The 57,369-nt window shown below is 57.9% G+C and carries 54 protein-coding genes (2 of these 54 only partly in view); 23 read left to right on the top strand and 31 right to left on the bottom strand.

What is annotated here, in order from left to right:
* The 13 genes from V1603_RS15170 to V1603_RS15110 form a co-directional block, all read right to left on the bottom strand.
* A protein-coding gene (locus tag V1603_RS15170; RefSeq protein WP_395312888.1) for a putative FMN-dependent luciferase-like monooxygenase crosses the window boundary here: on the bottom strand, positions 1–116 show its 5' portion. The gene continues 874 nt to the left of window position 1, outside the view; only the first 116 of its 990 coding nucleotides appear in the window; its start codon is at positions 114–116; its stop codon lies beyond the left edge, outside the window.
* On the bottom strand, positions 113–1,720 hold the full coding sequence (locus V1603_RS15165) for a dipeptide ABC transporter ATP-binding protein (RefSeq protein WP_395312887.1): 1,608 nt from the start codon (positions 1,718–1,720) through the stop codon (positions 113–115). The genes V1603_RS15170 and V1603_RS15165 overlap by 4 nt, the downstream gene beginning before the upstream one ends.
* Positions 1,720–2,568, bottom strand: a complete 849-nt coding sequence (locus V1603_RS15160; protein ID WP_395312886.1) for an ABC transporter permease — start codon at positions 2,566–2,568, stop codon at positions 1,720–1,722. The genes V1603_RS15165 and V1603_RS15160 overlap by 1 nt, the downstream gene beginning before the upstream one ends.
* Positions 2,565–3,509: an ABC transporter permease gene (locus V1603_RS15155; protein WP_395312885.1), complete on the bottom strand. Its 945-nt coding sequence runs from the start codon at positions 3,507–3,509 to the stop codon at positions 2,565–2,567. Before V1603_RS15155 ends, V1603_RS15160 begins: the two co-directional genes overlap by 4 nt.
* Before the next feature lie 10 nt (positions 3,510–3,519).
* Positions 3,520–5,139 (bottom strand): TIGR04028 family ABC transporter substrate-binding protein, encoded by a 1,620-nt coding sequence (locus V1603_RS15150; protein WP_395312884.1) that lies wholly within the window; start codon positions 5,137–5,139, stop codon positions 3,520–3,522.
* A gap of 149 nt (positions 5,140–5,288) precedes the next feature.
* Positions 5,289–6,299, bottom strand: a complete 1,011-nt coding sequence (gene adhP / locus V1603_RS15145) for an alcohol dehydrogenase AdhP (RefSeq protein WP_023311899.1) — start codon at positions 6,297–6,299, stop codon at positions 5,289–5,291.
* A 195-nt stretch (positions 6,300–6,494) separates the two neighbouring features.
* A complete protein-coding gene (locus V1603_RS15140) occupies positions 6,495–8,210 on the bottom strand; it encodes an ABC-F family ATP-binding cassette domain-containing protein (protein ID WP_395312883.1) in 1,716 nt (571 codons plus the stop codon).
* 523 nt (positions 8,211–8,733) lie between these two features.
* Positions 8,734–9,216 (bottom strand): DUF2778 domain-containing protein, encoded by a 483-nt coding sequence (locus tag V1603_RS15135; RefSeq protein ID WP_116339752.1) that lies wholly within the window; start codon positions 9,214–9,216, stop codon positions 8,734–8,736.
* Positions 9,213–9,698 (bottom strand): Hcp family type VI secretion system effector, encoded by a 486-nt coding sequence (locus V1603_RS15130; RefSeq protein ID WP_395312882.1) that lies wholly within the window; start codon positions 9,696–9,698, stop codon positions 9,213–9,215. The genes V1603_RS15135 and V1603_RS15130 overlap by 4 nt, the downstream gene beginning before the upstream one ends.
* Positions 9,699–9,946: 248 nt before the next feature.
* Complete coding sequence (locus tag V1603_RS15125) at positions 9,947–11,644, bottom strand: NAD-dependent malic enzyme (protein ID WP_116339756.1); 1,698 nt, start codon at positions 11,642–11,644, stop codon at positions 9,947–9,949.
* Between the two features lie 176 nt (positions 11,645–11,820).
* Complete coding sequence (gene sra, locus V1603_RS15120) at positions 11,821–11,958, bottom strand: stationary-phase-induced ribosome-associated protein (RefSeq protein ID WP_008501714.1); 138 nt, start codon at positions 11,956–11,958, stop codon at positions 11,821–11,823.
* 95 nt (positions 11,959–12,053) lie between these two features.
* Positions 12,054–12,269 carry a biofilm-dependent modulation protein gene (gene bdm, locus V1603_RS15115; protein WP_395312881.1) on the bottom strand — a complete coding sequence of 72 codons (216 nt, stop codon included), beginning with the start codon at positions 12,267–12,269 and terminating at the stop codon, positions 12,054–12,056.
* Between the two features lie 231 nt (positions 12,270–12,500).
* Positions 12,501–13,352 (bottom strand): Vmh family MBL fold metallo-hydrolase, encoded by an 852-nt coding sequence (locus V1603_RS15110; RefSeq protein WP_395312880.1) that lies wholly within the window; start codon positions 13,350–13,352, stop codon positions 12,501–12,503.
* A gap of 110 nt (positions 13,353–13,462) precedes the next feature.
* Between V1603_RS15110 and V1603_RS15105 the strand changes: the two genes are divergently transcribed.
* Complete coding sequence (locus V1603_RS15105; RefSeq protein ID WP_116339760.1) at positions 13,463–14,338, top strand: LysR family transcriptional regulator; 876 nt, start codon at positions 13,463–13,465, stop codon at positions 14,336–14,338.
* 7 nt (positions 14,339–14,345) lie between these two features.
* Here the strand turns inward: V1603_RS15105 and V1603_RS15100 are convergent, their stop codons facing one another.
* Entirely contained in the window at positions 14,346–15,305 is a 960-nt protein-coding gene (locus V1603_RS15100) for a hypothetical protein (RefSeq protein WP_395312879.1), read from the bottom strand.
* Between the two features lie 115 nt (positions 15,306–15,420).
* Between V1603_RS15100 and V1603_RS15095 the strand changes: the two genes are divergently transcribed.
* Complete coding sequence (locus V1603_RS15095; RefSeq protein WP_028013230.1) at positions 15,421–15,849, top strand: OsmC family protein; 429 nt, start codon at positions 15,421–15,423, stop codon at positions 15,847–15,849.
* 23 nt (positions 15,850–15,872) lie between these two features.
* Here the strand turns inward: V1603_RS15095 and V1603_RS15090 are convergent, their stop codons facing one another.
* Complete coding sequence (locus V1603_RS15090) at positions 15,873–16,778, bottom strand: LysR family transcriptional regulator (protein ID WP_116339764.1); 906 nt, start codon at positions 16,776–16,778, stop codon at positions 15,873–15,875.
* A gap of 114 nt (positions 16,779–16,892) precedes the next feature.
* Between V1603_RS15090 and V1603_RS15085 the strand changes: the two genes are divergently transcribed.
* Complete coding sequence (locus V1603_RS15085; protein WP_395312878.1) at positions 16,893–17,642, top strand: SDR family NAD(P)-dependent oxidoreductase; 750 nt, start codon at positions 16,893–16,895, stop codon at positions 17,640–17,642.
* Here V1603_RS15085 and V1603_RS15080 read toward each other — a convergent pair.
* From V1603_RS15080 to V1603_RS15050, 7 genes are read right to left on the bottom strand one after another with little or no spacing between them, the layout of a single operon-like run.
* Positions 17,639–18,568 (bottom strand): oligopeptide/dipeptide ABC transporter ATP-binding protein, encoded by a 930-nt coding sequence (locus V1603_RS15080; RefSeq protein WP_395312877.1) that lies wholly within the window; start codon positions 18,566–18,568, stop codon positions 17,639–17,641. The two genes, V1603_RS15085 and V1603_RS15080, sit on opposite strands and share 4 nt — an antisense overlap.
* Positions 18,561–19,547 carry an ABC transporter ATP-binding protein gene (locus tag V1603_RS15075; RefSeq protein ID WP_166711239.1) on the bottom strand — a complete coding sequence of 329 codons (987 nt, stop codon included), beginning with the start codon at positions 19,545–19,547 and terminating at the stop codon, positions 18,561–18,563. The genes V1603_RS15080 and V1603_RS15075 overlap by 8 nt, the downstream gene beginning before the upstream one ends.
* Entirely contained in the window at positions 19,547–20,440 is an 894-nt protein-coding gene (gene ddpC, locus V1603_RS15070; protein WP_192982212.1) for a D,D-dipeptide ABC transporter permease, read from the bottom strand. Before ddpC ends, V1603_RS15075 begins: the two co-directional genes overlap by 1 nt.
* Positions 20,437–21,459, bottom strand: a complete 1,023-nt coding sequence (locus V1603_RS15065; RefSeq protein ID WP_395312876.1) for an ABC transporter permease — start codon at positions 21,457–21,459, stop codon at positions 20,437–20,439. The genes ddpC and V1603_RS15065 overlap by 4 nt, the downstream gene beginning before the upstream one ends.
* A gap of 23 nt (positions 21,460–21,482) precedes the next feature.
* Entirely contained in the window at positions 21,483–23,015 is a 1,533-nt protein-coding gene (locus tag V1603_RS15060; RefSeq protein ID WP_302218321.1) for an ABC transporter substrate-binding protein, read from the bottom strand.
* 14 nt (positions 23,016–23,029) lie between these two features.
* Positions 23,030–23,605, bottom strand: coding sequence for a D-alanyl-D-alanine dipeptidase (ddpX, locus tag V1603_RS15055; RefSeq protein ID WP_316379184.1), 576 nt, complete (start codon positions 23,603–23,605; stop codon positions 23,030–23,032).
* 12 nt (positions 23,606–23,617) lie between these two features.
* Positions 23,618–24,472: a MurR/RpiR family transcriptional regulator gene (locus tag V1603_RS15050; RefSeq protein WP_395312875.1), complete on the bottom strand. Its 855-nt coding sequence runs from the start codon at positions 24,470–24,472 to the stop codon at positions 23,618–23,620.
* Positions 24,473–24,738: 266 nt separating this feature from the next.
* Here V1603_RS15050 and V1603_RS15045 point away from each other — a divergent pair, with 266 nt between their 5' ends.
* The 8 genes from V1603_RS15045 (at position 24,739) to V1603_RS15010 (ending at position 35,722) form a co-directional block, all read left to right on the top strand.
* A complete protein-coding gene (locus tag V1603_RS15045; RefSeq protein WP_395312874.1) occupies positions 24,739–26,220 on the top strand; it encodes an alpha/beta hydrolase in 1,482 nt (493 codons plus the stop codon).
* Positions 26,221–26,314: 94 nt separating this feature from the next.
* Entirely contained in the window at positions 26,315–27,526 is a 1,212-nt protein-coding gene (locus tag V1603_RS15040) for a diguanylate phosphodiesterase (RefSeq protein WP_163329483.1), read from the top strand.
* 88 nt (positions 27,527–27,614) lie between these two features.
* The gene (locus V1603_RS15035; RefSeq protein ID WP_395312873.1) at positions 27,615–28,505 is read left to right on the top strand and encodes an aminoimidazole riboside kinase; all 891 of its coding nucleotides are present in this window, start codon (positions 27,615–27,617) and stop codon (positions 28,503–28,505) included.
* Between the two features lie 171 nt (positions 28,506–28,676).
* Positions 28,677–30,194, top strand: a complete 1,518-nt coding sequence (locus tag V1603_RS15030) for a carbohydrate porin (protein ID WP_116339786.1) — start codon at positions 28,677–28,679, stop codon at positions 30,192–30,194.
* 66 nt (positions 30,195–30,260) lie between these two features.
* A complete protein-coding gene (locus V1603_RS15025; RefSeq protein WP_166711225.1) occupies positions 30,261–31,631 on the top strand; it encodes a sucrose-specific PTS transporter subunit IIBC in 1,371 nt (456 codons plus the stop codon).
* On the top strand, positions 31,631–33,037 hold the full coding sequence (locus V1603_RS15020) for a sucrose-6-phosphate hydrolase (protein ID WP_395312872.1): 1,407 nt from the start codon (positions 31,631–31,633) through the stop codon (positions 33,035–33,037). The genes V1603_RS15025 and V1603_RS15020 overlap by 1 nt, the downstream gene beginning before the upstream one ends.
* A gap of 28 nt (positions 33,038–33,065) precedes the next feature.
* A complete protein-coding gene (locus tag V1603_RS15015; RefSeq protein WP_395312871.1) occupies positions 33,066–34,082 on the top strand; it encodes a LacI family DNA-binding transcriptional regulator in 1,017 nt (338 codons plus the stop codon).
* Positions 34,083–34,171: 89 nt separating this feature from the next.
* Positions 34,172–35,722 carry a methyl-accepting chemotaxis protein gene (locus V1603_RS15010; RefSeq protein WP_395312870.1) on the top strand — a complete coding sequence of 517 codons (1,551 nt, stop codon included), beginning with the start codon at positions 34,172–34,174 and terminating at the stop codon, positions 35,720–35,722.
* Positions 35,723–36,101: 379 nt separating this feature from the next.
* Here V1603_RS15010 and V1603_RS15005 read toward each other — a convergent pair whose 3' ends face one another.
* Positions 36,102–36,743, bottom strand: coding sequence for a hypothetical protein (locus tag V1603_RS15005; protein WP_395312869.1), 642 nt, complete (start codon positions 36,741–36,743; stop codon positions 36,102–36,104).
* 316 nt (positions 36,744–37,059) lie between these two features.
* Between V1603_RS15005 and V1603_RS15000 the strand changes: the two genes are divergently transcribed.
* From V1603_RS15000 to dsbG, 7 genes are all read left to right on the top strand, one after another.
* Positions 37,060–37,299, top strand: coding sequence for a hypothetical protein (locus V1603_RS15000; RefSeq protein ID WP_133294458.1), 240 nt, complete (start codon positions 37,060–37,062; stop codon positions 37,297–37,299).
* A gap of 158 nt (positions 37,300–37,457) precedes the next feature.
* The gene (locus V1603_RS14995; RefSeq protein WP_233003318.1) at positions 37,458–37,877 is read left to right on the top strand and encodes a hypothetical protein; all 420 of its coding nucleotides are present in this window, start codon (positions 37,458–37,460) and stop codon (positions 37,875–37,877) included.
* Between the two features lie 5 nt (positions 37,878–37,882).
* Positions 37,883–38,443: an RNA polymerase sigma factor gene (locus V1603_RS14990; RefSeq protein WP_192982501.1), complete on the top strand. Its 561-nt coding sequence runs from the start codon at positions 37,883–37,885 to the stop codon at positions 38,441–38,443.
* Positions 38,444–38,530: 87 nt separating this feature from the next.
* Positions 38,531–38,902: a hypothetical protein gene (locus V1603_RS14985; protein ID WP_116339802.1), complete on the top strand. Its 372-nt coding sequence runs from the start codon at positions 38,531–38,533 to the stop codon at positions 38,900–38,902.
* A gap of 48 nt (positions 38,903–38,950) precedes the next feature.
* Positions 38,951–40,975, top strand: coding sequence for a protein-disulfide reductase DsbD family protein (locus tag V1603_RS14980; RefSeq protein WP_395312868.1), 2,025 nt, complete (start codon positions 38,951–38,953; stop codon positions 40,973–40,975).
* A gap of 7 nt (positions 40,976–40,982) precedes the next feature.
* Positions 40,983–41,594, top strand: coding sequence for a DsbA family protein (locus V1603_RS14975; protein ID WP_192982242.1), 612 nt, complete (start codon positions 40,983–40,985; stop codon positions 41,592–41,594).
* Between the two features lie 41 nt (positions 41,595–41,635).
* Entirely contained in the window at positions 41,636–42,394 is a 759-nt protein-coding gene (gene dsbG, locus V1603_RS14970) for a thiol:disulfide interchange protein DsbG (protein WP_395312867.1), read from the top strand.
* Positions 42,395–42,435: 41 nt separating this feature from the next.
* Here dsbG and V1603_RS14965 read toward each other — a convergent pair whose 3' ends face one another.
* The 3 genes from V1603_RS14965 to V1603_RS14955 form a co-directional block, all read right to left on the bottom strand.
* A complete protein-coding gene (locus tag V1603_RS14965) occupies positions 42,436–43,728 on the bottom strand; it encodes a glycoside hydrolase family 10 protein (protein WP_163329461.1) in 1,293 nt (430 codons plus the stop codon).
* 7 nt (positions 43,729–43,735) lie between these two features.
* Positions 43,736–44,023 (bottom strand): VF530 family DNA-binding protein, encoded by a 288-nt coding sequence (locus tag V1603_RS14960; RefSeq protein ID WP_395312866.1) that lies wholly within the window; start codon positions 44,021–44,023, stop codon positions 43,736–43,738.
* Between the two features lie 128 nt (positions 44,024–44,151).
* Positions 44,152–45,639, bottom strand: a complete 1,488-nt coding sequence (locus V1603_RS14955; protein WP_116339814.1) for a UbiD family decarboxylase — start codon at positions 45,637–45,639, stop codon at positions 44,152–44,154.
* A 113-nt stretch (positions 45,640–45,752) separates the two neighbouring features.
* On the opposite strand from V1603_RS14955, the gene V1603_RS14950 reads away from it, so the two are divergent.
* Positions 45,753–46,637, top strand: coding sequence for a LysR substrate-binding domain-containing protein (locus V1603_RS14950; protein ID WP_163329455.1), 885 nt, complete (start codon positions 45,753–45,755; stop codon positions 46,635–46,637).
* Here V1603_RS14950 and V1603_RS14945 read toward each other — a convergent pair.
* The 4 genes from V1603_RS14945 to V1603_RS14930 all read right to left on the bottom strand — a co-directional run bounded on the left by V1603_RS14945 (position 46,628) and on the right by V1603_RS14930 (position 50,026).
* Positions 46,628–47,539: a LysR family transcriptional regulator gene (locus V1603_RS14945; RefSeq protein WP_395312865.1), complete on the bottom strand. Its 912-nt coding sequence runs from the start codon at positions 47,537–47,539 to the stop codon at positions 46,628–46,630. The two genes, V1603_RS14950 and V1603_RS14945, sit on opposite strands and share 10 nt — an antisense overlap.
* A gap of 1 nt (position 47,540) precedes the next feature.
* Positions 47,541–48,527 (bottom strand): MBL fold metallo-hydrolase, encoded by a 987-nt coding sequence (locus V1603_RS14940; protein WP_233003311.1) that lies wholly within the window; start codon positions 48,525–48,527, stop codon positions 47,541–47,543.
* A 141-nt stretch (positions 48,528–48,668) separates the two neighbouring features.
* Complete coding sequence (locus V1603_RS14935) at positions 48,669–49,421, bottom strand: 5'-nucleotidase, lipoprotein e(P4) family (RefSeq protein WP_116339821.1); 753 nt, start codon at positions 49,419–49,421, stop codon at positions 48,669–48,671.
* A gap of 77 nt (positions 49,422–49,498) precedes the next feature.
* On the bottom strand, positions 49,499–50,026 hold the full coding sequence (locus V1603_RS14930) for a GNAT family N-acetyltransferase (RefSeq protein WP_395312864.1): 528 nt from the start codon (positions 50,024–50,026) through the stop codon (positions 49,499–49,501).
* 132 nt (positions 50,027–50,158) lie between these two features.
* On the opposite strand from V1603_RS14930, the gene treZ reads away from it, so the two are divergent.
* The 3 genes from treZ to glgX are packed head-to-tail and all read left to right on the top strand — an operon-like array spanning position 50,159 to position 56,502.
* Positions 50,159–51,946: a malto-oligosyltrehalose trehalohydrolase gene (treZ, locus tag V1603_RS14925; protein WP_395312863.1), complete on the top strand. Its 1,788-nt coding sequence runs from the start codon at positions 50,159–50,161 to the stop codon at positions 51,944–51,946.
* A complete protein-coding gene (gene treY, locus V1603_RS14920; RefSeq protein ID WP_395312862.1) occupies positions 51,943–54,411 on the top strand; it encodes a malto-oligosyltrehalose synthase in 2,469 nt (822 codons plus the stop codon). The genes treZ and treY overlap by 4 nt, the downstream gene beginning before the upstream one ends.
* A gap of 15 nt (positions 54,412–54,426) precedes the next feature.
* A complete protein-coding gene (gene glgX / locus V1603_RS14915) occupies positions 54,427–56,502 on the top strand; it encodes a glycogen debranching protein GlgX (protein WP_116339830.1) in 2,076 nt (691 codons plus the stop codon).
* Between the two features lies 1 nt (position 56,503).
* Here the strand turns inward: glgX and V1603_RS14910 are convergent, their stop codons facing one another.
* Positions 56,504–57,049, bottom strand: a complete 546-nt coding sequence (locus V1603_RS14910) for a winged helix DNA-binding protein (RefSeq protein WP_116339832.1) — start codon at positions 57,047–57,049, stop codon at positions 56,504–56,506.
* A 199-nt stretch (positions 57,050–57,248) separates the two neighbouring features.
* Between V1603_RS14910 and V1603_RS14905 the strand changes: the two genes are divergently transcribed.
* Positions 57,249–57,369, top strand: partial view of a DUF969 domain-containing protein gene (locus tag V1603_RS14905; protein WP_116339834.1) — the 5' portion only. Its footprint extends 602 nt past the window's final position; only the first 121 of its 723 coding nucleotides appear in the window; its start codon is at positions 57,249–57,251; its stop codon lies off the right edge, out of view.

Here is a 57,369-nt window from a genome sequence, read left to right as displayed (position 1 = left end):
CTGTCAAAGCCGTGGCGTTCGGCGTAGCGGATCTGTTCGGTTGCCAGACGATAGCGCTCCTTCGGCGTGGCGTCGTCAAGCAGGCGGGTGAAAAATCCCAGGCGTTTTCGCGTCATGCGAACTCCTCCGTAGCGGGTGAAAAATGGGGAATGGCGTCAATCAGCTCGCGGGTATAGTCGTTCTGCGGCGACGCGAATAAGGTTCCGACATCGCCCTGTTCGACCACCTGACCGCTGCGCAGCACCGTGACGCTGTGGGCGATCCGGCGGACGGTGGACAGATCGTGCGTGATGAAGAGGTAGGTCAGTCCCAGCTGCTGCTGCAACTGCTGAAGCAGAGCCAGAATCTGCGCCTGCACGGTGACGTCCAGCGCGGAGGTGGCTTCGTCCAGCACCAGAATGGTCGGCTCCAGGATCAGCGACCGGGCGATGGCAACGCGCTGACGCTGTCCGCCTGAAAGCTCCCGGGCGGTGCGGCTCAATATATCGACCGGCAGGGCAACCCGCTGTGCCACGGTCTCGACCCGGACTTTGCGCTCCGCCTTACCGAGGCGAGAAAAGTTCTTCAGGGGCTCTTCGATGATGTCAAACAGCGTCTGACGCGGGTCGAGAGAGGCAAACGGGTTCTGGTAAACAAACTGGATCTTCTGGCGCAGCTGGCGGCGGGCCTCGCGGCTGAGCGCGGTGGCATCAATATCGTCAATGATGACCTGCCCGCTGTCGGCCTGTTCAAAACCCAGCAAAATACGGGCGAGGGTGGTTTTCCCGGAGCCGGATTCCCCGACCAGCGCGTGCGTGCTGCCGCGCCTGACGTCAAACGTCACCCGATCCAGCGCCTGAAGCTGATGACCTTTGCCCAGGGAGAATTGTTTGCTGATGGCGCGGGCGCGAATGGCCGGGGACGCGAGCGGGCGGCCGGCCACCGGGGCGATGGTCAGGCGCTGGCCCTGGAGATCGCTCAGCAGCTGGCGGGTGTAGGCGTGCTGCGGCGTGCGTACGATATCGGCGGTGTTGCCTTGCTCCTGAACCTCGCCATCGCGAAAAACTAGCAGCCTGTCGGCGCGCTGCGCGGCCAGCGCCAGATCGTGGGTGACAAACAGAACGGCAGTACCCGATTCCCGGCGCAGGATATCCAGCAGATCGAGAATGCGTTTTTGCACCGTCACATCCAGCGCGCTGGTGGGCTCATCGGCAATGATGACGTCCGGGCGCAGGGCAATGGCGATGGCAATCAGCACGCGCTGTTTCATCCCGCCGGAGAGCTGATGGGGATACTGCGTCATGCGCTGTTCGGGGTGGCTCAGGCCGACCTTTGTCAGCAGGGCGAGCACCTGCTCGTCGCGCCGGGCGCGGGTCACTTTCTGGTGTAGCTGAATGATTTCTCCGACCTGAGCGCCGATGGTTTTCACCGGGTTGAGCGAATTACCCGGATCCTGCGGAACCAGGCTAATTCGCGCCCCGCGAAGGGTATCGAGACGCTTAGCGGACCATAGGCTAATCTCTTCGCCGTTGAGCGATATTTTTCCCGCATCGCGCCGGGCGTTGTCGGCCAGCAGACCAATGATCGCCTGTGCCGTGGTCGTTTTGCCGGATCCGGATTCACCGACAAACGCCAGCATTTCCCCTCGCCCGAGCGTGAAGCTGACGTTATGCACCACCTCTCGCCACTGGCGCGCGGTACGGTAGCTGATCGTCAAATTTTCCACTGAGAGAACGGTCATTAGCGACCTCCGCTGAACTGTTGGCTGATACGGTTGGTGGCCAGCACCACGGCGATGACGACGACGCCGGGGAAGGTGGTTAGCCACCAGGCGGTAGAGAGATAGTTACGGCCTTCGGCGATCAGCAAGCCCCATTCCGGCACGGGTGGCGGGGTGCCGTAGCCGAGAAAGCTCAGCGTGGAGAGTGCCAGGATGGCCTGACCAAACTGCAGCGTGGCAAAGGCCAGGACGGCGGTTAACGCGTTGGGCAGGATGTGTCGCCACAGCACGGCGAAAAACGTCCCGCCGCTGCCAAACGCCGCCTCGACGTAATCCGTATGCCGGATGCGCACCACTTCACCGCGCGCGAGGCGGGCGAAGCTGGCAATGGAGGCAACGCCTACGGCAATCGCGGCGTTAACGGTGCCAAACCCGAGCAGAATAATGACCGTCAGTGAGAGCAGCAGAGACGGGATGGACAGCAGCACGTCGACAAAACGCATCAGGAAAGACTCGACGCGTCCGGCGAACGCCCCGGCAACCACCCCTAAGCCGGTACCCACCACCAGACCCATCGTCACGGCGGCCAGCGCTGCGCTCAGGGAGTGTGAGGTACCGTACACGATGCGCGTGTAAACATCGCGGCCAAGCTGATCGGTGCCGAGCCAGTGTCCCGCCTGCGGCGCCAGGCGTTGTGCCCCGGCGATGCCCTCAATCGGGCTGTAGTGGGTTAACAGGCCGGGCGCCACGGCGGCAAAAGCGGCGAGAATAATCACCCCCCATGCCAGCCACAGTCCCGGTTGCCATTCCACTTCCTGCCACGCTGGAACGCGCTTTCGCGCGGCGGCGGCGTAATCGACCAGGCTCATGAAGCACCTCCGGTAACGGTTTGCAGACGGGGATCCAGCAGCGGCATCAGCAGATCCACCAGCAGATTAATCAGGACAAAACCGAGGGCGGAAATCATCACTACCGCCTGAAGTACGGCGATATCCTGGTTATTCACCGCCTGCTGGGTCAACTGGCCGAGCCCGCTGCGGCCAAAAACGGTTTCGGTGATCAGCGCCCCGGCAATCAGCTCGCCCAGCAGCAGCCCGGCAATGTTCAGGACCGGTAGCAGGGAGTTGCGGGTGACGTGACGCCACAGAACGGCGGTTTCACTCAGCCCTTTGGCCCGGGCAACGGCGACAAACGGCTGCGTTGCCACCTGGTCCAGGCTGCGCATCAGGATTTGCGCCAGCGGGGCGGAGATCGGGATCGCGACGGTGACGATTGGCAGGATCAACCCCTGCAGCGGCGTCGGGTTAATCACCGGGATCAGCCGCAACTGAAATGAAAAGAGCTGGATGAGGGCAATCCCCAGCCAGAACGTGGGTAAGGAGATAAACAGGACCGGCAGCGACTGGAGGGTATTGCTCAGCCAGCGCAGACCCGGCAGACGCGATGCAAAAGCCAGCGCAAACGCCAGCAGGACCGCGAGCACAAACGCGGGCAGGGCAAGACTCAGGGTATCCGGCAGATTGCTGGCAATCAGCTCGCTGACCGGCACCCCTGCCTGTAACGAATAGCCGAAATCCCCGCGCAGCATCGCCAGCAGCGTGTGGCCGTATTGCTGCCACAGCGGGCTGTCTGCGCCGTAGGCCACGCGCATCTCCTCGATTTGCGCCGGGCTTAGGCCCAGGTCCGGGTTCTGAAATTTAATCAGCACCGCGTCGCCCGGCAGCACCTGGAGCAACACGAACGAGAGGGTAAAGGCGGCCCACAGTACCAGCAGCCCGTGCCCAAAGCGTTGAAGAAGTGCGTGGCGCATCGTCAGCTCCTCAGTGTTTCTCAATCCACGCGCCGTAGAACGACGGGCGGCCTACCGCTTCAAAATTGACGCCTTTCAGCCACGGCGCACCGGCAAAGACCTGCGGCTCCTCGAAAATCGGGATGACGTAGGCGTTATCCAGCAGGTAGCGCTGGGCGTCGCCCGTCAGCTGCAGGCGTTTTTGCGGATCGACCTCAGCAGAAATATTCACCAGCAGCTCATTCAGCTTGTCGTCACGGAAGTTTTTGACCTTGTCGCTGGAGCCGCCCTTTTGCAGCAGCGCGTCGCGGTTAGCCGGGTAGAACATGCTTTTCACCACGTCAGGATCGGCGCGGCCTACTTCGGAGACGGTTAACGGGGTTTTCAGCGGGTCAAGGTTATCCAGCGTGCGGCTGCCTGCGTCACCGGCTTTGACGCTCAGCGCCACGCCCACCTGTCGCCACTGCTGGGCAACCAGCTGCAGCACCTCTTTGTTTTGCGGCTGCGGCAGGGATTCATACACCGTTAGCGCCAGTCGTTGGCCGTCTTTGGCGCGGACCCCGTCGCTGCCCGCTTTCCAGCCCGCGTCGTCCAGCAGCTTGTTGGCTTTTACCGGGTCAAAGGTCAATTTGTCGCTGAGATCGACAAAGCCTGCTGCGGAATCGGCAATCACCGACTTCGCCTGCGGATAGTTGGCCGAGAAGAGGGTCTCGACCACCTGTTTTGCGTTGGTGGCATGCAGCAGCGCCTGGCGTACGCGAATATCGGAGACCAGCGGGTTATCCGGACGGAAGCTGATGCTGTCGTTCACCCCACGCGTTGGGGCAGCGTAGGTTTTATAGCCCTGGTCGGTCGCCTGCTTTTCGTCATACGCCTGCACCTGGCGAATAAAGTCGGCCTGGCCGGCCAGCAGGGCGCCGATGCGCACGCTGTCTTCCTGAGTGACGATAAACTTGATGCCGTCCAGATTGGCTGGCCCCTGCTGCGGCAGGTTTTTGGGCCCCCACTGGTAGTCTTTACGGGCTTCGAGCGTCACTTCACGCCCCAACTTCTCGTCCTTCACCACAAACGGCCCGGAGCCAATGATGTGGCGGGCGTCACCCAGTTCTTCAAAGTTGCGCTTCAGCGTGCTGAGCGAGACCAGACCCGAGCCAATGGTGGCGGTGCCCTGCAGGAACCCCGGCGACGGTTTTTTGAAGTAGAACTTCACGGTCAGCGGGTCGATGACTTCGCTACGATCATAGTTATTGATCACTTCTGACACCGGCAGGCGCTGCGCCTTGTTACCTAAGCCGTAGGTATCAAAGTTTTTCGCCACGGCGTTAGCATCCAGCGGCGTGCCGTCGGAGAAGGTAATACCGGGACGCAGTTTAAAGGTGTATTCGGTTTTATCGGCGTTGGTGGTCCAGCTTTCTGCCACCCAGGGTTCCACCTCCAGCGTCTTTGGGTTCTGCCACGTCAGTTTGTCGGTGATCTGGTTCAGAATGCCGCCGTTCGGGTAGAAGCCGCCGGCAGGCGGATAGAGGTTGGTGTGCGCCTGTTGCTCCAGATAAATCAGCGTGCCGCCTTTAACAGGCGCATCCGCGGACCAGGCTGCGGTGGTCGTCAGAATCAGCGCCGTCAGTAGCGGCAGACGAAATGGGGTTTGCATGGTGAATTCCTTTGTTATCTTCTTGTTAGCGTCGGATTCATCATCGGGCGCGCGGGAAAACAAGTGAACAAAGGAATTAAGATAAGGATTGCCGGAAAATGGCTATAAAAAAACCGCCCCGGTAAGGAGCGGTGATGTACGGTGGGTGATTACGAACGCAGGTCAATCACCATACGACCACGGATCTGGCCTTGTTCCATCTCTTTAAAGATGGCGTTGATGTCTTCGATCGGACGCATCGTCACTTTCGGCACCACTTTGCCCTCGGCCGCAAACTGGAAGGCTTCCTGCAGATCCTGACGGGTACCGACCAGCGAACCCACCACCTGAATGCCGTCCAGCACCAGACGCGGAATATCGAGGCTCATCGCTTCCGGCGGCAGGCCAACCGCCACCACGCGGCCACCGGCACGCACGGCATCAACGGCGGAGTTGAATGCCGCTTTGGCGACGGCAGTGACGACTGCGGCATGGGCACCGCCGGTTTTCTCCTGCACAATTTTCGCGGCATCTTCGCTGCGGGAGTTAATGGTTAAATCTGCACCCATGCTGGCCGCCAGCTTCAGCTGTTCGTCGTTAACGTCAAGGGCGATGACTTTGGCGTTAAAGACGTTTTTAGCGTACTGCAGCGCGAGGTTACCCAGCCCGCCGAGACCGTAAATGGCGATCCACTGGCCCGGTTTGATACCCGAGACCTTCACCGCTTTGTAGGTGGTAACGCCAGCGCAGGTGATACTGCTGGCTGCAGCGGATTCCAGACCGTCCGGCACTTTTACGGCGTAGTCAGCGGTGACGATGCACTCTTCCGCCATGCCGCCGTCAACGGAGTAACCGGCATTTTTAACATCGCGGCACAGGGTTTCGTTGCCGGTATTACAGTATTCGCAGTGGCCGCAGCCTTCAAAGAACCAGGCCACGCTTGCGCGGTCGCCGACTTTCAGCGACTTCACGCCAGGGCCGACTTCTTTCACGATACCAATCCCTTCATGGCCCAGGATCACCCCGGTTTTATCGCCGAAATCACCGTTCTTCACGTGAAGGTCGGTATGGCATACGCCACAGCATTCCATCTTCAGCAGGGCTTCCCCGTGCTTTAGCGGGCGTAAGGTTTTTTCGGTGACGTTGACCTGATGATCCTGAGTAACAACAGCAGCCTTCATGTGTATCTCCTTGTTCATGATAAGTATCTGCATAGCAGGGTAATACCTCTTAAGGATTAATACATTAGCCTGGTAATGCAAGGCAGCAGCAACATAATGTCATCATTTAATCCGATTTCAGATTAAGAAAAGGGCGTTCCTCTAATAATTTAGGGGGAAACTACTGGCCCGACGAGATGCTCGCCGGGCGCAGCGTTACAGCTGTGCTTCTATCTCCTCAATCTCCTTACGCCATTGCGCCTGCAGCTGCGGCTTTTGATGCTTCGGCTTGCGCGCCAGATCGTCTTTCAGCAGCGTTTCCAGCGCGATCAGCCGTTCAAGCATATTGTCGTACGGGGAGGAGGGGTGAACCTCCCCAGCGGCGATGGCGGGCGCGGTGGATGTCACCAGCCCCGCGCTTTCACGCAGGCGCTCAAACACCGCTTCCGCATCGTACCACTCGCTCAGCTTTCCCTCTTCAATCAGCCAGAAGCGGTTGCAGCTTTGGCTGATTAACTGTCGGTCATGGCTGACCAGCAGCACGCCACCTTCGAACTGTTGCAGCGTTTCCGCCAACGCCTCTTTGCCTTCCATGTCGAGATGGTTGGTGGGTTCATCAAGCATCAACAGGCTATAGCGGGCAAGCGTCAGGCCGACAAACAGCAGACGAGAGCGCTCACCACCGCTGAGCGTACTGACTTTTTGCCCGTGACGCGCCCATGGGAATCCCGCGCTTATCAGTGCCATTTTGCGGTTCTGCGGATCTGGCGCGAAAGGCTCCAGCGCGTCGAGCAGCGTGGCGTCATCCGGCAACTGATTCAGTGTCTGGTCGTAATAGCCTGGCGACACGCGCGGATGGATTTTCAACCCGCTGTCTGCGGGCATATCGGCAAATTGTTGCCAGATAAGCCTCATCAGCGACGATTTACCGCAGCCGTTACGACCGACAATCGCCACGCGGTCGCCGCTTTTTAGCCGCGCAACGTCGATGTTAAACAGCGGCGGTAGCTCCGGAGCAGGCGGAACGTCGAGGTTTTCCATCTCCAGCAGACGGTCTGCCCGCAGCGCGTCACCGCGCAGGGTTAACGTCCACTGACTGCCTGCCGTTACTTCCGTCTGGCTCTCCTTCAGCCGTTCGACCTGTTTTTCCATCTGTTTGGCTTTGCGGGCCAGGTCTTCGTTGTCGTAAACCTTGCCCCAGGTCGCCAGCCGCTTCGCGCTGGCGGTTACGCGGTCGATCTCCTTTTGCTCCGCCTTGTGGCGCTGCGCGTCGCTTTCATCTTTTGCTGCAAGCGCCCTGCGCGCGGCGGTGCAGGGAAGGGCGAAGTAGTGCAGCGTTTTATCGCGCAGGATCCAGCTGCCGTTGGTGACGGCATCCAGCAGCTGTCTGTCGTGCGAGACCAGCACGAAGCTGCCTGACCAGTTCTGTAGGAAGTTTTCCAGCCAGAGCATGGTCGGCAGGTCCAGGTGGTTGCTGGGTTCATCGAGCAGGAGCAAATCCGGCTCGTGAATCAGCGCCCGCGCCAGCAGCAGGCGGGTGTGTTGCCCGCCGCTCAGCGTGGCGGATTGCAGCATCATATCCTGCGGCGTGAAGCCCATGCTCGCCAGCAGGGTTTCGGCTTTCCAGCGCAGGCTATCGCGCTCAGCTAAGGGCAGCTGTGCGAGTACCGCATCCAGCATGGTCAGCGGGAAAATGGCGTCCGGGAGATGTTGCTCCACGCGTGCCATCAGGCAGTGCCCGGCCAGTGCGACCGTTCCGGCGGTAGGGGAATCTGTGCCGTCCAGCACCTTCAGCAGCGTACTTTTGCCGCAGCCGTTGTCGCCCAGCAGGCCAATGCGGTCGCCTTTTTTCAGCGTAAAGGAGAGTGAGTCGAAGAGCGTGCCAAACGCCGTATCAACGCGTAAAGATTGTGCAGTGAGTAAAGTGCTCATTGTTGCTTACCCAAGAGTTACAGGCATGTTTATACCTCGTCAAACATCGCTGACGATAACTCAGTAAGCCCGAGAGAAGGGATTTCAGGGGTTGGTGTCTTCGCTCAAGCAGAAGTTATCGCAGCACGATACCGATAACGCTTGAGCTGGTGCGATCACCAAATGTATGTGAAACATTGAAAATTTCACGATACAGCATAATTGGCCTCCTTATATGTTTTGAGTTTGCAGGTAGCTATCACTATATAACTTTTTTCAGGATAAACCTAGAAGAAGGGCAGCATTGCTGCCCAGGATTATCTTTTCCGTAAGAGCAAATAAAGAACCAGCGTGGACACTGACGCAATCAATATGGCAATACCTAAAAAAAGGTAAAGAACAAAATCCATGATCAATTCGTCGCCATATATTTCAAAATGCTCCGCAAAAGAGTACTGCGTTTCAGGTGGAACAAATTTATACAGTGTGAGTAGTGACAGAAACACGACCGTACACCATAGCAGTGCCAGGAGTACCATCTTCATTAATAAACCTGCACAACGCCATGAGCTATCATATAGTTTCCCAGTTGCTGCCCTCCCGTACGAAGTAAGGCGGATGCCAGGACCTTAAAATCACTCTGACTGTAAAGCGTGATACATCCCTTACTTAATCCCGATGGTCCGATAGGGTGCAGTCTGAACTCTCCTCGCCTTACCCCATCCACAAAAGTCTCATCGTTCATCAATCCATCATCGCGATACAAAGCAAACCACTCGCTGCGATTCGAACCCGTGAAAAATGCATTTAAACTGTCCTTTGTTTGAGTATACCAACCACCTAATCCACGTAATAGTATGTAATATCGGCCCGGAGGGAGAGGGCCTATATCGGGTAGAGACGCGCTTTCGGGACGATTTGTTGCATTACCATTCCCAGAAAATGCAGGGAAAAAACCCACACCGGGCACAGACAATGTTGCATACTTACCGCCGTTAAGGTGGAAATAACACTGCAGGAGATTCATGAACGATCATTCCATGAATCAGCAAAGATGATGTTACCGTCACAATGCCGCCACGTGATTTTCTCATAACGTAGGGAAATATTTTCAAGATGGTTATGTTTTTCCATCGCTGGATTTTTTACGTCATGCATTACCGGGCATATTGAGACAACTTTAACGTTCTCCAGATACATGTTGAAGTACTCGACCTCCTGACCAGCATCATTGATCTTATACCACTTAAACTCGTCACTTTTCAGCGTTTGGCCTTTTGCCACAGCCTTGTATAAGTAAGGGCTAGAACAGTCAAACTCCTTTTCAAATACCAGGGCACTATGAACGCGCGTACCCGTTATTTTTCCTGTCATGTTATCTGTGGGCAGATGCAGTCCATGACCGAACCCTAATATCTCGATACTTCCCTCGCGATCTTGTACATCAACAGCCCCTTTGATATCTGCGCCACCGTCATCTTTAAGCCAAAGGTATGCCGGAATTGCCATTTCAAAACTCCTTTTTCAATTAATGAATTTAGTGATGCGGAACGTTACTAAACCTTTAAAAGAAACTGTTTATTAGGCAAAAAATGTTATGCTAAATATTTATATTTCAACGAGATATGCATTATTGTTGAAATATTGATTTTTTAAATAATGTTCAATGAAATGCTGTAGTAGAGGCAAAGAAAATAAAGGAAGGAGGGGATTCACGTTCCCTCTCCCTTTTGAGGAGAGGAAACGGTCGGAGCGGATTAAATCGAGGTCCGGCGATAGCTGCGGTATTCAGGCATCCAGAAGTTATCGTCAATAGCCTGCTGCAGCGCGTCGGCAGAGGTTTTCACCGCCACGCCCTGCTGCTGCGCCATTTTACCTACCGCAAACGCGATAGCGCGCGACACCTTGTGAATGTCTTTCAGCTCCGGCAGCACCAGCCCTTCACCGTTGTTGACCAGCGGCGAGTAGCCCGCAAGGGTTTCGCTCGCCGACATCAGCATCTCATCGGTAATGCGGGACGCGCCGGAGGCGATCACGCCCAGACCAATGCCCGGGAAGATATAGGAGTTGTTGCACTGGGCAATCGGATAGGTTTTATCCTTCCACACCACCGGATCGAACGGGCTGCCGGTGGCGACCAGCGCGTTACCTTCAGTCCAGGCGATGATGTCCTGCGGCGTCGCCTCCACGCGGGAGGTCGGGTTGGACAGCGGCATCACGATAGGGCGCGCGCAGTGCTTGTGCATCTCGCGAATAATCTCTTCGGTGAAGAGACCGGTCTGCCCGGAAACACCGATCAGAATATCTGGCTTCACGTTGCGCACCACGTCCAGCAGGGATAGGACTTCGTTGTCGGTATCCCAGTTTTTCAGGTTCTCGCGCTTCTGCACCAGCTTGGTCTGGAACGGCAGCAGGTTCGGCATGCCGTCGGTCAGCAGGCCGAATCGGTCCACCATAAAGACGCGGGAGCGGGCCAGCTCTTCGCTTAAGCCTTCACGCTGCGTCTGGGCGATAATCTGCTCGGCAATACCGCAGCCCGCAGATCCCGCGCCCAGGAAGACGATTTTCTGGTAGCTCAGCTGGCTGCCGGCCGCGCGGCTGGCGGCGATAAGCGTTCCCACGGTCACGGCTGCGGTGCCCTGGATGTCGTCGTTAAAGGAGCAGATCTCATCGCGGTAGCGGTTCAGCAGAGGCATCGCGTTTTTCTGCGCGAAGTCTTCAAACTGCAGCAGAACGTCCGGCCAGCGGTGCTTCACGGCCTGGATGAAGTCGTCGACAAACTGGTAGTACTCATCGTCGGTAATGCGCGGATGGCGCCAGCCCATGTACAGCGGATCGTTAAGCAACTGCTGGTTGTTGGTGCCGACGTCCAGCACTACCGGCAGGGTATACGCCGGGCTGATGCCGCCGCAGGCGGTGTAGAGAGAGAGCTTACCGATTGGGATCCCCATCCCGCCAATGCCCTGGTCGCCGAGGCCGAGAATACGTTCCCCGTCGGTGACCACAATCACTTTAATATTGTGATTCGGCACGTTCTGCAGGATGTCGTCCATATTGTGACGGTTCTGATAAGAGATAAAGACGCCGCGTGAGCGACGGTAGATCTCAGAGAAGCGTTCACACGCCGCACCCACCGTTGGGGTGTAGATCACCGGCATCATCTCTTCGAGATGGTTTTGCACCAGGCGATAGAAGAGGGTTTCGTTGGTGTCCTGGATGTTGCGCAGGTAAATGTGTTTGTCGATCTCGGTTTTGAAGCCCTGATACTGGATCCACGCACGCTCTGCCTGCTCTTCTATGGTTTCAACCACTTCCGGCAGCAGGCCCAGCAGGTTAAAGCTGCTGCGCTCTTCCATGCTGAAGGCGCTACCTTTGTTGAGCAGGGGGAATTCGAGTAAAACCGGGCCGGCATAAGGGATATATAAGGAACGATGTTTTTTCAGTTTGTTGTCCATGTCACTCACTCTTTTTTTGAAGATCCGTCCCTGACACTGCTGTTTGTCATCTTTCTGGCCTGTGCTACGGGGTGCGGTCGGGCGGTATTATAAAGGAGCTAAATATTAATTACCGCAACACATAAACAAAAACACCATCGGTTTTGCCGATGGTGTTCTGGATCTCAGTCTGGAACTTACTTGCCCGCGTGGCGTTTTCTGCCGGTGGCGTGAGTGACCTGCGTTTCGTGGTCGCCTTCAATCACCACTTTACGCTGATTAGAAAGCTTGTAATTCAGTCCAAGAATGTGGCGTGCCTGACGGTTCGATTTCATGTTAACTCCTCAATCCTGTTGATAGTTTTAAGGACCAGTTTGCTTTCGCAAACGAAATGTAACCCCTTAGGTTGCAGATCCAGCTTAGCAGGTTTTTACAAAGGTGTGTTTTGCCCGCTGACGACGTAGTTAATGGTCTGCTGGTAGATGTCACTGAGGATGTCATTATCCGTGGATTCCACCCATTTGGTCAGTTCCATCAAAATGTCATCTTCAGTCACAGCACCGTGCTCGGCGTGAAGACCCTGCGCAATCGCGTTAACGAGTTCAGGTTGTGCTGCTGCGGTATTAGCCGGGTAATAAGTAAACATGCTGCCTCCGTGTCGTTGTCTGTTTAATGGTACGGCTCGCAAAAAATTTAATTCATAAACAGAATGGCAAATATTTTCCCGGTTGTGGCTCAGATTCATCTTAGAAATAAAAACGACATAAGTGTATGCTTTTATGCGCTTTTAAAATGTGTGGATATATTGATGTGTAGCGGTGAGGATATATTTGGAAGCTCCTGCCATCACGAAAATATAGCAGGAGCCGTTTTTAAATTACCACTTCATTTCGCCAGTATTCACTTTGGCGCTTAATTCCAGAGAGCTCTCTTCAGCCAGGCCCGGATACTGTTTTTTCAGGGTACCGATGACGCCCGCTGAGTCTTTATGTGCCGATAACGCCTGTTCAAAATGCTGCAAATAGCCACGGGTAAAATCAATCGCCCCGGTTCCTGCAGGCGGAGTACCCAGATAGTGGCCCGGGATCACGCGTTCCGGTTTGTGCGCGGCCATATTGTCCAGGGTTTGCTGCCACTCCTGACGGCGAACCGGCGTCTGGGTGTCTGCCGTCCAGACGTGAATGCCCCAGGCTACCCCGGTGCCGCCGAGGATCGTTTTTGCCGAAGGGATCCACACATAGGCCGCATAGCTGTCCGGCTGCTCGATATCGATCTTTTCACCGTCAATCATGAACGTGGTGGAGGCGAGCACCTGCGGCACCACCAGCTTAGTCGGCGCGCCGTCCTTCATCTGCGGGCCCCAGAAGGCGAGCTTGGCGTCTTTGGTGGCCTTAATATGGTCAACCACCTGCTGCGTGGCCACCACTTTGGCATTCGGGAAGGCTTTCACCAGCGGCTGCAGGCCAAAGTAGAAATCCGGATCGCCGGAGGTGATCACAATCTTATTCAGGGTCTTACCGCTGCGGCGAATTTTCTCTACCAGCGCTTCGCCATCCTTCACGCTGAACTGCGCGTCAAACAGCACTGCCTCTTTCGGGCCGGACACCAGCGTGGAGGAGACCGCGAAAATGCCTTTTTCCTGCGGGTTATAGGTATCAATGGTCAACGGTGCGGCAAAAGCAGCCGGAGCGAAAAGGGTGGAAAGCAGGGCAATATGAGTGAGTTTCATGCTGTTGTCTCAGTTGTTCAGGAATATCGCTATTGTACGGATATTCTCATTTGCCAGAATTCCTGAAACAAGACATGCTTAGTTTCATAAATCGAGCAGATGGAGCTTTTATGGATCGCGTTATTGCCGCTCAGGTCTACAACCGGATATGCGAGCTGGGAAGTTTGAGCGCGGCGGCGCGCGCGCTGGGCATTTCCCGGCCGATGGTGAGCCGCTACCTGGAACAAATGGAGAAGTGGGCGGGTACGCGGCTGGTAAACCGCTCCACGCGCAAGCTAACGCTGACCGCGGCGGGGGAAAAGGTGCTGCAAAAAACGCGGACGCTCTCGCAGATCTCGCAGGAAATCGAAGGTCAGTCGGTAAAAGATTTGCCGTCCGGCACGCTGCGGGTGGCCTGCGCGCACTTTACCGCGATGCACCTGATTGCGCCCGTGCTGCCCGGGCTGCTCTCACGCTACCCGCAACTGCGCATCGAGCTGGACGTGAACAATCACCCGGTCAGCCTGGTGGGAGAGCGCATAGACGTCGCCGTGCGCATTACGGATAACCCCGAACCCGGCATGATTGCCCGCCGGCTGGGGGAGTGTCGCTCCGTACTCTGCGCCTCGCCGGCGTATCTGGCGCAGCACGGAACACCCGCCAGCCCCGAAGAATTAGCGCAGCACAACTGCCTGCACTACAGCTTTTTCGCCGGGCAGTCCTGGCACTTCCTGACGCCGGAAGGCGAAAGCCTGAGCGTGGCCGTCAGCGGCAACCTGAGCGCCAGCATCTCTTCGCTGCTGATGGACGCGGCGATCGAGCACTGCGGTATTGCCATGCTGCCGGAGCGCGAAGCGCGTGCCGCGCTGGAGAAGGGATTGCTGGTGCCGGTGCTGGAGGCGCTTAAGCCGAAACCGCTTGCCATCCATGGCATTTATCAGTCCCGGGAGTATCAGCCAGCCGCGCTGCGCGTGTTTCTCGACGAACTTTCGCGCTACCTGGCATAAGAAGGGATTACTTCGCCTTTAGCCAGGGAGACGACGTACTCCAGAAAATAATATCGGCCCCGAGATAGCTTTCGCCGAAGCGGACAAATTCCGCTTTGGTAAAAGGCTTACCGGTCTGTGGATTCTTATAGGTCAGGGTCGGTTCCTGAACCGCCATGGCGATGAGCGGCAGCGCCTGTTTATTTTTATGGAAGAAGGGATAGGCATTCTTCATGTGTGCCTTGCGGTTGGGAACAATGTCCGGCCCGCCCAGGCCGATATTGTTGGCGCTGGCATACGCAAAAAGACGCCCCATGTAGTTGTGGTCATTGTCCCACTCGCACGGCCAGAAGTTTACGTATTGCACCACGTGTGATTTCTGAAAAGCCTTTCGCGCAAAGGCCAGGTTTTCCATTTCACCCGCGAAATAGCTGTCGCAGGTAAACCCCGCTGGCGGATTTTTCTCGTCAATATCAATGGCGGTTTCAGGCAGGTTTACGCCATACACCTCGCCGTCAAAGCGTTTTGCGAGCGCTGCCAGCAGTGCCTGGTAGCGCTGGCGCACCGTGGGGTCCCACTGGCGCGCTACCCATCCCGCGCCGACAGGCTTGCCTTCTCCGGGGTTATCGAACTGGGGTGCAATCCCGCCGTTGTATTGCTTATCGTGCATCAGATAGTCCGGCACGTAGCGGGCGTCCGGCTCAAAAAAACGATCCTGGATCTGAATAAAGAGTTTTTTCCGGGCGGATTTAACGCGCGCCAGATCCTGCTCAATTCGCGTGAAGTCATAGCTATCCTTCTCGGGTTCAAGCAGGCGCCAGTTGTACACGATCTGCACGCCGCCGATGTCGCTACGCGCAACAAGCGGGAGCGCCGCGCCGAGGTCGCCCGAGCTGGTATAGATAAAGTTCTCCGGCGTTTTGGCCAGTGAAGACAGTGAGAGAGCCAGCGTGGTTACCGCGACGGCCATCCTGATTTTTAGCGTCATATCGTTATCCTTGTTGTCGGTACAGCAGGTGAAAGTCCCGGAATCGTCTGTGTTCCTGGGCGTGTCAGATGCGTAGTCTATACTTAACCCTTTGTAAGCCAAAAGGAGAGCAAGAATGACGATTCATAAGCACGGTTCGGCACACTGGTCTGGCGACATTAAGCGCGGAAAAGGAACGGTTTCCACCGAGAGCGGCGTTCTCAATCAACAGCCTTACGGCTTTAACACCCGCTTTGAGGGTGAAAAGGGTACCAACCCGGAAGAGCTGATTGGCGCGGCACATGCGGCCTGTTTCTCAATGGCGCTGTCGCTGATGCTGGGTGAAGCGGGCTATACCGCTGATTCGATTGATACGACCGCGGACGTCTCTCTGGATAAAACCGACGGCGGCTTTGCCATCACTAAGGTTGCACTGCAAAGCAAGGTAACCGTTCCGGGCATTGCGCCACAGCAGTTTGACGGCATTATTCAGAAAGCCAAAGCGGGCTGTCCGGTGTCGCAGCTCCTGAAAGCCGAGATTACCCTGGACTATAAGCTTAACTAAGCCCCAGCCGGGTTCGCGCCCGGCTATCCCTTCAGCGCGGCGGGGAACACCTCAGCCAGCCAGGCGATAAATACCTTCAGCCTGTGCGTCAAATGCCGGTTCTGCGGGTAAACCACATGAAACGGATAGGCGGCAGGGCGCCAGTCGCCGAGGATCGCCGTCAGCGTTCCCGCCAGCAAATACGACTTTGCCGAATACTCAAAGGTCTGAACGATCCCCAGCCCCGCCGCGGCAGCAGCCAGATGGGCATTACTTTCATTGACGCCAAGATAGTGCGGAATATTGATTTCCAGCGCCTCGCCGTGTTGTCTGAAACGAAACGGAAATGCCCGCCCGGTGACGGGCGAAAGGTAGCTTATCAGCTTGTGCCCGTTGCACAGCTCCTGCGGATAGGCCGGGACGCCGTGATTTTTCAGGTAACCCGGCGTCGCGCAGGTGACCATTTCGGCGTTACCGAGATGACGGGCGATGAGGGTCGAGTCGTCCAGCGGCCCGCCGCGGATCACGCAGTCTACGTTACCGCTGATGAGATCGACCGGCCGGTCGGCTACGCCAAGGTCGATGCGGATATCCGGGTAGCGCCGCATGAATTCCGGAAGCAGGGGGATGAGCACGTCCCGGGCGGTGGAGCCGCCCACGTCAACCCGCAAATGCCCTTTTGGCGTCGCGCGGGAAACGCGAAACGAGGTGTCGATATCTTCTATATCTATCAGCACCCTGAGCGCTTTTTCATAGTATTCCATCCCTTCCGGCGTCGCCACCACCCGGCGAGTCGTCCGGTGCAGGAGGCGTATCTCCAGATGCGTCTCAAGCGATTTTACCAGCTTGCTCAGGGTGGCGATCGGCATATTCAGCGAGTCCGCCGCGCGGGTAAAACTGCCGGACTCCACGACCCGCGTAAAAGCGCGCATCGCCATGAGCTGGTCCATAATGACCTCTGATTATTTCTGTGGATGAATAGTCATTTTCATTTTTGCCTGTTTTTCACTAATGCCGCAAGGGCTAAAGTCTGTCCAACGCAAACCCAACAAAAGGTAAATGACATGAACACGACTCTCTCAGGAAAAATCGCACTGGTCACCGGCGGCAGCACCGGTATTGGTCTTGCCACGGCGCAGGAGCTGGCGGCTCAGGGCGCGAAGGTATACATCACCGGACGTCGGCAGGCCGAGCTGGACGCGGCGGTGGCTGAAATTGCTTCAACTGCGGTAGGCATCCGCGCGGATGTCTCAAAGCTTGCCGATCTGGATGAGGTCTATGCCCGGATAGCCAAAGATGAAGGGCGTCTTGATATCCTGTTCGCCAATGCCGGTGGCGGCGATATGCTGCCGCTGGGCGCGATCACCGAAGAGCAGTTTGACCGTATTTTCGGCACCAACGTTCGCGGGGTGCTGTTCACGGTGCAGAAGGCGCTGCCGCTGCTCTCCGCCGGATCGTCGATTATTCTGACCGGCTCGACGGTGTCCATTAAAGGGACGGCCAACTTCAGCGTCTACAGCGCCAGTAAGGCCGCCGTACGCAACTTTGCCCGCTCCTGGGCGCTTGATTTGCAGGGCCGCGGGATCCGCGTCAACGTGGTAAGCCCGGGACCGATCAAAACGCCGGGTCTCGGCGATCTGGTGCCGGAAGAGCACCGTCAGGGGCTGTACGACGCGCTGGCCGCGCAGGTACCGCTGGGGCGTTTAGGCGCGCCGGGTGAGGTGGGTAAAGTGGTGGCGTTTCTGGCCTCCGACGCTGCCAGCTTTATTAACGCCACCGAGCTGTTTGTGGACGGCGGGATGGCGCAAATTTAACCCAGATTACGCCAGCAGCGAACGTTACGGCCCTCGCGTGAGGGCTGTAACGGCTGGGGACGTTCACACCCCTGCGCTGCCATCGGGCAGCGGTCGCGGAAAAAACAGCCTTCGGGCAGATGACGGTTGCCGGGAAGCTCCGTTTTGCGTAACGCCAGCGTTTCATCCAGAGGTTCACCGGTGCGGGGAACCGAGTCGAGCAGCAGGCGGGTATAGGGATGGCGCGGCTCGCCAAGCACCTGCGCGGCGCTGCCCAGCTCAACAATCTGCCCAAGATACATCACCGCCACGCGGTCACTCATGTGTCTGACCACCGAGACGTTATGCGAGATCAACACGTAGGTCAGATTACGTTGCTGCTGCAGGGTCACCAGCAGGTTGAGGATTTGCGCCTGCACGGAGATATCCAGCGCGCTGGTGGGTTCATCAAGCACGATAATATCAGGGTCGGACGAGAGCGCCCGGGCGATGGCGATGCGCTGGCGCTGCCCGCCGGAGAAGGCGTGCGGAAGTCTGTCGAGATATTCCGGGCGAATGCCCACCTGCAGCGCCAGATCCTCCGCCAGCTGACGGCGCTCGCGCTCGCTGCTGCGTTTTTGCACCCACACCGGCTCGGTGATGATGCGCCAGACCGGCAACCGCGGGTCGAGCGAGGAGAGCGGATCCTGAAACACCATCTGCATGCCGCCCGCGTGGTGTGCCCGCTGGCACGCGCCGGTGCTGGGCTTCAGCATGCCCATCAGCAGCTGGGCCAGCGTGCTTTTCCCGCAGCCGGATTCCCCGACGATGCCGAGCGTTTCACCCCGACGGATCTCAAGGTCCAGCCCGTTAAGCGCATGGACATGTTCCGTCACGCGGCCCAGCCAGTTTTTACGCGCCGCAAAGTTCACGTGCACGCTATCCAGTTCCAGCAGTACATCAGACATGGTGTTTCTCCCGTTGTGGATACCAGCAGGCAGCCTGTTGGCCTTCTGCGCCAGTGGGCACTAAGCGCGGGGTTTCGCTGCATTTCGCCCCGGCGGCAAAGCAGCGCTCGCGGAACGCGCAACCCTGCGGAAGCTGGCTGAGGTTGGGCACCGTGCCGGGGATGGCGGGAAGCGGGGCGCGCGGCTGGCCGTTTTCCGGCGCGCACCGCAGCAGCCCAATGGAATAAGGATGCACGGGGCGGTGGATCAGCGTTTGCGTGGCGCCGCTCTCGATCACGCTGCCGGCATACATCACGTACATTCTGTCGCAGAGCTGCGACACCACGGCCATATCATGGCTGATGAACAGCACCGAGGTGCCGCTGGCCCGCGCCTTATGCTTCAGCAACCGCAGCACCTGGAGCTGGACGGTAACGTCCAGCGCGGTGGTTGGCTCGTCGGCGATGATCAGCTCCGGCTCGCAGGAGAAGGCAAGGGCAATCATCACCCGCTGACGCATGCCGCCGGAGAGTTCAAACGGATAACGATCCATGACCTGTTTCGCGTCCGGGATTTGCATCTCTTCCAGCAGGGCGATCGCCTTCTGCTGCGCCTCGCGCCGGGAAAGCGGCTGATGCTGGCGGATCACCTCCACCATCTGTTTGCCAATCCGCCGCGTCGGGTTGAGAGCGGTCATAGGCTCCTGAAAAATCATCGCCACTTTAGCGCCGCGCCACTGACGGAGCTGTTTCTCGGACGCCGTCAGGATGTTTTCACCGAGTAATCTCACCTGACCGTGATGAATACGGTAGCTGCCCTCCGGCAGCAGGCGCATGGCGAGCATGGCGGTAACGGATTTGCCCGACCCTGATTCGCCCACCACACCGACAATTTCGCCCCTGCCGATCTCCAGCGAGACGTGGTTCAGCGCATGAACCTCACCGCGAAAAATCGGGAAGCTCAGATGCAGGTCTTCAATATTGAGTACCGATTCGGTCATCACTGTTTTCCTCCCGATTTCGGGTCCAGCAGATCGCGGATGCCGTCGCCAAACAGGTTAAAGCCCACGGCAGTAATCAAAATCGCCGCACCGGGAAACGCGCAGTACCACCACTGGTCCAGGACGTAGTTACGGCCAACGGCCACCATCGCGCCCCATTCGGCAGTGGGCTGCTGCGCGCCCAGGCCAATAAACCCCAGCGTGGCGGCCATCAAAATGGCGCTGCCGATATCCAGCGAAGCCTGCACAATCAGTGGCGGCAGGGCGTTGCGCAGGATATGCCAGCGGATCAAATGCCAGCGGGAAGCGCCAAAGGTGCGTGCGGCCTGCACGTAGGTAAACTGGCGCACCACCAGGGTTTGCCCGCGCGCCAGGCGGACGTAAAACGGGATGCGGACAATCGCAATCGCCAGCATGGCGTTGAACAGGCTCGGACCGAGCGCTGCGGCCAGCGCCATGGTCAGCACCAGAGAGGGAATGGAGAGCATAATGTCCATCACCCGCATGATGATGGCGTCGCCGCGCCCGCCCAGTACACCGGACAAACAGCCCAGCAGCGAGCCAATGCCGCCCGCAATCACCACCACCGCCAGCCCGGCGGTAATCGACTGCTGGCTTCCCGTCAGCACGCGGCTGAACAGATCGCGTCCTACCTCATCGGTACCAAACCAGTGCTGCGCAGACGGCGCCTGCAGGCGGGCGGTCAGATCCAGCGCGTTCGGGTCATGCGGCACAATCCACGGTGAGGCCACCATCAGAAAGAGCATCGCAATCATAATGACGCCGCCAACGATCGTGAGCGGGCTTTGGCGCAGCATCCAAAACAGCTTTGCCCAGTTGACGCGTTGTCTGGCGGTTTTCACCGGGACGGGCGTTTCCTGCGTTAACATCATTCGGCACCTCCGCGCCCGATTCGCGGGTCAATCCACAGGTAAAGCAGATCGACCACCAGATTAACCAGCACGTAGGCCAGCGAGACGACGACCGCAAAGCCCATCACTGCCGGGAAATCGAGCGCCTGAATGGATGTCACCACCCAGGCGCCCATGCCAGGCCAGGCAAAGACGGTCTCGGTCAGTACGGCACCGTAAAGCAGATCGCCCAGCGCCAGCCCGAGCACGGTAATGGACGGGATCATGGCATTGGGCAGGGCGTAGCGCAGGACGATGTACCAGCCGGGCAGGCCGCTGGCGCGCGCGGTGCGGATGTAGTCCTCGCTGAGCTGCTCCAGCATCGCCGAGCGCACCTGGCGCGCCACGATGCCCAGGTGAACAAACGCCAGCGTCAGTGAGGGTAAAATCAGGTGCTGAAGCGCGTTGAAGAACACTTCACCGTTGCCCTCCAGCAGGGCGTCCAGCAGATAAAACCCGGTGACGTGGGTCGGCGGGTCAAGCCAGTCGTCCAGCCTGCCGCCGCCGGGAAGAAGCTGCAGGTGCCCGTAGAACAGCACAATGACGCCCAGCCCAAGCCAGAAAGCCGGGGTGGAGATCCCGGTCATCGCCATTAAACGCACCAGGTGATCCAGCCAGCGGTTGCGGTAGACCGCCGACAAAATTCCCAGCGGCACGCCGATCACCAGCGCCAGCAGCAGAGAACAAAAGGCCAACTCCAGCGTGGCGGGGAAAAAGGCCTTCAGGTCTTCCGCAACCGGGCGTCCGGTACGGATGGATGTGCCTAAATCACCGTGGGCCAGGGCGTCCAAGTAGCGGCCAAACTGAACATACAGGGGCCGATCCAGCCCTAACTGCTGGCGGATGTTCTGCACGATTTCGTCGCTGGCGCGGTCGCCTGCCAGCAGACGGGCCGGATCGCCGGGGATCAGGTGTGAAATAATAAAGGTAATAATACAGACACCGGCCACCACCAGGAGTAACCCCCAGCAGCGCTGGCGCACTATGCTCCAGAACGTCATACGCTTTCCCCCGGCGAGAACCGTTATTTACTCATGGTGGCGATGTTGAATACCTGCTCCAGCATCGGATTAAAGGTGAAGCCCTTGACCTCTTTGTTCATCGCCAGCTGGTAGTTCTTCTGGAACAGATAAACGTAAGCCGCTTCGTCGATGACCACCTTTTGCGCCTGCTGGTAATCTTTGGTGCGTTCCGCCTGGTCTGTGGTTTTCAGCGCGGCCTGCAGCAGGGAATCGACCTCTTTGTTCTCATAGAACGAGCGGTTGCCCGGCAGCCCTTTTTTGTCCGATTCGAACCAGTAGTTCATGAACATATACGGGTCGGCAAAGTCCGGGCTCCAGTTGCCGATGGCGATGTCGTAATCGCCTTTGCCGACGCGATCGCGCATGGTGGCATTGGCCAGTTTCTCCAGCTTGACGTTAATGCCGATCTTGCCGAGGCTGGCCTGAGTGGAGAGGGCGATTGGCTCCCAGTTTGGATCGTTGTCCGAGTAGAGGAAGGTCAGGCTGGCGGGTTTGTCTTTGACCTTCTCCAGCGCCGCTTTGGCTTTGGCCTCGTCGAAGCTGTACTGCATTGCCGCGGCGTCAAAGCCCCACATGCCTTCCGGGATCGGGCCACGCATCTGCTTGCCGTTGCCGCTCAGAATGCCTTTTACCATCCCCTGGTAATCCGTCGCCCAGGAGATAGCCCGGCGTAAATCCACCTGATTGAGCGGCGCTTTGCTGTTGTTGAGGTAGAGATAGGTCACGCGCAGGGACGGGTATTCGGCGACGGCGACTTTGCCTTCCTGCTTCAGGGCCGCGAGCTGATCGACCGGCAGGGAGTCGGCAATGTCCAGATCGCCGCGGGAAAGCTGCAGTCGGCGCGAGGCGCTCTCGCCGATAATTTTCACCGAGACGCGCTTAAAGTGCGGCTTGTCGCCCGGCCAGTGGGGGTTAGGCACCAGGATCAGCTGCTGGCCTTTCTGCCAGCTTTTGAGCATAAACGGCCCGGAGCCGGCGGTGTTTTGCGCCAGAAAACCGCGCGCATCGTCAGCGGCATTCGCCTTCAGCACCGCCGGGTTAATGATAGACGCCCCGTCGTTTGCGAGCGTGTAGAGGAAAGGCGCGAACGGCTGGCTGAGGGTGAATTTCACCGTGTGGTCATCCACGGCATCAATTTTTAGATCTTTCGGGAAGGCTTCAGACGGCCCCTGGCCGAGCTTCAGCAGGCGCTCAAAGGAGAGCTTGACCGCCTCGGCGGTGACCGGCGTACCGTCGGAGAATTTGGCGTTATCCGCCAGGGTAAAGGTCCACTCTTTCTGGTCGTCGGATGCCTTCCAGCCCGTCGACAGATCGCCCTCCACCTCGGTAGAGCCGGGCTTGTACTTGACCAGACGCTGGTAGGACGGATAGGTGACGGTCCAGTCGTTGTTATCAATGGTGATGGCAGGATCGAGCGTTTGCGGATCGGCGGCTTTACCGATTGCCAGCATGTCTTTCGGAACGGCAGCCAGCGCCAGCGGGGTGCTTAAAACCAGCGTGGCGGCAATCAGGGTTGTGAGAAGCGTTGTTTTCATGGCAGTGCTCCAGGTTAAAGAGAGGTGTGCGTCAGGGGAAAACAGGCAAAACGGTCTTCCAGCAGCGGGTAGCTGGCAGCGTTCGGCAGTTCGAAGTGCCACCATTCGCTGCTAATCCCCACAAAACCGCCGCCGAACATGATGGCGTTCAGCAGCAGACGGTTGCGCTGGGCATGCGGGGGTACGGAAGGGTGATAGGGATGCGATCGGTCATGCATTTCGTCAAAGCCGGCGCCCATATCCAGCACGCGGTTATGTTCGTCCATCAGGGTGACGTCGATGGCCGTCCCGCGGCTGTGATTAGAGCCAATCGCCACGTCGACCACGTATTCCGGGTTCGGGCAGGCGTCCCACAGCTGGGCCTGCGCCTGCTGCGGGCGATAGGCGTCGTAGACCACCAGCTTCAGCCCGGCCAGCGCGGCAATGCTGATGGCTTTTGCCAGCGCGGTGGCCGCGTCGGTATGCAGCAGGCACAGCGCCTCCTGATAGATCGGGCGGCCGGTGATGTTGTCGGCGGTGGCGTACTTCAGATCGATATGCAGCGTGGGAAACGTCTTCGCCACATCAATCAGTTCACTCTCTTCGGGCATAGCTCCGCTCCTTTAGCGTTCGAATTGACCAAACTCTTGTTGTAATTGTCGGTTTACCGCCAGGCGCGCCGGGAGTGCATCACCCAGCGCTTCCACCACGCCCGACAGCAGCAGGTTGAACAGACAGCTCACGGGGGCAAGTGAATCCCAGAAATGACCGGTATCGGTTTTCACCTGCAGTAAATCCATCGGGTAATCCCGTGCCCACGGGCACCAGATGTCGGTGATCAAGGCCAGCGGAATGCCTTTCTCGCTGGCGACGCGGCAGTACTGGCGGGCCATCGCCGAGTAGGTGCGCGTGTCGGTCAGCACAACATAAGGGTGCGAAAAACCCGAGTTCAGGGATTCCACCCAGCTGCCGGAAGCCCCCTCTGAATAGCTCACGCGCGGGCGGAGATATTCGAGGTGGCTGAAGAAGGCGTTGGCAATCCCGCGCGTGGACTGGATCCCCAGCACAAACACCGCGTCGGCGTGGGCGAGGTTGTGCACCACCTGCCGGAAGGCGTCCGTTTGCGCCAGCTGATACACCTGCGTGATGGCGTCCACCTCCAGCGCCAGGGCGTGCTGAAGGCGGTTGGGCAGGGGGGGCTGCTGCTGCCAGGAGTCCAGCCGCTCGTTCATGCCCCAGGGCTGATACGGATCGCGCAGGCTTTTTTTGGCATCTTCCAGGTTGCGATACCCCAGCTTGCGCAGGAAGCGTCCGACGGTAATTCCGCTGGTCCCGCTCGCCTGGCCGACGCTCTCCGCCGTTTCAAACGGGATTTGCGCGGCGTGCGCCAGCAGCCAGCTTCCGACCCGCTTTTCGCTGGGCGTGAGCTGGCTGAACGTCGCTTCGATACGGCTCAACATCTCGGGTTTCGTCGTCATACCGCCTCGCTGTTAACTGGCTGTCAAAAGCTGGATGTGTGTTATCCGGTTAACAATGCACGACGCGTGCCATGTTCACAGAGCGGGCAAAGCCCGCTGCGCTGTAAACTTCATGCAATATTTGGTTAACCGATGATCAACATTTGTGCAGAGTAGTTCACTTTTGGTGCAGTAGCTGACGCGGCAGGTATGAATTTGGTGAATACGTCAGCCCGTTCACATTTTTGATAAGATAGAAGCATTGTGAACATAAAAAGGATCCCGGCATGGCGAATTTGCCCTGGCGAATCAGCATGCGCCTGGTGGCGCTTGCAAAGAAAACAGGGATGGTCGTGGGGATCGTCCTGGTCGTCCTGCTGGCGGTGCGGGTTTATCTCTCGCAGCAGGGGCCGGAACTGCACCTCTGGCACACCTGGCGGGCGGATGAGATGTCCGTACGTGAAATGGATGACGCCGACTTTGCCGGGTATCTCGCCCGGGAAAACGCCATTTTCGCCGATCTCGATAACGCCGTGACGGCGAAAACGGAGCGCGAGGAACAAACGCCGCTAAACCGCTATTATCGCCAGAGCCTGGTATGGCCGGGGCAGTTTACGCCCGATGCCAACCGCTCCTTTGTGCTGATGCCTGCCGGGAAGCCGCGCGGCGCGGTGGTGTTATTGCACGGGCTGACGGATTCGCCTTACAGCGTCAGGCACCTCGCCGAGAACTATCAGCAGCGCGGCTTTGTGGCCGTGGTTCCGCGCCTGCCCGGACACGGCACCGCGCCCGGTGCGCTGACGGACGTTGACTGGGAGATGTGGCTCGCCGCAACGCGTCTTGCGGTGCGGGAAGCCACGCGCCTGGCGGGGGAGAACGTGCCGCTGCATCTGGTGGGCTACTCCAACGGCGGGGCGCTGGCGATGAAATATGCCCTCGATACGCTGGAATCGTCTGCGCTTCGTCGGCCGCAGCAGGTGGTACTGCTTTCACCGATGATCGGTGTGACGGCCTTTGCGCGCTTTGCCGGTTTCGCCGGGCTACCGGCGCTGCTGCCGGCGTTTGCCAAAGCGGCGTGGCTGAATATCTCCCCGGAATATAACCCGTATAAATACAACTCGTTCCCGGTGAACGCCGCCCGCCAGTCGTGGCTGCTGACGAAGGCCCTGCAGGAGCAGACAGGCCGCGAGGCGCGGGAGAACAGGCTGGCGAATTTGCCGCCGGTGCTGGCGTTCCAGTCGGTCATGGATTCCACGGTCAGCACCCGCGCGGTGGTGACCGGCCTGTTTGACCAGCTTCCGGCAAACGGCAGCGAACTGGTGGTGTTTGATATCAACCAGGCGGCCAGCTTCCGTCCGCTGTTCAAGCCGTCGTCGTGGACGGCAACCTCGGCGCTTCTGCCGGTTGCGCAGAGACGTTACAGTGTCACGATTATCACCAATGCCAGCGAGCACAGTTTCTCGACGGTGGCGAAAACCACCCCGGCAGGCAGCACGCGGGAGACGGTTGTGCCGCTTGCGCAGGCCTGGCCGCAGGATGTCTATTCCCTGTCGCACGTTGCGGTGCCGTTCCCGCCGGATGACGATCTCTATGGTCGCGAACCTGGGGTGAAAAACCGCTATGGCATCAGCCTGGGGACGATTGCGCTGTGGGGAGAAACGTCCGTGCTGAGCGTCGGAAAAGAGGCGCTGATGCGGGTCACCTCAAACCCGTTTTATGGCTATATGCAGGAGAGGATTAACAGCCGGATTGGCGACGAGAAAAAGTAGCGTTCTATACGTGGTGTGAATGTGTTAGGTCACATTGTTAAAGTATGTTAAACAGTAGCTTTAAGGCACCTTTCATTCATCGGAACACCTTTTTGTGCTGACCACGCTGATTTACCGAAGCCAGTTAAAATTATCCTGTCAGTCCTCCGTGCTGAGGGAGCTGGTAGAGCACGCCCGGATCCGCAATGCCAATCTGAATATCACCGGGGTTTTGCTCGCAAAGGGCAGTGACGTGCTGCAAATACTCGAAGGTTCTGAGGAGAGCGTGGTTAAGCTGTTCCATAAAATCCGCGATGACAAGCGGCACAGTGGGGTGGTTGAACTGATGCGGGATTATGGCCCGCGCAGGCGTTTTGAAAATGTCGGTATGCTGCTGTTCGATCTGCAGACGCAGTCACCGAAAGAGGTGCTGCAGTCGGTTCTGAATTACAGCAGGCTGGACAGCTATCTGACATCCGATGACCGGGTGTTCAAATTTATTCAGACCTTTATTATGGGCAAACGTCCGGCCCCGTCGGGGGGACGCTACGATCCGGCAAAGTGGACGCTCTCAACGGAAACCTTGCCTCTGGGTGAGAGCCTGGGTCTGATTGCCAGCCAGCATTGCCAGTTTGCGCTTCAGCCCATTGTTGAGCCCTCGGAAGGCAAGATCAGCTCCTTTGAAGCCCTTATCCGCGGCAATGACGGCGGCAGCCCGGAGCATTTCTTCAGCTCTCTGGATCCGGCCAAAGTTTATGAAGTCGATCTACAGACGAAAGCGTATGCCTTCGCGCTGGCCGAAAAGCTGGGGATTGGCAGCCATAAGATTGCGGTCAATCTGCTGCCGATGTCGCTGGTGAATGTTCCTGGCGCAGTGGCGTTTCTGGTTGATCAGATTAAACAGCATGGGCTTCAGCCGGAGCAGGTGGTTATTGAAATCACAGAAAACGAGATGATCTCCGGACTTAACCAGTTCAACAGCGCCATTAAGCAGCTTCGCGGCGAGGGCGTTGGGCTGGCAATTGATGATTTTGGTTCCGGCTATGCCGGTCTTTCGCTGCTGACCCGGTTCCAGCCGGATAAAATTAAGATTGACCGGGAGATAGTTAGCGATATCCACCTCAGCGGCCCGAAGCAGGCGATTGTGCGCTCCATCATCAGCTGCTGCTCCGATCTTGAAATTACCCTGGTGGCCGAAGGGATCGAGAAGTTAGAGGAGTGGTGCTGGCTCGAATCTGCCGGGATCCGCCGCTTCCAGGGCTTTCTTTTTGCTCGTCCGCAGCTTAACGGCGTCGGCGATATCCGCTGGCCGCATCTGAAACGTTAGGCAATTTTCCTCCCGCGTTATTTCCCCTTTGGCCTGCCTGTGCTTAAATGGCTAAAACGGTTTAATATAGTTTAGCTTCGAGGGTCACATGGACAAAATTTGGGTACTTGGCGATGCGGTAGTGGATTTATTGCCCGATGGTGAAGGGAAATTACTGCAGTGCCCCGGCGGCGCACCGGCAAACGTCGCGGTGGGCATTGCCCGGCTGGGCGGTCAGAGCGCGTTTATCGGCAGGGTTGGCGACGATCCTTTCGGGCGCTTTATGGCGAAAACTCTTGCTAATGAGCGGGTCGACGTGAAGTACATGCGCCTTGACCCGACGCACCGCACCTCTACGGTGGTGGTCGATCTGGACGACCATGGCGAACGCTCCTTTACATTCATGGTGCGCCCGAGCGCCGATCTGTTTCTTGAACCTGCTGACCTGCCGACGTTCAGCGCGGACGAGTGGCTGCACGTCTGTTCCATCGCGTTAAGCGCAGAGCCGAGCCGTTCTGCGACCTTTCAGGCGATGGACGCCATCCGGAAAGCGGGCGGTTACGTAAGCTTTGACCCCAATATTCGCCCTGATCTCTGGCCGGATGAAAACGCGCTGCGTCGCTGCCTGCAACAGGCCCTGCAGAGCGCCGACGTGGTGAAACTTTCCGTTGAGGAACTGACGTTTTTAACCGGCGATACGGATGTACAAGACGGTTTGAACGCGCTGATGCAGCGCTGCCCGGCGCGTCTGGTGCTGGTGACGCAGGGTAAAGAGGGCGTTATCGCCTGGCATCAAGGCGAGGTGAAACACTACCCGGCTACCCCCGTGCAATGCGTCGATACCACCGGCGCGGGCGATGCCTTCGTCGCCGGGCTGCTCTACGGGCTGGCCGCCGGTCAGGAACTGGTCCCGATAATCGCCTTAGCCCAGCGCTGCGGCGCGTTAGCCACTACGGCAAAGGGGGCGATGACCGCGTTGCCCTGGCAGCACGACCTGTAATCCTTCCTTCACGGGCCGCCGACCGGCGGCCTGAATTGTCGCCTCGATCACACTTACTAAAACGGTTTAGCAAAAAAGATTGCCGATCCAAAATTCCGGGGTTTAGTATCAGCAACCTAAACCGGTTTAGCAATTTAGCACGTTCGATTAATATTTTAGGGATGCGACAAAATGTATAAAAAACGCAGACTTGCCGTGATGATAGGCATGCTGGCCGGCAGTACCTCTGTTTTTGCCCAGACGGATATGACAAGTATCGAGGCGCGCCTTGCCGCGATGGAGCAGCGCCTTCAGGCTGCTGAAGCACGTGCGCAGGTCGCTGAAAAACGGGCCACCGAAGCCGAACAAAAAACGCAGCAGCTGGTAGCCGCCCAGCAGCAGACGCAAACTACGGCCCAGGCGGTGGCGCAGCGTACCACCGCGCTGGAGAAAAAAGCGGACCAGAGCAGCGGGTTTGAGTTCCATGGCTACGCCCGTTCCGGCCTGCTGATGAACGATGCGGCCTCCAGCAGCAAAAGCGGTCCTTACCTGACCCCGGCCGGGGAAACCGGCGGTGCGGTAGGGCGTCTGGGTAACGAAGCCGACACCTACGTCGAGCTGAACCTGGAGCACAAGCAAACTCTGGATAACGGGGCGACCACGCGCTTTAAGGCGATGCTGGCAGACGGTCAGCGAACCTATAACGACTGGTCAGCCGATACCAGCGATCTCAACATTCGCCAGGCTTTTGCGGAGCTGGGCAACCTGCCTGATTTTACCGGCGCGCTGAAGGGCAGTACCTTCTGGGCGGGTAAACGCTTCGACCGCGACAACTTTGATATTCACTGGCTGGATTCCGACGTGGTGTTTCTGGCCGGTACCGGCGGCGGCGTCTACGACGTGAAGTGGAACGATTCGCTGCGCAGCAACTTCTCGATCTACGGCCGCAACTTCGGCAGCGTGGAGCAGACGGACAACAACGTTCAGAACTACATCCTCAGCATGAACCACTTCGCCGGGCCTTTGCAGGTGATGGTGAGCGGCCTGCGGGCGAAGGATAACGACGACCGGAAAGACGCTAACGGCGATCTCATCAAAACCGACGCGGCAAATAACGGCGTTCATGCCCTGGTGGGGCTGCACAACGAGAGCTTCTACGGCCTGCGTGAAGGAAGTGCTAAAACGGCGCTGCTGTACGGCCACGGTCTGGGTGCGGAAGTAAAAAGCATCGGCTCCGACGGCGCGCTGCTGTCTGACGCTGATACCTGGCGCTTCGCAAGTTACGGTGTCACGCCAATCGGCGGTGGCTGGAGCGTTGCGCCTGCCGTGCTGGCGCAGAGCAGTAAAGATCGCTACGTCAAGGGCGACAGCTATGAGTGGGTGACGCTCAACACCCGCCTGATTAAAGAGGTAACCCAGAACTTCGCGCTGGCGTTTGAGGGAAGCTATCAGTACATGGACTTAAATCCGGAAGGCTATAAGGACCGCAACGCCGTCAACGGCAGTTTCTACAAGCTGACCTTTGCGCCAACGTTAAAAGCGAGCAAAATCGGCGATTTCTTCAGCCGTCCGGAGCTGCGCCTGTTTGCCACCTGGATGGACTGGAGCAGCAAGCTCGATAATTACGCCAGCGATGATGCCTTTGGCAGCAGCGGCTTCAACGCCGGCGGGGAATGGAACTTTGGGGTCCAGATGGAAACCTGGTTTTAACCCATCACGCCCCCGCCCGGCGGGGGCGTTTCGCACATCATAAAAAGAAGTCAGGCAGAGGTATCTATGGATGTTAATCAAATCGCCCGCGAGCTTATTCCGCTGCTCGGTGGTAAGGAAAATATCGCCAGCGCGGCGCACTGCGCTACGCGTCTTCGTCTGGTGCTGGTCGATGACGCGCTTGCCGATCAGCAGGCGATCGGTAAGGTCGACGGCGTAAAAGGCTGTTTTCGTAACGCCGGGCAGATGCAGGTGATTTTCGGCACGGGCGTGGTGAATAAAGTCTACGCCGCGTTTATTCAGGCGGCGGGGATTAGCGAGTCCAGCAAGTCTGAAGCGGCGGATATCGCGGCGCGCAAGCTGAACCCGTTCCAGCGCATTGCGCGTTTGCTTTCCAATATCTTCGTTCCGATCATTCCGGCGATTGTGGCGTCCGGCCTGCTGATGGGCCTGCTCGGCATGGTGAAAACCTACGGCTGGGTCAACGCGGATAATGCCCTCTACATTATGCTGGACATGTGCAGCTCGGCGGCGTTTATCATTCTGCCAATCCTGATCGGCTTTACCGCGGCGCGGGAATTCGGCGGGAACCCGTATCTGGGGGCGACGCTGGGCGGCATTCTGACCCACCCGGCGCTGACCAACGCCTGGGGCGTGGCCTCCGGCTTCCACACTATGAACTTCTTCGGCCTTGAGATCGCGATGATTGGCTATCAGGGCACGGTATTCCCGGTCCTGCTGGCCGTCTGGTTTATGAGCATCGTCGAGAAAAACCTGCGCCGCGCGATTCCGGACGCGTTAGACCTGATCCTGACGCCGTTCCTCACCGTCGTTATCTCCGGCTTTATCGCCTTGCTGATTATCGGCCCGGCGGGGCGCGCGCTGGGCGACGGCATCTCCTTTATCCTGAGCACGCTGATCGCCCACGCAGGCTGGCTGGCCGGGCTGCTGTTCGGCGGGCTTTACTCGGTGATTGTGATCACCGGTATTCACCACAGCTTCCACGCGATTGAAGCCGGGCTGCTGGGTAACCCGTCGATTGGCGTTAACTTCCTGCTACCGATCTGGGCCATGGCGAACGTGGCCCAGGGCGGCGCCTGTCTGGCGGTGTGGTTCAAAACCAAAGATGTCAAAATCAAAGCCATTACCTTACCGTCGGCGTTCTCTGCCATGCTGGGCATCACCGAAGCGGCCATTTTTGGTATCAACCTGCGCTTCGTGAAGCCATTTATCGCCGCGCTGATCGGCGGCGCGGCGGGCGGGGCCTGGGTGGTGTCAGTGCATGTCTACATGACCGCCGTCGGGTTGACCGCTATTCCGGGCATGGCTATCGTGCAGGCCAGCTCGCTCCTTAACTATATTATCGGCATGGTGATTGCCTTCGGCGTGGCGTTTACCGTCTCGCTGCTGCTGAAATATAAAACGGACTCTGAATAATGACGTTACCTTCCCGCTGGCCTGCGATCCTGCAGGCCGTTATGAAAGGTCAGCCTCGCGCGCAGGCGGATAGCCACTACCCGCAATGGCACCCCGCGCCGGTGACGGGGCTGATGAATGACCCGAACGGGTTTATCTGGTTTGCCGGCCGTTACCATCTGTTCTATCAGTGGAACCCGCTGGACTGCGAGCATCGCTTTAAGTGCTGGGGGCACTGGAGCTCTGCGGATCTGGTGCACTGGCGGCACGAGCCACTGGCGCTGATGCCCGACGAAGCGTATGACCGCAACGGCTGCTACTCCGGTAGCGCCGTGGATAACCACGGCGTCCTCACGCTGTGCTACACCGGCAACGTTAAGTTTGATGATGGCAGCCGCACCGCCTGGCAGTGCCTGGCGGAGGAACAAGCGGACGGAACCTTTAAGAAGCTGGGGCCGGTGCTGGCGCTGCCGGAAGGCTACACCGGACACGTGCGCGACCCGAAGGTGTGGCAACACGACGGGGAGTGGTACATGGTGCTCGGCGCGCAGGATGTGCAAAAGCGCGGCAAAGTGCTGCTGTTTAAATCAGCCGATTTGCACGCCTGGGCGTCCTGCGGGGAGATTGCCGGTCACGGGGTCAACGGCCTGACGGACGCAGGGTACATGTGGGAGTGCCCGGACCTGTTCGCCCTCGACGGGACGCACGTGCTGATCTGCTGCCCGCAGGGGCTGGCGCGCGAGCCGCATCGCTATCTCAATACCTATCCGGCCACCTGGATTAGCGGGGCGTTTGACTATGCAAACGCCGCATTCGATCACGGCGAGCTGCACGAGCTGGACGCGGGCTTTGAGTTTTACGCCCCGCAAACCGCGCTGGCGGAGGACGGACGCCGCATTCTGATCGGCTGGATGGGCGTACCGGACGGGGAAGAGATGCTTCAGCCCACGCGGGCGCACGGCTGGATGCACCAGATGACCTGCCCGAGAGAATTGCGCTTTAGCGACGGCAGGCTCTGGCAGACCCCGGCGCGCGAGCTGGCGGCGCTGCGTGAAGATGAGCAGCGCTGGCAGGGGCGCGCCAGCGAGGCGCCGGAACTGGACGCGACGCGCCTGGAGTTTGAGCTGGGCGCATCGCAGGTGAATATCGATTTTGCCGGCGCGCTGCGCCTCACGGTCGATGAGCAGGGTTTACGCCTTGAACGCGCGAGCCTGAAAACCGGTGAAACATTGACCCGCTACTGGCAGGGGGTGGTTCGTCATTTACGCGTTCTGTGCGACTGCTCCAGCGTTGAAATTTTCATCAATCACGGTGAAGGGGTGATGAGCAGCCGCTATTTTCCTGACCATCCGGCCCGGGTACGATTCGAAGGTGCTTCCGACATCACATTACGCTACTGGTCGCTGCGCGCCTGCATGATAGAATGAGGGTTTTGGCAGCCGGATCTAAGTCGTTGTGAGAAAAACAAAACGCGTCACCATCAAAGACATCGCGGAGCTGGCGGGGGTGTCAAAAGCCACCGCCAGCCTGGTCCTGAACGGGCGCAGCAAAGAGCTTCGCGTGGCGGAAGAGACGCGCGAGCGCGTGCTGGCGATTGCAAAAGAGCACCACTATCAGCCCAGCATTCACGCCCGGTCGCTGCGCGATAACCGCAGCCACACCATTGGTCTTGTCGTTCCGGAGATCACCAACTACGGTTTTGCCGTGTTTTCTCACGAGCTGGAAACGCTGTGCCGCGAGGCCGGCGTTCAGCTGCTGATCTCATGCAGCGATGAAAACCCAGGGCAGGAGACAGTGGTGGTGAACAACATGGTGGCGCGTCAGGTGGACGGGCTGATTGTGGCCTCCAGCATGCTGAATGATGCGGACTACCTGAAGCTCAGCGAGCAGCTGCCCGTGGTGCTTTTTGACCGCCACATGAACGACAGCGCGCTGCCGCTGGTGATCACCGACTCCATTACCCCGACGACGGCACTGGTAGCGGACATTGCGCGTCAGCATCCGGATGAGTTCTACTTCCTCGGCGGACAGCCGCGCCTGTCTCCGACACGCGACCGCCTGGAAGGGTTTAAGCAAGGTCTGCGAGAGGCCGGCGTGGCGCTGCGCCCCGAGTGGATCGTTAACGGCAACTATCACCCGAGCTCCGGGTACGAGATGTTTGCCGAACTCTGCGCCCGCCTTGGGCGTCCGCCAAAAGCGCTGTTCACCGCCGCCTGCGGGCTGCTGGAGGGGGTGCTGCGCTATATGGGCCAGCATAATCTGCTGCAAAGCGATATCAGGCTAGCAAGCTTCGACGATCACTATCTCTACGATTCGCTGACGATCCCGGTGGATACCATTCGACAGGACAACCGCCAGCTGGCGTGGCACTGCTTTGATCTGATAGGCAAATTGATCGAAGGGGAGACGCCGCAACCATTGCAGCGCAAGCTGGATGCCACTCTGCAGCGGCGCTATAAGCCAGCGGTATAGCCCCGCGCGATACATCAATAACTTTAATTAATTTAAGTTTTGGAAGCGCCGATAACCATAAGGAATAATTCTCCTTGAGGTATTGGTTTATGTCGTTGAAAAAGTCGTCCCTGATTGTCCTGTTCTCGCTGCTTTTGTTCTTTATCGTCAGCACCGTGACGAGCGTTGGCCTCATCATTAAAAGTAATAACTCCCTGGATAACGTGAACAAAGAGATCCAGGTGGTGCTGTCGATTATTGACCCCATCAACCACAGCCGTACGCTGCGCGTGCGGGTGATGGAGTACGTGAAGATGGTGGAAGCGGGCAACTCGACAGACGAGTCTGCAAAGCTTGCCGCAGTGAAAGAGGCGCTGACCAAAGCCGACAATGCCTTTGCGGCCTTTATGGCGTCGCCGCGTCTGACGGATGAAGCGCCGCTGGTGAGTGCCTATCAGGACGCCTGGCAAAACTACCGCAACCAGGGGCTGGCACCGCTGATCGATGCCGCGGCGGCGCACGATGTCGCTAAATTTAACGCCCTGATCCCGGAAGTTTCCCGCCTCGACCGTCAGTACGAAATCGTTCTCGACCAGGTGCTTTCGGTCCACCAGAAATACGCCAAAAGCCTGAACGAAGATGCGAGCAGTAATTTTGTCTCCGGCCTGGCGATGATTGCCGTTATTGCCTGCCTGTTTGTGGCGGTGATTGTCGCGGTCAGCCTCTTTATGAAGCGCTTCGTCTTTGCCCCGGTTAACCTGGCGCGCGAGCACTGCAGCCAGATTGCGGCGGGCAAGCTGGACACTCCGGTGCCGGTGAAGGGGAGTTCACATAACGAAATCGACCACCTGATGGGCTCGATGGAGCAGATGCGTCAGGCACTACTGGCGACCATCGCCCAGGTGCGCGATGCGAGCCATACCGTAACGCACGCGGCGCAGGAGATTGCCTCCGGGAATATCGACCTGGCGTCACGTACCGAACAGCAGGCTTCCGCGTTGACCCAGACGGCAGCGAGCATGGAAGAGCTGAGCGCGACGGTGGCGAACAATACCGACAACGTCTATCAGGCCGGTAAACTGGTGCAGGACGCGGTGAAAAATGCCCATACCGGTGAAGCGGTGACCCGTGAAGTGATCGACACGATGAACACCATCGCGGCGAACTCGAAGCGCATCGAAGACATTACCAGCGTGATTAACAGCATCGCTTTCCAGACCAATATTCTGGCGCTGAACGCGGCGGTTGAAGCGGCGCGCGCCGGTACGCAAGGTCGCGGCTTTGCGGTTGTGGCCAGCGAAGTGCGCACCCTGGCGCAGAAAAGCGCGGTGGCAGCCAAGGATATCGAGAGCCTGATTACGCAGTCGGTCTCCAGCGTGAAAAACGGTGCGGAGCTGGTCAGCCGCTCGGGCGAGGTGATTGATTCGATTATTTCGTCGGTGAATAAAGTGAATACGCTGATGGAGCAGATCTCCGTCGCCTCCGAAGAGCAGAGCCGCGGGATCAGCCAGGTCGGGCAGGCGGTGACCGAGATGGATGGCGTCACCCAGCAGAACGCCGCGCTGGTGCAGCAGTCTGCCGCCGCAGCGGCCTCGCTGGAAGAACAGGCGCAGCAGCTTTCACGGAGTATTTCGAGTTTTAGGTTGCCGGTGCGGGCTTGATTTGAAGTGAGGCCCCTGAGAGGGCCTCGTCGTTTACTACTTCCACCGCAATTTTATAATTCTGACAGTTTTCGGCGGTGATTTTTTACATTTGTAATGACTAACATGCTTTTTTTGATTTGCTATGGAGCGAGGTAGCTATTCGCACATGTAGTGAACATTTTTAGTGTTCGGTAGGTCTTTTACTAATCTATTTTTACCGGAGTATGTTTGTATATCGCTCTGTCTGAAATTACATTCGAAACAAACAACACAAAACAAGATATCTGTAAAATATATGGAGCTAAAATGGGTGGCTTTATAGTTGCAATACCTCTTACAGGGGTATTCGCGAAAGCCACCTTCTATAAAAGTGGTCGAAGGTGGTCTTTTACTTTTTTTATGAGGTCTGATTTTGCATTGATAATTTGTAATTTACTACATGAGTGCTAGCACGGTTGAATTGGTATAATGAAAAACCCCACAGGACGCTAGTGATGCAATAAATGTAAGATATAAGTTTTAGCGTGTTTTTTCTGTTATTTACAGACTGGATTTCTTTTTCAAGCCACCATATATACGACAATCTATCATCAAGTAGCTTCATGCATGCTATGGAGAACATCGAGTCCTTAGCGATAGAGTTCGGGATACTCTTGCAATCCTCTTTACTATGAACGGTGGCGTTATCAATGGATCTGTTAAGTGATGTTATGATCAGCTTTTCTTTAGAAAGGTAATAACTAAATTCCTTGTGGTCGACCTTGACGAATCCACCTACAATCTTGGTTTGCTCAATCCATGCATAATTCCCCATGCAAAATATAACCAACCCCATTAAAGAGGATAAGATTAGTTTCTTTTTCGACATTTTTATGGTGATGTCTCCCCATGAACTGGTAAATAAAAACCATGATGGCTTTAACACCCCCTCATTTAACCCTCTTTGGATTAGTCGCGCGTCGTTTAGGTTGGTGGTGTTAATTCCGTTGGTGATTTTGAATAGTTGGATATCAAACCATTTATCATCAAGTTCTTTCATTCTTACATCTGAGTAGCCAATTGCCAAGTAGCGAAAGATAAATCTTAGTAAATTAGACATTCCGTACGCTCTGTATACAATTAACATAAATATAGCGCCATAAATAAAATAAATAATAAAATCTTTATTTTTAAAAATATCAGAAAGCATTTTGGGGTCTCAAAATTAAGTGGTAACTGATAAATCGGCAGTTTTAAGTGAAACTTTAATGCCTTGAACAGGATGTTGCTTATGATTTCTGTGCCATTTTAAATAACCTTGCAGTATCATTACCTTATTATCATTTATCATGTTTGATAGAGGGGCAACAACGGAAATGGGAAAGCGCAAGAGTGCTCTGGTTTATGTCCTGACCGTCATTATATTTTTGCTTATTATCCCTGAGATCATTCTGCGTGTATGCACGTCCGAGCAACTTGGTCGTATCAGCGACTTCACCAGTTTAGGTGGCTTGTTAAATCCACTATTGTCCTTGCTCATCTTCCTCGCTCTGGTGTCGATCATACTGGCCGCCATCGCTATCGCATTCGTTAAGCGAATTATTCGCAAAAAATGATGGTCTGAAGGTGACTCATAGCGAGCGCCAGCCCTAACCGCTATGAGTCCAGTTTCCGCAGCACAAAAAATTTTATATTCACCCCAGCAATATTTCTCTTCCTCATCCGTCTACCTCATCACAAGCCATAATCAGTTACGATAAACGAGGTAAACACCATGAGAGATTTTGAACTGCACGGCAGGGGTCACGGGCGCGGATTCGGTCGCCACCGTATGGGCAAGGGTTTAATCATCGGCGCGGTAATTTTCATCGTGCTCGGCCTGCTGGTGATGTCCCTGTGGAACGCCTTGCTCCCGGCGATCCTCGGCGTGAAGGCCATCGGATTCTGGCAGGCGCTGGGCATTCTGGTGCTGAGCCGCATTCTTTTCGGCGGGCTGGGTTTCCGCCCGGGGATGTTTGGCGCGCACCGCCGGATGCACGAGCGCTGGATGAACATGACGCCCGAGCAGCGTGAGGCGTTTATTCAGCAGCGCCGCGAAGGCTTTGGTCGCCACGGTCGTGGTCACTGCGGCTGGCATGGCCATCGTGACGATAAGCGCGATGACGCCGCGCCAAAAGCGCCGGAAACCGAGTGAGCGAAATGAAAGCCGGGGAGGCGGGCGGATCCATGCTGATGTCGGCGCTCAACGCCTGCCGCGCCCGGCTGAAAGCTTTTATTCGCGGACGGACGTCCGTTCGCGATGATGCCGACGACATTTTGCAGGAAGTCACCTATCAGCTGATGAAAGTGGAGCAGCCGGTCGAAAACGTCGCCGCCTGGCTGTTTCGTGCGGCGCGTAACGAGATGACCGACCGGGCGCGTAAAAAGCGTGAGGTCTCGCTCTCCGGCTATTTTACGGGGGATGACGACGAGGGTTTCCCGGAAGACGAGCTGGCTGAAACCCTGTTCGGCGTACCGCAAACGCCAGAGGAGGAGTATCTCAAAACGCTGCTGTGGGAAGAGCTGGGGCAGGCGCTGTCTGAACTGCCGCCGCCGCAGCGCGAGGTGTTTGAGAAGACCGAGCTGCACGGCTACAGCATTAAAATGCTGGCAGAGGAGACGGGGGCCACAGAGCAGGCGCTGTTATCCCGCAAGCACAAGGCGGTGCTGTTTCTGCGTACGCGGCTGCGGGATATCTACGACGCGCTGACGGGTGAATAGCGGCGACAGACAAAACCTTACGCTCCGGGCACTTGTAGATTCATCACTATCGTTTATGATCGGGGCGTCTTGTTACTCTGGAATATTATGCGCAACCGTCAGCTCCTCGGAAAATGGCTTTTGATTATCACCTGTCTCGCGATGGCGCTTTGCCTCGTGCAGCGTACGGTGATGCTCAACCATTTTTTACAGGGACTGGATCCGCAGATTTCACTGAGTGCAGATGCCCCAACGCAAAGCAGCAAGACTGAGCAGTCCGGGCCATCGCCCTGCCAGTTAGGCGCCCAGTCGCTTCTTTGTGCCCAGCCGCTGTTCTTTGACGGCGCGCTACCGGCCATCATTATCTTCTTCGCGCTGTTACAGCTGCTGACGCAAGGGCGGGCCTTTGCTCCTGCGGAACAGCCCGTTCAGGCACCGCCTCCCCGAATACACCTTAAAAACTGCGTTTTCCGTGAATGAAAATCATCGTCACCACACGATAATTTTTCACTGTTCACGGAGTAATACATGGTTAACCTCTTCAGGGGATTCGTCTTCCTGTGGCTGTCCTGCATCGGCATTGCCCATGCGGCAGACACCGGCTGGCTGGTCTCCCCACAAAACGATCACGCCCGCATCCGCTTTCAGGCGGAGAGGGAACAAACGCACGTAAAAGGCCTGCTCACCGTTGAGCTAAAACCCGGCTGGAAAACCTACTGGCGATCGCCGGGAGAGGGCGGCGTCGCGCCAAAAATCAGCTGGCCGGAAGGCGTAACGGACAGCTGGTCCTGGCCGGTTCCATCGCGCTTCGATATCTCCGGCATGACGACGCAGGGGTATCACGATAAGGTCACGATTCCGATCGTTCTCGACGGAGTGAAGGGCGACACACTCGACGGAACGCTCACACTCTCGACGTGCAGTAACGTCTGCCTGCTGACGGACTACCCGCTGCATCTCGATTTTACCCAGCCGGTGGATGAGGGCTTCCGTAGCGAGTTCGAGCAAGCAATGCGCACTGTTCCGGGCACGTCTGGCGTATCCGCAGATCTTTCCGCCTGGCTCTCTGGCGACAAGCTGGTGATTACCGGCACCACGGACGGGAAGTGGGTCAATCCAGGGATCTATTTTGACCCGCTGGAGGGAGACATTCTTCCCGGCGAGCCGGTTATTAAGCACGACGGCAATACGCTTCGGGTGGCGGTACCCGTGACCGACGAATGGGGCGATAAACCCGCCTCGCTGGAAGGCAAGAGGCTGTCGTTTGTGCTGACTAATGGCGGTAACGCGCAGCAAACTACCATGACCGTTGGGGCAACCCCCGCAGAGCCTTCCGCGCCTGAAGGGATGGGTAAAATGGTGCTCTTTGCCCTGCTGGGCGGACTGATCCTGAACCTGATGCCCTGCGTGCTGCCGGTCATGGGCATGAAGCTTAACAGCATCCTGCAGGCAGGAGCGGACAGGCGCGCCATCAGGCTGCGCTTTCTGGCCACCAGCGCCGGGATCCTTACCTCCTTTATGCTGCTGGCCGCGATGGTGACCGCGCTGAAGCTGGCCGGGGCATCGCTGGGGTGGGGCATTCAGTTCCAGAACCCGTGGTTTATCGGCCTGATGGTCGCCGTCACCTTCCTGTTTGCGCTGAACCTGTTTGGGGCGTTTGAAATGCTGCTGCCTTCCTCTGCGGCAGGACGGCTGGCGACGGCAGGGGGAGCGGGGATCGGCGGCAGCTTCTGCGAAGGGATGTTCGCCACGCTGCTGGCGACGCCGTGCTCCGCACCGTTTCTCGGTACGGCGGTTGCCTTTGCCCTTGGCGCGCCGCTGCACTCCCTGTGGCTCATCTTTCTGATGCTCGGCGTGGGCATGAGCCTGCCGTGGCTGTTTGTCGCCCTGGTGCCGAAAACGGCCATGCTGCTGCCAAAACCCGGCCGCTGGATGAACACGCTCAAAACGATCCTGGGCCTGATGATGCTGGCCTCCAGCCTCTGGCTGGTCACGCTGCTGAGCCTGCATCTGGGCGAGGCGGTCAGCCAGATCGTGATGCTGGTGCTGATCGCTATCGCGCTGGCGCTGTTCGCGAAGAAGGGGCAAACCTCTTCGCCGTTGTTCTGGATCGTGGTTATCGCGCTGTCGGTGTTCGGCGGGTATCAGCTGCGCGGGTTGCTTAACTCACCGTCTGACGCCGTGGCGCGGAATGACGCTCAGACTATCCCGTGGCAGCCGCTCAGCGAGGAGGCCATCCAGCTGGCGCTGGCGCAGGGGAAACGGGTGTTTGTGGATATCTCCGCGGACTGGTGCGTGACCTGCAAAGTTAACGAGCACCGGGTACTGCGTCAGCCGGACGTTATTGCCGCGCTGAGCCAGCCGGACGTGGTGGCCCTGCGCGGAGACTGGAGCCAGCCGTCCGCGCTAATCGCGGAGTTTCTGGCGAAGCGAAACCGCTACGCCATTCCCTTTAATGAGGTCTATGGCCCCGGCACGCCTGAGGGGGAGATCCTCTCCCCGCTGCTGGATAAGCGCACCCTGGTCACCACCCTGAACAACGCAAAAGGCTAACTGTGTCATGAAAAAATTCCTTATAACGCTTCTGCTCCTGCTGGCCCCGCTTCAGGTGTTTGCTGCCCAGCCGCTGACGCCGGACCAGGAGCAGCGCGCGCAGAAAATGATCGCTGATTTCCTGTTTAACGATCCGAACTCACCGCGTATCGGCGCGAAAAATCCAAAGCTCACCCTGGTGGTGTTTACCGACTACAACTGCCCGTACTGTAAGAAATTCGATCCGTACCTGGAGAAGATCGTCGAAAAACACCCGGATGTTGCGGTGGTCTTTAAGTTTTTACCTTTCCGCTCGGAAAGTTCATTGACCGCCGCACGTGACGCGTTAACCGTCTGGCGCGCACATCCCGAGCAGTTTATGAAATTTAACCATACCCTGATGGCAAAAAAGGGATACCACGATGACGCCAGCATTCAGGAGGCGCAAAAACGGGCCGGGGTGAGCGTCACCGCGCCGGATGATGAGAGTATGGTGTCGATCAAACGCAGCCTGATCGTCGCAGAAAAAATGGGAATTCAGGGCACGCCCGCCACGCTTATCGGCGAAGGGCTGCTGCCCGGTTGGGTTCCGTTTGAACAGTTCGACGAAATGGTCAGTGACGCTCTGAAAAACCGCTAACCTGAAGGGGGCGGAATGCCCCCGACAAACCGGAGAGGGAAATGAAAAAATTATTGTTACTTTCGGCGCTGGTGACCTCAGGGCTGACCCAGGCCGCTGATACCATACCGGATGTGGTGAAGCAGTTCAGCGAACAGCAGCAGATTAAAATCATTAAAAAACTTGATGCTCCCGGCGGCGCACCGGCCTGGCTGGGGCAATATCAGGACATGGGCGTGACGATCTTTTTAACGCCGGACGGCAAGCACGTCATTTCGGGCTATCTGTACGATGACAAAGGAAAAAACCTCAGCGAGGGCTATTTCCAGAAAGAGATCTATGCTCCGATGGGACGCGAGATGTGGAAGAACCTGAACGCGGCGCATCCCCTGAAGGAAGGAGCGGATAACGCCCCGCGTAAGGTCTTCGTCTTCGCCGATCCGTTCTGCCCGTACTGCAAGCAGTTCTGGGCAGAAGCGCAGCCGTGGGTGAAGGCGGGCAAGGTTCAGCTCAACACGCTGCTGGTGGCGTTTCTCAACCCTAACAGCGGGCGCAACGCCTCTGCGATCCTGAATGCGAAAGATCCGGTCTCCGCCTGGCGTGAATACGAGCTTTCTGGTGGGAAAAAATTGCCCAGGCCAGAAGGGGACGCTTCCCGTGAAACGGTAGAGATCCTGCAGAAGCACCAGACGCTGATGGACAGCCTGGGCGCTAACGCCACGCCGGCCATTTACTATCTGAATGCAGACAATGAGCTACAGCAGGTGGTCGGAATGCCGGACGCGCAGCAGCTTGAGGCGATGTTCGGGCCGAAGCCGTAAAAAAATCAGGCAGAAACGCCCCGTTTCTGCCTGATGGTTACTTAGCTTCCCCAGCGCCCTTTCAGATAGTTCACCGCCTGCTGCGTCTGCGGCTGGTTCAGGTAATCTTCCCGGAACAGGATGGTGCCGTTGACGTTGGGCAGCGAATCGTTGAGATCAAGCTGCTTTTTCAGCTCCGGCACGCCGCCCTGAACCGTCCAGTCCGGCTCATTTTTCGAGGGCTCGCCCACCTTGTAGAACGCAATGCCGATATACAGGCGCGTGTGGGTCGGCTTCACCACGTCGGCCCACCATTTGGTCAGGACGTCGTAGCGCGCGGCGTCCCGGGAGAAGGGCCAGTAAATTTGCGGCGCGATGTAGTCGAGCAGGCCCTGCTGCACCCACTGACGCGTATCGGCGTAGGATTCATCATAAGCAGCGGCGCCGCGGGTGTCCGAGCCTGCCGGGTCAAAGGAGCGGTTACGCCACACGCCCGCCGGGCTGACGCCAAACTCAACGTCGGGCTTCGTCTGTTTAATCGCGCGGGACACCTGCACGATCAGCTGCTGCGTGTTGTGTCTTCGCCAGTCGGCCTTTGAGGCAAATCCCTGGCCGTACTGTCGCCAGGTCTGCGCGTCGTTGAGCGCGGATCCCGGCGATTCGGCATAGAAATAATCATCAAACTGCACGCCGTCTACCGGGTAGTTCGCCACCACTTCGGTCACCACTTTGGTTATCCAGTCGCGTACTTCGGGAATGCCTGGGTCGAGAACAAAACGATCGCCGGAGACGCGCACCCATTCCGGGTGCTGCACATAGACGCTGGACGGGGAGAGAGATGAGGTTCGGTTCAGCGCGGCGATGGTTGACGGCTTCGTGTTGGTCGACACGCGGTATGGGTTAAACCAGGCATGGACCTTCATGCCGCGCTTGTGCGCTTCATCCAGCATAAACTGCAGCGGGTCGTATCCCGGGTACTCGCCGATGTTGCCCGTCAGCATATCCGACCACGGTAAAATTTTTGATGACCAGAGCGCGGTGCTATCCGGCTTCACCTGGAAAAATACCGTGTTAATCCCGAGGTGCTTAAGATTGTCGAGCTTGCTGGTGAGCGCCTGCTTTTGCATGGCGATGCGCTGGTCGGCGCTGCGGCCATTCACCGAGGCCACCGGCGGCCAGTCGAGACGCGAGACGGTCGCCAGCCAGATCCCGCGCATCGGCGCGTTGGCCTGCGGTGTCGGTTTGCTCGCGGTGGGAAGAGGGGTAACCAGTGATTTGGGTGGTTTTGAGGAGCAGCTTACAAGTAAAAGTGCGCAGGCAGCCAGCGCACCGATCCGTTTTACGTGTCGCGTCATTTGCGTATTAGCTCTTGATAATCCGACTGTTAGCCCAGGGATTAAAGGCGGGCACCGCCTGTTCTGTGCTTTCCTCGTCGTTAAGGGAGTCCAGATACAGGGCTTCAACTTCCGCCCGCGCCCATGGGGTGCGGCGCAGAAATTTCAGGCTCGATTTAACGCTGGGGTCCTTTCTGAAACAGTTAATTTTGATACGGTCACCCAACTCGCTCCAGCCATATTTCGCCACCAGGGCGTTGACCATCATCTCCAGCGTTACGCCATGTAAAGGATCTTTGGAAATGTGTGCAGTCATAGGTGTCGAAGGTCTCAGTTTTAGTGGGGGTGGGTTTACCGGTGAAAGGGTACAAGAAAGCAGGGGAAGCGGCAATTTTAGCGTGAGATTCTTCACCCCTGAGGGGTGAAGAAAAGAGAAATGTCCGTTTACTTTTTGTCTTTAAACAGCTCCGGCGCCCACGGACGCGGATCCACCTCCATAAACGGTGCGCGCTCGAAGCGGTCCTTCAGCGCCCACGGCACCGTGCAGTCGAAGATGGTCTTGCAGGAGATGCCGTTTCCGCGAATCGAGGTGCTGTACTCCGGCGACTGGGACGGATCCAGCTGGTGGCCGCGGATCCCCGGAATATTGGTAATGCTGACATCGCCCTGCATGCGGGTGGTCATCGCCCACAGGATGTCGTCGCTGTCGAAAATATCCACGTCTTCGTCGACAAGAATGATGTTCTTCAATTCCGAATAGGTGGCTAAGGCGATAAGCGCCGCCTGGCCCTGACGTCCTTCGTCCGACGGCTGGCGTTTTTTTACCTGCAGTATGCCGAGGAACTTGCCGCCGCCTGCGGTGTGCGCATAGACGTTTTGCAGGAAGCCTGGAATCGCCTCCTCAACGGCATTGCGGATGCTGGCCTCCGTCGGCAAACCGGCCAGCGTGGTATGTTCTTCTCCCGGTCCCACCAGCGTTTGCAGGATCGCGTGGTTTCGCATGGTCACCGCTTTCACTTTGATCACGGGCAGGGAGGGGTTCGCCTCGCCGCAGTAGCCCGGGAACTCCGGCATCGCGTGGCCGGTGTTGGTGTGCTGATCTTCTCTAACGCGCACGCCCGGGAGCAGTTCACCCTCGATGATAATCTCCGCCCGCGCTATCGCTTTCTCTCTTACCGCCACGCCCTGTACCAACTCGACCGGCTGCTGGCGCAGCGCCCCGGCGACGCCCAGCTCGTTGTAGCCAAACGGGGTGGTAGGGGCCTCAAAGCACGCGCCGATATAGATGGCCGGGTCGAGCCCCATGTTGATGGTCACCGGCAGCGGTTTTCCAGCCTCTTCCGCCTTTTTGCGGAAGACTTCGATATGGCGGCCGGCGGCAAGGAACATAGAAAGCTCGTCGCGATCCTGGACGCAGAGGCGGTGAATGGTGACATCCGTCAGCGAGCTATCTTCAGGATCGCTTGCCAGCACCAGCCCCAGGCAGAAGAACGGGCCTGCATCAATCGGCGTATTGGTCGGTGCCGGAAGGAGTTTACGCAGATCGAAGTCAGGATCGTCAGCGTAGAAAACCTGCTCCTGACACGGCGCCTGCGAGGCGGGGACGACAACGGGGGCGACCGGCTTTTTCACCGCCTGGCCGACGCGTTTTGCCAGCTCAGAGGGCTCGCAGCCCAAGAGCAGCGCCGCGCGCTCGCGGCTGGCGTGCATGCCCACCAGAATGCGGGAGCCCGGATAGCCCTTCACGCTGTTGAACATCATGGCCGGGCCAATGCGCGTCGGACGTTTTACCGTACCGCCCGCGCCGATATGACGGTACACACCCGCCAGCTCCGCGTTGGGATCGACCGGATAATCGGTTTCAAGATAGTGCCCTTCGTGGCGCTGAAGCAGGGCGATGGCGCTGCGGAGATCGTTGATCGGGTTTTCCATATTTTCCTCCCTCGTTTGAATACCTCCATTTTTATGGCAATGACCAATAGCATCAATTGCATCATTGCTGTTAAATTGATAAGTGAATTCATATCAAAATAAGGAGGCGTTCCGTGCAGTTTCGTCAGATGCGCCATTTCATCGTCGTTGCCGAAGAGCTCCACATGCATCGGGCCGCCGAGCGTCTGAACATGGCGCAGCCGGCGTTAAGCCAGCAGATAAAGGCGCTGGAAGAACGTTTAGGCGTTACGCTCTTTAGCCGGGCGAACCGCCGCTTAACCCTGACACCTGCGGGCGAAGCGTTTCTGGTGAAAGCCAGGCTCGCCATCTCCCTGACCGAGCAGGCGGTTCTGGACGCCAGACAAACGGCACGAGGTGAGCAGGGGGTGTTAAACCTGGGGTGCGTATCGAGCGCGATGTTTGACGGCAGGTTGCCCACTGCGCTGCGCCAGATGCACACGCGCTGGCCGGCCATTACCATGTCGCTGGTGACGGGAAACGTGCAGACGCTCTACTCTGCTGTGCAGAGTAACCAGCTGGATGTGGCCATTATCCGGGCACCGCTGCCGTCGCTGCCTGACGATCTGCAAAGCCGCCCGTTCGCGTCAGAGAAAACGGTCCTGGCGCTTTATCGTCAGCATCCGCTGGCGGGATCGTCCGCGCTGACGCTTTCGTCGGTGAAAGATGAAAAATGGATCTCCCTGCGCGACCCGGAGGGAATGGGGCTGGAACAGTATTTCTTTGACGCCTGTAGCGGCGCGGGCTTTCAGCCGGACGTGGTACAAAACGCGACTGACGTGCCCACGGTGATAAGCCTTGTCTCGGCCGGATTTGGCCTGGCGCTGTTGCCGGCATCGGCAAAGGCGGTGAGCGTCGAGAATGTGGTTTACGTGGACATCCTGGACCGGCTCCGGGAAAGCGAGCTGACGCTGGTTTGCCACCGGATTATTCGCTCAGAAGTGCTTAAAAAGTTTCTGGTTACCCTCGATCACATCTGACGCCCGGCCGCCTCCAGCAGCTGCTCGCGCAGCCAGACGCTCGCCGGATCCCGGCTGTTTTTCGGGTGCCAGTACATGTAAATGGTAATCGGCTGGAGCGGCAGCGGCGGGGGAAAAATATCCAGCGTGCTGGCGAACTGTCGCAGCATCCGTTCCGGTAAGGTGCAAACGAGATCGGTACCGGCGACAAGCGCAGGCGCCATGGCGTAGCTCTGGGTGGACATCGCGACGTGCCGCTGATGGCCCAGCCCGGCCAGGGTTTGATCGACAAAGCCGGTAAACGGATCCCCGGCCGACGACACTACCAGATGGGAAAGCGCGCAGTAGCTTTCCAGGTCTAACGCACCGGTCCCGCGCGGATGGCCTTTGCGCTGGGCGGTGGCAAACGCGTCGTCGAGCAGTTTGCGCCTTACCCAGCCGTCATGGGCACCCGCGCTCACGCCGATATAGATATCGACATCACCGTTTTCCAGCTGCTGCGGCAGGGCAGCCATCTCCGGCAGGGCGAAGCGCAGGCGGATGCGGGGAGCATCGGCCACCACCTGATTAAGCAGCCCGGTGCCCAGCATCAGCGCCGGGTTTTCATGCAGCGCGATGACAAAGGTCCGGGTGCTGGTCTTCGCATCAAACGCGGCGGGGGCAAACATCGCGCTAATGCCGCGCAAAACGCTCTCTACCTGCGGCTTCAGCGCTTCCGCTCTCGGCGTGGGTAACACCCCGCGTCCATGCGGAGAAGGAATAAATAGCGGTTCGCCAAAGAGCGCGCGCAGACGCGCCAGGCGAGCGGACAGCGCGGGCTGGCTGATGCCCAGCCGCGCGGCCGCGTGGGTGATGTTCCTGTCCTGAAGCAGAGCGTCCAGCGTCAGGAGCAGGTCTATGTCCATCTCAGAAACGGGCGCCATCTTATTTCGCGCTGCTGGCGTCCCGGTTGGTATAGGTGACAGGTACCCAGGCATAGCCGCCTTTCTCTCCTTTCGTCACATACCCGATGCCCGGGAAAGGCAGATGGGGCGCGGCAACCAGGTCTCTGTTTTTCACAAACTCTGCGAACGCATGCTCGCGCACGCGGGCTGCGCCGTCCTGATCCTGATCGTAGGCGATAGTAACCTCAGGCTGCGGGAACTGGACCGCCGCAACGTGAATAACGTCACCGATGAAGGTGATCTTCTCGCCTTTACTTTCAAGCGTGTAGAAGGCCGAACCCGGCGTGTGTCCAGGGTGAACCGTGCCGGTAAGCCCCGGAAGAATCTCAGAGGTTCCGCTAAACGGCACCACTTTGCCGGCGTCAAGATAGGGCTTTAAGGTTTTCTGCGCGACGTCAAAGTAGTTCTGGTCGTAGCCGGTTTTTTTCTGATTGTCTTCGTTAAAGAAAAAGTCGACGTCCGGTTTGCCGACGTAAACGCGCGCGTTGCTGAACACCACCTTGCCGTCTTTCACCAGGCCGCCCGCATGGTCGGAATGGGCGTGGGTCAGCAGGACTTCAGTGATGTCCCCGGGTTTGATTCCCTGAGTGGCGAGGCTCTCAATCAGACGTCCGCCGTTACCGGGGCCAAAGAGCTGGCCGGAGCCGGTATCGACCAGGATTTTGTGTCCGGGCATCGCAATCAGAAAGGCATTGATGGACACTTCCGCCGGGTTGGTCTGGAAATTTTTCGCGAGCAGTGCGTCAGTTTTTTGCTCTGTGGTCCGGCGCAGCAGCTTGTGCAGATCCTGCGCGACGGTCCCGTCGGTAAACGAGGTCACCACAACGTCGCCGACCTGCACGCTGTAACCGCCTGCCGATTGCTTAACGACGTGCTGCGGCGTCTCCGCCGAGGCCTGCAGCGCAGGGTAAAAAAGCATTGAACTTGAAATCAGCGTGGAAAGAGCAAGTTTTTTCACGGTAAGCATACGAGTCTCCTTTGAAAGTGCTCATCTTACTGCTCCGTAAAAGTATAAGAACCTGCCCGGAAATGATAGGACCTATAAACGAGATAAATAGCTCAGCGCAAAAGCCGGGTGACAGTGAAGCCTTTCCCGGCTCGTAAAACGTTATTTTTTCAGCGATGCGTTCCAGCCGTCCGGAGTGGCTTTCGACCAGGAGCCATAAGCGGCATTAGGCAGCACAATCCAGTCATTACCGAAGTGTTCCACGCTGGCCTCAACCAGCTCGCGCTGCTGCTCGCTCGGCTTTTTGTTTTTAAACTGCACGGCGAAATCCGGCAGGCTGTCGCCAAACAGCATCACGATCTGCTGCTTTTTGAGGATGCTCTGGCGACGCTCTTCCTTGCTGACCGTATCCAGAAGCACGCTTTCATCGGACACCTGCGGAAGTCCCAGGGCTGTTAACGTTCTGAGCGTATCGGCTTTATTTTCCTGCATGCGGTCCGAGACGTAATAGATACGGACCTTGCTTTGATTCACATGGTCAAGAAATGCCTTCGCTCCCGGAATTAAGCCGGGTTTTCCCTGCTTCTCCCAGTCGCTCCAGGTATCCCATTTCGTATAGTCGTGACACTGCTCCATGTCGCGCACCAGCAGGGGGGTGTTATCCAGTACCGTTTCATCCAGGTCCATTACTACGGCGTAATTTTCAGGCGTTTTCAGATCCTTTAACTTCTCGTTGAAGCGCTCGGTGGCAAACCGATACGTCTGCAGCTGAAGGGCCATAATCTCTGCCGATTTCTGCTGATAGCGCAGCGCCATTTCGTACGCTTTGGGTTCACACAGGTCTCGCCCGGCGGCCGTCGCCGCTGCACTCATAACAGGTAATACCAGCAGTAATGCCTTAGCCATTGAATTCACACTTCTTTCCTCAACACCGTGGTTAAAATCCCGAAAGCGTAATGAAGTTCAATGACAGAAATATGAAGGCTGCATCGCTACACCAGCATGTAATACCAGAACAGGGCGACTTCGTCTTTTTCCGGCAAGGCGTTGTAGAGATAACGATCGTATCCGCCCAGGGTAAACCCGTAGTGACGGTAAAACAGACAGGCAGAGACGTTCACATTTTGTGTTTCAAGCCGTAATCCCGGCGCGTTTACGCTCCGGGCCCAGACGTGCGCGGCGGCCATCAGCTTTTGCACGGCGCCGGTTCGGCGTTTCGTGCGCTCCACGGCGATGTAATCCACCGAAATAAACTTATTCCAGCCGATTGACGCGGTAATAAATCCGGCTATTTGACCGTCATCCGTTTCAGCAACAAGAAAGATGGCATCCGGATTAACGCAGTGGTTTTCAAGGGTTTGGATGTCGAGCTCGTAGGTTTTTATCCAGGGCTCGGCAACGGCTTCGATATGCAAATCACCGTGGATAAAAGGCTCTCTGGCGATGCGGCTAATGGTGAAAGAAAAGTCACAGCATTCAAGGCGTGGGAGATCGGTATTTAATCCTTTTCGAATCTGCATAGTATTCCCGGTAGTGAGTTATTTCATAAAGAATAGACGAAGCGGTTAAATCCGCTGAGCTAACGGACTTTTAATCCTGAACTAAGCTTGTACTTCGTTCCGCGTAAAATGTGGGTCATTCGAGGACAATGAATGGAATTCAGGACATTTCAAAAGCAGTGGGGTGCTGAGTTTATTTCCGATGACGTTGTACGTTTTCGCGTCTGGGCAGAAGGACAGAAAGAACTTACGCTACGTCTGGCCGCCACCGACGTGCCGATGACGGCGGTGGGGCACGGCTGGTTCCAGGCAGACGTTCATGGCGTCACGCACGGCGCAGAGTATCAGTTTGTCCTGCAGGACGGCATGGCGGTACCCGACCCGGCATCGCGCGCGCAAAAGGGCGATGTTAACGGCCCCTCCGTCGTTATCGATCCCCGACGCTATCAGCCGGTTAACCGGGACTGGGCAGGGCGGCCGTGGGAAGAGACGGTTATCTACGAGCTTCACATCGGCACCTTTACCCCGGAGGGCACCTTCCGGGCGGCCATCGACAAGCTGCCTTATCTTGCAGAGCTGGGTATCACCCAGCTTGAAGTTATGCCCGTCTCCCAGTTTGGCGGATCCCGCGGCTGGGGCTACGACGGCGTGCTGCTGTATGCCCCGCACGCTGCCTACGGCACGCCGGAGGATTTCCACGCGTTTATCGACGCCGCGCACGGGCTGGGGCTTTCCGTGGTGCTGGATATCGTGCTCAACCACTTCGGCCCGGAGGGGAACTATCTGCCACTGCTGTCGCCCGCGTTTTTCGATACGGAGCGTATGACGCCGTGGGGCAACGGCATCGCTTACGAGCGCGAGCCGGTGAGGCAGTACATTACCGATGCGCCGCTCTACTGGCTGACGGAATACCGTCTGGACGGCCTGCGCTTTGATGCCATCGACCAGATTAAAGACAGCGCGGAGACGCACATTCTTGAGGAGATTGCCGCGAAGATCCGCGAGGCGCTCCCGCACCGTCACGTTCACCTGACCACGGAAGACAGCCGCAACGTGATTTTCCTGCATCCGCGCGATGAACAGGGCAACACGCCGCTGTTCACCGCCGAGTGGAATGATGACTTCCACAACGCTGCCCACGTGTTTGCTACCGGCGAAACGCACGCCTACTACCAGGATTTTGCCTTTGAGCCGGAGAAAAAGTTCGCTCGTGCGCTGGCGGAAGGGTTTGTCTACCAGGGTGAGATTTCGCTGCAAACCGGCGAATCTCGCGGGGTGGAGTGCAGCACGCAGCCGCCGCAGTTCTTCGTCGATTTTATTCAGAACCACGATCAGACCGGGAATCGCGCCCAGGGCGAGCGGCTTATCACCCTCGCGGGGGCCGATAAGACGCGGGTGCTGCTTGCCGCGCTACTGCTTTCTCCCCATATCCCGCTGCTGTTTATGGGCGAAGAGTTCGGTGAAACGCACCCGTTCCTGTTCTTCACCGATTTTCACGGCGATCTGGCAAAAGCGGTGCGGGAGGGGCGCGCGAAAGAGTTTACCGGCCACGCCGGGCACGATGAAACCGTCCCGGATCCGAACGACGTGAACACCTTCGTTCGATCAAAGCTCGACTGGCATAAGATTGCCACCGACGAAGGTAAAACGTGGCTGCGCTTCACGCGCCACCTGCTGACGCTGCGCCATCGCCATATCGTTCCGCTTCTGCGTCATGGCGGCACCGTTCAGGGCAAGGTAATCAAGACCGTGCCCGGCATGGTGGTGGTGAGCTGGCACTTCCCGTCCGGGACGCTCTCTCTGGCGCTTAATATCGGCAGTAAGCCTGTCGCGCTGCCTGTGCTTTCAGGGGAGACGCGCTTTGCCTGGCCGGAGGTAACGGACGTTTTGCCGCCGAACAGTATTGTCGTTCGCTTTGCTGATGGAGACGCATCGTTATGATCCCTTCCGCCACGTACCGTATCCAGTTCCGCAACGGCATGACGTTTGACCGCGCTGTCGAGCTGGTGCCGTATCTGAAAGACCTCGGCATCAGCCACCTCTACGCCTCGCCCGTATTTACCGCCACAACGGGTTCCACTCACGGCTATGACGTGACCAACCCGAATGAAATTGACCCCGCGATCGGCGGTCGGGAAGGCTTTGACCGCATGGCCGCGGCGCTCAGGCAGGCTGGCATGGGGCTGATTCTGGATATTGTCCCAAACCATATGTCCACCTCGCTGGAGAACACCTGGTGGCGGGACGTGATTGAATACGGCCAGCAGAGCCGCTATTTCCGCTATTTCGATATCGACGCGTCGCGACCACTGACGCTGCCGTTTCTCGGCGACACCTTTGAGGTGGAGCTGGAGAAGGGGGCTATCACGCTTGAATGTGACACTGTCACTAACAAAGCCTCTCTGGTCTATTACGACACCGCGTACCCGCTCAACCCGGGCACGTACAGCGAGGAGAAAAGCATTGCCGAACTGCATGACGCGCAAAGCTGGCGGCTGATGTCCTGGCGGGAAGCGCCGAAGCAGCTCTCGTGGCGGCGCTTCTTCGAGATCACCGGTCTGGTGGGCGTTCGGGTTGAAGACGAACAGGTGTTCGACGATACGCACCGGCTGATCCTTGAGCTGGTTCACGCGGGCGTCGTAGACGGCCTGCGCATTGACCATATTGACGGCCTGGCCGATCCGCAGGGTTATTTGCAGAAGCTGCGTCAGGCAGCCGGACCCGACTGTTACATTACGGTCGAGAAAATTCTCGCGAAGGGAGAGCAGCTGCCCACCGACTGGCCGGTTTCCGGTACCACCGGGTACGAGTTTATCGCCTCGCTGGCGGAGGTGCTGGTCGATGACGATAACCTGTCGCGTCTGGAGACCATCCACGACGAGACGCTGGGAATGACGGTCGATCGCCATGCGGAACTGCGCGATGCCAAGGGCCTGATGACCGATCGTAATTTTGAGGGCGAGTTCACCACGCTGCTAAACCTTGCTGACGATCTGGCCCGCCGTAATGAGGTTGCGCTGCCGCGCGAGGAAATCCGTCACGCGCTGCGCGAGTTGCTTATTGCGTTTCCGGTGTACCGCACCTATGGCACTCGCGAGGGGTTAACCCCGCCGGACGTGGCGCTGCTTAGCCGCGTGGTCGCCGGCGTAAATACGTCCGAGGCGGCCCTGAGTCTGATTGTGCGCATTCTTACCGGCGACCTGCCGGAAGATTGCCGCGAGTCCGCCGCGCTTTTCAGAACACGCTTCCAGCAGCTGACCGGGCCGCTGATGGCGAAGTCGGTGGAAGACACGCTGTTTTTCCGCCTTAACCTTGAGCTTGCGCTCAATGAAGTGGGCGCTGACCCGACGCCGCGCGCGTTTTCACTATCCCGCTTTCACCAGGAGATGCGCATTCGTCTGGCCCGTCAGCCCGACGCGCTGCTGGGCACCTCCACGCACGATACCAAGCGCGGAGAAGACGCCCGGGCGCGTCTCTACACCCTGACGGAGGCGCCGGAACGCTGGGGAGAAAATCTCGCCCGCTGGCGGCAGATTAACCAGACCCGGGTGCGTTTTCTTAATGACGGCACCGCGCCGAACGCCGCAGATACCTGGATGATCTACCAGGCGCTGGCGGGCGTCTGGCCTGCCACGCTGTCACCGGACGACGCTGAAGGGCTTGCATCACTGGAGACGCGCTTCCTCGGCTTCCTTGAGAAAGCGCTTCGCGAGGCGAAGCAGCGCACCGACTGGATCGACAGCAACGAGAGCTACGAGAGCGTGGTGTTGAGCTACGCGCGGCACCTGTTGTCCTCGGATAACAGCCTGTTCCTGCACGATTTCAGCGAGGCGATGCAGCCCTTTATCCGCGCCGGGCTGATGAACAGCCTCAGCCAGACGCTGATCAAGCTGACAGCTCCCGGCGTGCCGGATATCTATCAGGGCAGCGAGGCGCTCAACTTTAGCCTGGTCGACCCGGATAACCGACGGGAGCCGGACTTCCCGGCCCTGGTGCAAAACCTCAGCGCGGCGGATGCCACGGTGTTTGACAACCCGGCCTGCTGGCGTGACGGGCGCGTTAAACAGTTCGTTACCGCCACGCTGTTACGACTTCGACCGCATTACGACGCGCTTTTCCGCTACGGTGACTGGCTGCCGCTCAAGGTTTCCGGCGAGCGCGAGGAAAACCTGATTGTCTATGCACGGATTAAGGAAGACGAGGCGCTGATCGTTGCCGTGCCGCGTCTGGTTTTTGGCGTCACCGATAATCATCAGCTGTGGGTCAATACCACGGTAGCGATACCCGACGAACTGGCCGGGAAGCGCTATCGGGATCTGTTCAGCGGTGAGAGCCGCATTCTGCAAGAGACGCTGGATTTAACGTCAGAAAAAGGATGTGTACTGGTTCTGCTTACCTGCGAATAATCGTGGAGAACGAAAATGGCAAAGGATACTACGTTTGAAATTCGGGCCGGTCATGGCCAACAGCTGGGGGCGAATTATGACGGGAAGGGGGTTAACTTCGCGCTGTTCTCCGCGCACGCTGAGCGGGTGGAGCTCTGTCTGTTTGACCCGTCCGGGAAAACGGAAATCGCCCGGCTGGAGCTGCCGGAATATACCCATGAGGTCTGGCACGGCTATGTGCCCGATCTGAAGCCCGGCGCGCTGTATGGCTATCGCGTCTACGGACCTTACGACCCTGAAAACGGTCACCGTTTTAACCCGCATAAGCTGCTTATCGACCCGTATGCCCGTGAACTGGTGGGCGATATCGACTGGAACGACGCCCATTTCGGCTATGAGCTGGGGCATGACGAGTTAGATTTAAGCTTTGATACGCGGGACAGCGCGCCGTTCACGCCGAAATGCAAGGTTATCGACCCGAACGCTTTCGACTGGCAGGATCACAACCGGCCAAACGTGCCCTGGCCGCATACCGTCGTCTATGAGAGCCACGTCAAGGGCTTTACCCAGATGAACCCGGCCATCCCGCCCGAGCTGCGCGGAACGTTTGAGGGGATGGGACATAAAGCCTCGGTCGACTACATCAAAAGCCTGGGCATTACCTCGGTGGAGCTGCTGCCGGTTCACTGGTTCCCGGATGACCAGCATCTCCTCGACCGTGGCCTGAAAAACTTCTGGGGCTATAACACGCTGGGCTTTTTTGCCCCCGCGTCGCGCTACTACGGCCCGGCGGGGATCCAGGGCTTTCGCGACATGGTGCGCGCCTATCATGACGCGGGCATTGAGGTGATTCTGGACGTGGTCTATAACCACACGGCGGAAGGTAACGAGTTAGGGCCTACGCTCTCGTTTAAGGGGATCGATAACTACAGCTATTACCGAACCCTGCCGGACCAGCACCGGTACTACATCAACGACACCGGGACGGGGAATACGGTCAACACCTCGCACCCGCGTGTGCTACAGATGGTGATGGACTCCCTGCGCTACTGGGCGGAATCGATGCATATTGACGGTTTTCGTTTCGATCTGGGGACGATACTGGGCCGCGAGCCCGAGGGGTTTGACCCACGCGGCGGTTTCTTCGACGCCATGACTCAGGATCCGGTGTTATCGAGACTCAAGCTGATTGGCGAACCCTGGGATATTGGCCCCGGCGGGTATCAGGTCGGCGGTTTCCCGCCGGGCTGGGGGGAGTGGAACGATAAGTATCGTGATACCGTTCGCGAGTACTGGAAGGGGGATAACGTCTCCACCGACTTTGCCGCGCGTCTGCTGGGCTCCGGGGATCTGTACGATCTGCGCGGGCGTCGTCCGTGGGCCAGCGTCAACTTCATCACCGCTCACGACGGCTTTACGCTGAATGATCTGGTGTCGTACAACGAGAAGCATAACGCCGATAACGGAGAGGACAATAACGACGGGCATAACGATAACCGCTCGTACAACTATGGGGAAGAAGGGCCGACGGAGAACCCGGATATTATTGCTACCCGCGAGCGGCAGAAGCGCAATTTCCTGACCACGCTGCTGTTCTCCCACGGCACGCCGATGCTGCTGGCGGGGGACGAGTTTGGCCGCACGCAGAAGGGCAACAACAACGGCTACTGCCAGGACAGCGAGATCTCGTGGATTGACTGGAAGGGGCTCTCCGAAAACGACGCTGCGCTGCGCGAGTTTACCCGTCGTCTCATTGCCCTTCGCGCGCAACAGCCGCTGCTGCGCCGTGAAAGCTGGCGCGACGGGCTGGAGATCCGCTGGTTTAATGCCGGGGGCGGTCCGCAGCAGGCCGAGCAGTGGGATGAAGGTTCGACGCTCGGGGTCTCCATCAGCAGACCGGATCTCAGGCAGGAGGACGGCATCTGGCACGACGTGCTGATGCTGTTTAACCCGTTCGAAGGCACCGTGCCGTTCCAGATCCCGCAGTTTGGCGAAGGGGGATGGGTTCTTGAACTGTCTACGGCGGATGACGCTGCCGCCGGAACAGCGATCACCGACACCGTAGAGTATGAACTGGCCGGACGCAGCATTACCCTGTTCAGACGTCCGTAGTTCAGAGCGATGCCGCCGCGCGGGCGGCGGTGTCATACAGTGAGGAGATCGCGCGTAACAGCTGCGCGGTTTCGCCGATCGCTTTCCCGGAAATGCCGCTCTCTGCGTGGATGGCAATTAGACACGCTTCCCGCACGTCCCGATACTTCATGCACAACGCTTTCCCTTCCTCCGTGGTGGAGAAAAAGAGCTCTTTACCCGCTTTCTCACTCGTCACGTAGCCCGCTTTGACCAGCTTCTTCAGGGCATATGTCACCACGTGGGTATCTTCCACGTTAAGCACGAAACAGATGTCGGCCAGCTTTTTCTTGCGGTCGCGGTGGTTCACGTGATGCAGCAGCGAAACGTCAAAGGCGCCCATATCCGGTTCGCCGGCTGCGGTCATGCAGCGCACCATCCATTTGTTGAACGCGTTGCCGGTCATGATCAGCGCGTACTCCAGCTCTGACAGTTCTGCGCAGCGCTCGGAAACCAGATGGCGGGAAGAGACGATCCGGCCATCGTTGATATCGTCGCGATCGGGTGAAGCACTCTTTTTCGAGGTCATAACGTTCCTTAGCCAGAAATGTAAACTCGTCGATAAAATAAGAACATTTTATTGATAATTTGTTTACATGTTTTTGAGGTTCAGATATAGCTTTTTAGCGCAGGTTTTGTGAAGCCTGACGTAAAACACAACATCGCTCGCCGCAAATTAAAAAAATAGCCGTCGGCGCGCAACGCTCACTTTCGATAGGGTAAACGTTATGGACGGTACTACGCTGTTGCCGCTGATCGGGATACCGATCGTGGTTATTGGTTTTGCACTGCGCTTCAACCCGCTGCTGGTAGTCGTGGTGGCGGGGCTGGCGACGGGCCTGCTGGTCG

The organism is Enterobacter sp. ECC-219, assembly GCF_043966805.1.
Classification (GTDB): domain Bacteria; phylum Pseudomonadota; class Gammaproteobacteria; order Enterobacterales; family Enterobacteriaceae; genus Enterobacter; species Enterobacter cloacae_N.
Note: the sequence above shows the minus strand (reverse complement) of the source record. Positions and strands in the feature narration are given on the sequence as shown.

Bases quoted from the DNA above. Each gene is read 5' to 3' on its own strand.
- V1603_RS15155 (WP_395312885.1), bottom strand. From the start codon at position 3,509: ATGCGCCACGCACTTCTTCAACGCTTTGGGCACGGGCTGCTGGTACTG.
- V1603_RS15020 (WP_395312872.1), top strand. From the start codon at position 31,631: ATGACGTTACCTTCCCGCTGGCCTGCGATCCTGCAGGCCGTTATGAAA.
- ddpX (WP_316379184.1), bottom strand. From the start codon at position 23,605: ATGCCCGAAGAGAGTGAACTGATTGATGTGGCGAAGACGTTTCCCACG.
- V1603_RS15150 (WP_395312884.1), bottom strand. From the start codon at position 5,139: ATGCAAACCCCATTTCGTCTGCCGCTACTGACGGCGCTGATTCTGACG.
- V1603_RS14910 (WP_116339832.1), bottom strand. From the start codon at position 57,049: ATGACCTCGAAAAAGAGTGCTTCACCCGATCGCGACGATATCAACGAT.
- V1603_RS15050 (WP_395312875.1), bottom strand. From the start codon at position 24,472: ATGACGACGAAACCCGAGATGTTGAGCCGTATCGAAGCGACGTTCAGC.
- V1603_RS15075 (WP_166711239.1), bottom strand. From the start codon at position 19,547: ATGACCGAATCGGTACTCAATATTGAAGACCTGCATCTGAGCTTCCCG.
- V1603_RS14980 (WP_395312868.1), top strand. From the start codon at position 38,951: ATGGTTAACCTCTTCAGGGGATTCGTCTTCCTGTGGCTGTCCTGCATC.
- V1603_RS15080 (WP_395312877.1), bottom strand. From the start codon at position 18,568: ATGTCTGATGTACTGCTGGAACTGGATAGCGTGCACGTGAACTTTGCG.
- V1603_RS15110 (WP_395312880.1), bottom strand. From the start codon at position 13,352: ATGAAACTCACTCATATTGCCCTGCTTTCCACCCTTTTCGCTCCGGCT.
- glgX (WP_116339830.1), top strand. From the start codon at position 54,427: ATGGCAAAGGATACTACGTTTGAAATTCGGGCCGGTCATGGCCAACAG.
- V1603_RS15135 (WP_116339752.1), bottom strand. From the start codon at position 9,216: ATGAATCTCCTGCAGTGTTATTTCCACCTTAACGGCGGTAAGTATGCA.
- V1603_RS15025 (WP_166711225.1), top strand. From the start codon at position 30,261: ATGGATGTTAATCAAATCGCCCGCGAGCTTATTCCGCTGCTCGGTGGT.
- V1603_RS14965 (WP_163329461.1), bottom strand. From the start codon at position 43,728: ATGACGCGACACGTAAAACGGATCGGTGCGCTGGCTGCCTGCGCACTT.
- sra (WP_008501714.1), bottom strand. From the start codon at position 11,958: ATGAAATCGAACCGTCAGGCACGCCACATTCTTGGACTGAATTACAAG.
- V1603_RS15090 (WP_116339764.1), bottom strand. From the start codon at position 16,778: ATGGACCAGCTCATGGCGATGCGCGCTTTTACGCGGGTCGTGGAGTCC.
- V1603_RS15165 (WP_395312887.1), bottom strand. From the start codon at position 1,720: ATGACCGTTCTCTCAGTGGAAAATTTGACGATCAGCTACCGTACCGCG.
- bdm (WP_395312881.1), bottom strand. From the start codon at position 12,269: ATGTTTACTTATTACCCGGCTAATACCGCAGCAGCACAACCTGAACTC.
- V1603_RS14995 (WP_233003318.1), top strand. From the start codon at position 37,458: ATGAGAGATTTTGAACTGCACGGCAGGGGTCACGGGCGCGGATTCGGT.
- V1603_RS15125 (WP_116339756.1), bottom strand. From the start codon at position 11,644: ATGGACAACAAACTGAAAAAACATCGTTCCTTATATATCCCTTATGCC.
- treZ (WP_395312863.1), top strand. From the start codon at position 50,159: ATGGAATTCAGGACATTTCAAAAGCAGTGGGGTGCTGAGTTTATTTCC.
- V1603_RS15030 (WP_116339786.1), top strand. From the start codon at position 28,677: ATGTATAAAAAACGCAGACTTGCCGTGATGATAGGCATGCTGGCCGGC.
- V1603_RS15130 (WP_395312882.1), bottom strand. From the start codon at position 9,698: ATGGCAATTCCGGCATACCTTTGGCTTAAAGATGACGGTGGCGCAGAT.
- V1603_RS14940 (WP_233003311.1), bottom strand. From the start codon at position 48,527: ATGCTTACCGTGAAAAAACTTGCTCTTTCCACGCTGATTTCAAGTTCA.
- V1603_RS15085 (WP_395312878.1), top strand. From the start codon at position 16,893: ATGAACACGACTCTCTCAGGAAAAATCGCACTGGTCACCGGCGGCAGC.
- V1603_RS15100 (WP_395312879.1), bottom strand. From the start codon at position 15,305: ATGACGCTAAAAATCAGGATGGCCGTCGCGGTAACCACGCTGGCTCTC.
- V1603_RS15010 (WP_395312870.1), top strand. From the start codon at position 34,172: ATGTCGTTGAAAAAGTCGTCCCTGATTGTCCTGTTCTCGCTGCTTTTG.
- V1603_RS14975 (WP_192982242.1), top strand. From the start codon at position 40,983: ATGAAAAAATTCCTTATAACGCTTCTGCTCCTGCTGGCCCCGCTTCAG.
- V1603_RS15005 (WP_395312869.1), bottom strand. From the start codon at position 36,743: ATGAAAGAACTTGATGATAAATGGTTTGATATCCAACTATTCAAAATC.
- V1603_RS15160 (WP_395312886.1), bottom strand. From the start codon at position 2,568: ATGAGCCTGGTCGATTACGCCGCCGCCGCGCGAAAGCGCGTTCCAGCG.
- V1603_RS14945 (WP_395312865.1), bottom strand. From the start codon at position 47,539: ATGGCGCCCGTTTCTGAGATGGACATAGACCTGCTCCTGACGCTGGAC.
- ddpC (WP_192982212.1), bottom strand. From the start codon at position 20,440: ATGATGTTAACGCAGGAAACGCCCGTCCCGGTGAAAACCGCCAGACAA.
- dsbG (WP_395312867.1), top strand. From the start codon at position 41,636: ATGAAAAAATTATTGTTACTTTCGGCGCTGGTGACCTCAGGGCTGACC.
- V1603_RS14985 (WP_116339802.1), top strand. From the start codon at position 38,531: ATGCGCAACCGTCAGCTCCTCGGAAAATGGCTTTTGATTATCACCTGT.
- treY (WP_395312862.1), top strand. From the start codon at position 51,943: ATGATCCCTTCCGCCACGTACCGTATCCAGTTCCGCAACGGCATGACG.
- V1603_RS15035 (WP_395312873.1), top strand. From the start codon at position 27,615: ATGGACAAAATTTGGGTACTTGGCGATGCGGTAGTGGATTTATTGCCC.
- V1603_RS15045 (WP_395312874.1), top strand. From the start codon at position 24,739: ATGGCGAATTTGCCCTGGCGAATCAGCATGCGCCTGGTGGCGCTTGCA.
- adhP (WP_023311899.1), bottom strand. From the start codon at position 6,299: ATGAAGGCTGCTGTTGTTACTCAGGATCATCAGGTCAACGTCACCGAA.
- V1603_RS14990 (WP_192982501.1), top strand. From the start codon at position 37,883: ATGAAAGCCGGGGAGGCGGGCGGATCCATGCTGATGTCGGCGCTCAAC.
- V1603_RS15065 (WP_395312876.1), bottom strand. From the start codon at position 21,459: ATGACGTTCTGGAGCATAGTGCGCCAGCGCTGCTGGGGGTTACTCCTG.
- V1603_RS15000 (WP_133294458.1), top strand. From the start codon at position 37,060: ATGGGAAAGCGCAAGAGTGCTCTGGTTTATGTCCTGACCGTCATTATA.
- V1603_RS15140 (WP_395312883.1), bottom strand. From the start codon at position 8,210: ATGAGCACTTTACTCACTGCACAATCTTTACGCGTTGATACGGCGTTT.
- V1603_RS14960 (WP_395312866.1), bottom strand. From the start codon at position 44,023: ATGACTGCACACATTTCCAAAGATCCTTTACATGGCGTAACGCTGGAG.
- V1603_RS15105 (WP_116339760.1), top strand. From the start codon at position 13,463: ATGGATCGCGTTATTGCCGCTCAGGTCTACAACCGGATATGCGAGCTG.
- V1603_RS14930 (WP_395312864.1), bottom strand. From the start codon at position 50,026: ATGCAGATTCGAAAAGGATTAAATACCGATCTCCCACGCCTTGAATGC.
- V1603_RS15095 (WP_028013230.1), top strand. From the start codon at position 15,421: ATGACGATTCATAAGCACGGTTCGGCACACTGGTCTGGCGACATTAAG.
- V1603_RS15060 (WP_302218321.1), bottom strand. From the start codon at position 23,015: ATGAAAACAACGCTTCTCACAACCCTGATTGCCGCCACGCTGGTTTTA.
- V1603_RS14955 (WP_116339814.1), bottom strand. From the start codon at position 45,639: ATGGAAAACCCGATCAACGATCTCCGCAGCGCCATCGCCCTGCTTCAG.